The organism is Rhizobium sp. Root483D2, assembly GCF_001426685.1.
GTDB lineage: Bacteria > Pseudomonadota > Alphaproteobacteria > Rhizobiales > Rhizobiaceae > Pararhizobium > Pararhizobium qamdonense.
This window is the reverse complement of the sequence record NZ_LMFB01000005.1, coordinates 190,773-248,443: the sequence shown is the minus strand read 5'-3', so window position 1 is coordinate 248,443 and position 57,671 is coordinate 190,773. Positions and strand designations below refer to the sequence as shown.

Below are 57,671 nucleotides of genomic sequence, written 5' to 3'. Positions count from 1 at the left end.
TCTATACCAACGGCCAGATCGAAACGGCGATCGGCCGCTTTGGCCAGAGGCTCGATGGCCGCGATGGAATGCCAGCCACGGTGTATATCCGCCCGCAGGACATTTCGGTCGCACCCGGTCTGGGCACGCTTTCGGGGCAGGTGAAAAGCCGCACATTCCTCGGCGAAGTCGAGCAACTCGCAATCGCCGTCGATGGTCTTGACCAGGTATTGCAGGTCCGCACCATGCACCGCTTGCCGCCGCAGACGCAGACGGTCAGCCTGTCGGTTTTGCCCGATAGCTGGCTGGTGTTTTCGAACGCTTAAGTGCACGCACTGCCGCAAAGCCGGTTTACGGTAAAGTCCTCCAGGTAAACTTGACTGTTTTGATCAAATAATGCTCGACAGCGGTGCATCGTTCATCTGGAGGCACTTATGAATACGTCACGCATTGCAAAATCCACAGTTTTCACGGCGTCATTGCTGCTCGCTGCGGGCACTGCCTCGGCGGCCGAACTCAACATCTACACAACCCGCGAACCGGGCCTTATCCAGCCGCTGCTCGATTCCTTCACTGCCGCGACCGGCACCAAGGTCAACACGGTGTTCATGAAGGACGGTCTGGCCGAGCGCGTCGCCACAGAAGGCGCAAGCTCGCCGGCCGACATCCTGATGACCGTCGATGCCGGAAACCTGATCGATCTCGTTGAAAAGGGCATTACCCAGCCGGTCGAATCCACCGTTCTGACGGAATCGATCCCTGCTCAGCTGCGCGATGAAAAGGGCCATTGGTTTGCCTTGTCGATGCGCGCCCGCGTCATCTACGCCGCCAAGGATCTGGACTTGACGGCCTTCAACTATGAAGACCTGGCGGATCCGAAATGGAAGGGCAAGATCTGCATTCGCTCCGGCCAGCATCCCTACAACACCGCGCTGTTTGCCGATCATATCGCCCATTATGGCGCTGAAGCCACCGAAACATGGCTGACGGGTCTAAAAGATAACCTCGCCCGCAAGGCTGCCGGTGGCGACCGCGATGGCGCCAAGGATATTCTCGGCGGCATTTGCGATATTGCCGTGGCAAACTCCTATTATGTCGGCCTGATGCGCTCGGGCAAGGGCGGCGAAGAGCAGGTGGCCTGGGGCGATGCCATCAAGGTCGTGCTGCCGACATTCAAGGACGGTGGAACGCAGGTGAACATCAGCGGTGCTGCCGTGGCCAAGAACGCGCCCAACAAAGCCGAGGCCGTGAAGCTTCTGGAATATCTGGTCTCCGGCGACGCCCAGAAGATCTTCGCAGAAGCCAATTTCGAATATCCGGTCAAGGCTGGTGCCGCAGTCGATCCGATCGTGGCCTCGTTCGGCGAGCTGAAGATCGATCAAAAGCCGCTCACGGAAATCGTCAGCCACCGCAAGCAGGCGAGCGAACTGGTCGATAAAGTGGGCTTCGACAACTAAAAAACTGTTTGCGCCCGCCGGTTTGCGGGCGCCATTTCTTCCGCCCGAACGATGGATTTCAGCCGATGATCAGCGCTGCGCGAAGCTGGCCAAAGGGCCGGGCCGGAGCCCGCTGGTTGCTTGGCGCCGGCGCTGTCGCCTGTCTGGTCATGCTGCCCATCATCGCGCTTTTGCTGCAGGCGCTGCAAGGGTCTGCCGGGCTCTGGTCCCATCTCGTCTCGACCATCTTGCCGGCGGCGCTCGCTGATACGGCTATCCTTTTGGCCGGCGTCGGTCTGATCACCGCCATTCTGGGAACATCCACGGCCTGGCTGGTCACGGCCTATGCCTTTCCCGGCCGCCGGATGCTCGAATGGGCACTGCTGCTGCCGCTGGCAGTCCCCACCTATATCATCGCCTATGCCTATCTCGATATCCTGCACCCGATCGGCTCGGTGCAGGGGGCGATCCGCTGGATGCTCGGCTATTCCAGCCCGCGCGAATTCCGCCTGCCGGATGTGCGTTCGATGACGGGCTGCATCCTGCTTCTCGGTTTCGTGCTCTATCCCTATGTCTATATTCCGACACGGGCGATGTTCCTGACGCAGTCGGCCAATCTGATCGATGCGTCGCGCACGCTCGGGATCTCGCGCCGCGCCGTCTTCTGGCATGTCGCCCTGCCGCTTGCCCGGCCGGCGGTCGCCGTCGGGGTCAGCTTGGCGCTGATGGAAACCCTCAACGATATCGGTGCCTCGGAATTCCTCGGTGTGCGGACGCTGACCGTCTCGATCTACACGACCTGGATTACCCGCTCCGATCTGCCGGGCGCATCGCAGATCGCCCTCTCGCTGCTCATCGTCGTGGTTGCGCTGGTGGCCTTGGAGAAATGGGCGAGGGGCAAGCAGCGCTATTCGAGCGGCGCCCAGCGCAGCCGCCCCTTCGAGCCGCGCCGGGTATCGCGGGGAAAAGGCTTTCTCCTCCTGTTCGCAGGCCTCTTGCCGATCCTCATCGGCTTTGGCGCGCCCGCACTCTATCTGGTGACAGAAGCGTGGAAACGGATCGAATTTGCCGGACTGTCGCCACGCTTCTTTACCGAAGCGTTCAACACTATCGTGCTCGCCTCCGCCGCGACGATCGCAACTGTCCTTTGCGGGCTGCTCATCGCCTATGCCAGCCGCCTGCGGCCGGGCGCTGCGACGGCCTGGCTGCAGCGGCTTTCAACACTTGGTTATGCGGCACCGGGCACGGTCGTTGCGATCGGCGTGCTGATCGTGCTTGCCACTTTCGACGGCTTCATCGATCGCACGGCAAGTGCCTGGTTCGGCGTGTCGACGGGCCTGCTGTTTATCGGTTCGGGTGCGGCCTTGCTCTATGCCTATACCGTGCGGTTCCTCGCTATCTCGGCAGGCGGTATCGATGCCGGACTACAGCGAATCCCGATGTCATTCGACCATGCTTCCCGCGTGCTTGGCCAATCGGCGGCCGGTACATTCCGCCATGTCCATCTGCCACTGTCGAAAGCGGCGATCACGGCGGCCGGCCTCCTGGTCTTCGTCGATTGCGTCAAAGAACTGCCGGCGACCCTTCTGCTGCGGCCGCTCAACGTCGAGACATTCGCCACACATCTTTACGGCGAGGCCGCAAGGGGCACCTATGAGGAGGCCTCCATCGCCGCGCTCGCCATCGTCGTGATCGGAATATTGCCGGTGATCCTGCTCTCGCGGATGGGGCAGAGCCGGCAATAAGGTCGGTTGAGCAATCGCGGAGATCAAACCACACTGGCATCCCGGTGCGCCGCAAGAACAGACGTGGCGATGGCGATATCCTGAACCGCGATGCCGGTAAGATCAGCGATGGTGATATCGCCGGGATCGAGCCGGCCTTGCGCTGTGCCAGCGAGCACCGCTCCAAGCTCGACGCAGCTTGCGGCAGACATCTCCCCGGCGCGGAACGCCGCTGAGAATTCGCCGTGATCGAGAGACTGTTCGAGACTATCTGAGACGCGACGGTTGGCGCGGACAACCAGCGCCGTGTCCAGCTCCTGCTTGCCGGGTGCATCGGCGCCGATTGCGGTAATATGTGTGCCGGGCTTTATCCAGGCATCGCGGATCAGCGCTTGCCGCGAGGGTGTGGTGGTGATGATGATATCGGCGTCGCCGCAAAGACGCTCCAGATCGGGCGACGCGCTTGCGCCGATACCTTCCGCCGCAAGTTGGGTTTCCGTCTCCATCGCCTTGTCGTGCGACCGGCCCCAGATGGTGAACGAAAAATCCGTTTCCGGCATCGCGAGGCGCAGGCAGCGGATCTGCCAGCGGGCCTGAATGCCGGTTCCAATAATGGCCACCCGCCGTGCATCCGGGCGGCAAAGCGCCCGCGTGGCAATGGCGCCGCCAAGACCGGTGCGCAGGTCGGTCAAGAACCCCTCATCGAGCAGGATCGCTTCAAGGACGCCAGTTTGCGCCGAAAAAACCAGCATCACGCCGTGGGATGTCGGCAGCCCGATCGATGGGTTGCCATAGAATCCGGCGGCGATCTTGACGACGAAACTCGGGTCCCCGGCGATATGGCCGTATTTGATATGGCAATCGCCGTCCTTTTCCGGAAAGGCGAGATAGCCGACCGGCGGCATGACCGCCCGGCCGTCGGATGCGGCGATATAGGCGGCTTGAATGGCTGTGAGAGCGCGGCCGGGATCGACCAAGGCTTCGATCTGTGACCGGGACAGGATGATCATTCGTCCTCCGGCCGGTTCTGGTTCAGATATTTATAGACGGTCGCCCGGCCCATGCCGAGGATACGGGAAATATAGGCAGCGGAGTTCCTGCCCCCAAAGGCGCCGTCGGCGGAGAGGTCCTTGACCAGCTGCTGCTTCTGCTCACGGCTCAATCCGGCAATGATCAGCCCGCGCGATCCCGTCCAGTTCTGGATATATTCGTTGATCCGCTCGTGCCAGTCCTCCTTGAACAGGCTCGCCGGCTTGGCATGGTCGACGGGGATCGAGGCAAAGGCGCTCAATGTCTGCATCACCGCGTGGAAATGCGAGACGTCGGCATTGATGCACATCACCGCGATTGGCCGCTCGCCGCTGTCGCGCAGGATGATGCTGATCGATTTGATCCGGCGGCCGTCCCAATTGACCTTTTCATAGGGGCCGAGAAGCCGTTCGCTGGGGCGGAAATCGATCTCGTGCAACAGCGACGGCTCGCCGATCTCTCGCTTTGAAAAATTCCCGGCAATATGCGCCGCCGTTTCCGTCTCAAGATCGTGCAGCACGACCTCGACAAACGGCTGGAACAGCTGGGCAACGCCGTCGCAGACGGCGGCATAGGAGGCGAGCTCGGGTTTCATCCCGTCACGCCCTCATAAAGTCTGCAAGGCGCGAAAGCCCTGCCTCCAGATGATGCTTCTGCGCCCCGATGCCGATGCGCACATAGCCATCGAGACCGTAGACATCGCCCGGCACCAGCATGACGCTCTTTTGCTCGCGGACCCGATCGACCAGAACGGAGGAGTTGATCTCCCTGTTATAGCGGACGAAAGCCATGCCGCCGGCCTGCGGCGGCAGGTACGAAAACAGATTGTTATGCGCCTCGATCCAGGCGGTCAGCAGCGCCCGGTTTTCCCGAAGCAGATGGCGGCTGCGCGACAGGATTTCGGCGCGTTTGGCCGGCTGCAGCACGATATTGGCGATATGTTCGCTAAGCGCACCGGTGGTGATCGAGGTATAATCCTTGCGCTGCCAGGTGCCGTAGATTTCCTTGGCAGGCCCAACCAGCCAGCCAAGCCGCAGGCCCGGCAGCGCCATTGCTTTCGAAAGCCCCGCCGTCACCACCGCTTTTTCGTAGAGATCGGCAAAGCTGACGGATTCCTCCACATCCAGCTCGGACCCCTTGTAGATTTCGTCGGCATGCAGGTAGACGCCGTGTTCGCGGGCGATCGCGACAAGCGCGTCCATCGTTTCGCGCGGCAGGAGGCTGCCGGTCGGGTTGTTGGGATTGCACAGGCTGATCATCTTGGTCTTCGGCGTCACGGCGGCGCGCACCTCGTCGAGATCCGGCAGCCATCCAAGTTCTTCGCGCAGCACGATCTCCTTGACGGTGACGCCGAGCGCCTTTGCCCATCCCCGGATCTGCAGGTAGTTCGGCACGAACAGCACCAGTTCGTCGCCTGGCTCCAGAAGGGTCATCACCAGAATGAAGTTCGCTTCCGCCGAACCATTGGTGACCATGACGTTGTCACCGTCGCGGCCGGTGTACAGGCGGGAAATGGTATCGCGCAGCTCGACGCCGCCATTGGTCCAGCCATAACCCAGCTCCACCTCATGCAGGCCAAGCAGCTGATCGGGTGTCAGCAATTCCTTCAGCGAATAGGGATGAACGCCGCTATCGGAGAGATTATACTCCACCAGGTTTTCGTAGAGCGACTGGATCCGTTCGAGCGTGAATTCCTCGATCTGCATGGCGTAATCTCCGTGAAGGTTATGCGGCTGTGTATCACGAAGCACGTAGACAATAAAGTACAGAATGGAAATTATGTCTATAAACGCACGCGGAGCGGCGTGATTGCGCATCTCGAAATCCGATGGTATGAAAGCCGTTATCGAGAAAGGAGGGCTGCGCAATGAACACATTTTTCCGGCACCATCGCCAGCGTGGCCCCGTCAACGCCCTGCAAATGTGTTTGCAGGGCTGACCAAGGTCCGTTTCTCTTAAAAAACCGTCTTCTGGTCTGCCCTTCGTGGCACTGCAGCGCCGATCCCGTTGGTTTCGCTGTCTGCATTTTCCAATCCGCCGCGCGCGACGCATCGCATCGATGATGGCCTGAGAGCCCTCGATGGATGACCGTGCGGCAAGACCAGAGACAGATCCATGACCCTTATCAACATCCGCAATCTCGGCATAGTGCTGGGCAATCCGCTCTTTTCGAAACTCAATCTCGTCGTCAATGCCGGCGACCGTATCGGCCTTGTCGCCGCCAATGGCCGTGGAAAATCGACGCTCTTTCGCTGCATTTCAGGTGCGCTGGAGGCAACCGAAGGCGAGATCACCAAGGCTCGCGGCCTCACGGTCGGCTATGTCGAGCAGAATGTCCCAACACGCCTGTTCGAGCTGACGTTCTACGCCGCCGTCCTCGACGCACTCTCTGCGGATCAGCAGGAGAGCGAGAGCTGGCGTGTCGATGTGGTGCTGGAGGAACTCGATGTGCCCGAGGCGCTACGGCAACGGCCGCTGGCACAGCTGAGCGGCGGCTGGCAGCGCATCGCCATGCTCGCCCGCGTGTGGGTGACCGAGCCTGATGTGCTGATGCTGGACGAGCCGACCAACCATCTCGATCTCGGCAAGATCGCGATGCTTGAGGCATGGCTGAATGCCCTGCCGCGTGACGTTCCCGTCATTATCGCCAGCCACGACCGAGCCTTTCTCGCCGCCGTGACCAATCGCACGCTCTTTTTGCGCGCCGAGCAGTCGCAGATTTTTCCGTTGCCATATACGAGGGCGCGGGTCGCACTCGACGAGGCGGATGCTGCCGATGAGCGCCGCTATCAGCGCGACATCAAGGCCGCCGGGCAATTGCGCAAGCAGGCGGCCAAGCTCAACAATATCGGCATCAATTCCGGCAGCGATCTGCTCGTCGTCAAGACCAAGCAGTTGAAGCAACGGGCCGACAAGCTCGAGGACGCCGCCAAACCCGCCCATCTGGAGCGCTCGGCCGGTGCGATCAGGCTGGCCAATCGGGGCACCCATGCCAAGGTGCTGGTCACGCTCGAGGATGCCGCAGTGCAGACCCCGGATGGCACGCTGCTGTTTAAAACAGGCAAGCAATTCGTCTGCCAGGGCGACCGGATCGTGCTTCTGGGCGCCAATGGGGCGGGCAAGACCCGCCTCGTCATGATGCTGCGCAAGGCGATCGAACTGCCGGAGACGGCGCAGGAGGGCATCAAGGCGACGCCATCGCTGGTTCTCGGCTACGGCGACCAGGCCTTGGCCGATCTTCGCCCGGCTGAAACGCCGATGGCGACGATCATCCGCCGGTTCGACATCGGCGACCAGCGGGCGCGGGCGCTTCTGGCCGGAGCCGGAATGTCGATCGAGCTGCAGGCCCGCCCGGTCGGTCAGCTGTCCGGCGGCCAGAAGGCGCGGCTCGGCATGCTGATCCTGCGGCTCACCAATCCCAACTTCTATCTTTTGGACGAACCGACCAACCATCTCGATATCGATGGGCAGGAGGCGCTGGAGGCGGAACTGATGGCGCAGCAGACGAGCTGCCTGTTCGTTTCGCATGATCGAAGCTTCGTTCGCGCTGTCGCCAACCGGTTCTGGCTGATCGACAGGAAGAAGCTGGTCGAGGTCGATAGTCCCGAAGGGTTCTTCGCCGAGGCCGCCAAACAGAACTAGGCGCATTGAGACGGCCGGAAAGCTGGCCGTTTCCTTTGTCAGAAACGGGCGGCCTTCGTTTGGCGTTGCGCTTTGCGGCCGATTTTCCTATAGCCGGGACACGGGATGACGCGCGCGCCGCCACCCGTTTCCGTCTTTCGGCGTGCCCGGTTTCCGATGTCCAATCCCCCAAAGCCAAAGCCGGACGGCCGTTTTCGGATGTTCGTGCCCATTCTCGCCGGCGCCACCTTGCGTGAGCGGCTGATTGCCTGCGTCGGCGCTTTGATCGGCATCGGCCTGACCGGCCTCATCAGCAGCTATCTGCTCGGGCAAGGCCCGCATCTGCCCTTGATCGTGGCGCCCATGGGGGCGTCCGCCGTGCTTCTGTTTGCGGTCCCGGCCAGCCCGCTCGCGCAGCCCTGGTCGATCATCGGCGGCAACACGATTTCGGCGCTGGTGGGCATTATCACCGCCTCGCTGATCCACGATCCGGTCATCGCCTCCGGTGTCGGCGTCGCGCTGGCGATTGCCGCGATGTCCCTGGCGCGCTGCCTGCATCCGCCGGGCGGCGCTGCTGCGCTCACCGCCGTGCTCGGTGGACCGGTGGTTGCCGGTTGGGGGCTGTTGTTTCCGTTCGTGCCGGTCGGCCTGAATTCCTGCATCCTGGTGGCGCTCGGTCTGCTGTTTCACAAGCTTGCAAGGCGCAACTATCCGCATGTCGCAACCATCGCACCGGTCAATATCCACAGGACCGCAGACCCGCCGGCATCCTTGCGCGCCGGTTTCCGCGAGGAAGATCTCGACGCGGCCCTTGCAGCGTTCGACGAGACCTTCGACATCGACCGGGGGGATCTCAGCCGCCTGTTGCAGCAGGTCGAGCTTCAGGCAGTCATCCGCGCCCATGGCGATATCCGCTGCGCCGACATCATGTCGCGTGACGTCATCGCGATCAATGCCGATGCCGATCCCGCTGAGGCGCGTGCGCTGCTTTTGAAGCACAATATCCGCACGCTGCCGGTGAAGGACGCGGACGGCAGGCTGGCGGGCACGGTCGGTTTGCGCGAACTTTTCCGTCCGGCAACGCGTGTCGGCGAAATCCTGTCGAAAGCGGCAACCGCGTCGGACACCGACCCGGCATTCTCCCTGTTGCCGGTTCTGACGGACGGACACGCCCATGCCGTCATCGTGATCGATAGCGAGCATCGTATTCTGGGGCTGATATCCCAGACCGATCTTTTGAGCGCGGCCGCCCGCGCGTTGCCAACCGGCAGCGCCACGCCGTAAGATGAGAGTGATGGCGCCGCCGGAGGGCGCCAGCCCCATGTGATACGTTTAGAGACCGGCGATCTTCATCAGGTCTTCCCGTGCGCCGGGTGCCGTGGCCAGAACGGGCGAACCCTTGGTCAGCTGTTCGCCCTCCACAGGGAAGGGGTGATACCAGCCACCCGCTTCCTTGACGAGGCAATAGCCGGCAAGGCAATCCCAGGCATGCATATAGGGCTCGTAATAGCCGACGAGGCGGCCTGCGGCGACATAGGCAAGCATCAACGCGCCGGAACCGTTGCGGATAAAGTTGCCGCCCGCTTCCAGGAGATCTTCGACCATCTTTCCGACGAAGGCCGGCGTCACATAATTGTTGGCGCCGATGCCGGTAACGGCATTGCGGATGGTGCGGGAGGGATCGAGGGTGAGAACGCGGCCGTTGAGCGTCGCGCCCTTGCCGCTTGCGCTCGCATAAAGCTCGTCATGGCAGGGCGCGCAGATGACGCCGATCACCGGCTCGTCATTGTGCAAAACGGCGATGGAGACGCACCAGTTCGGCATGCCGTTAACGAAGGGGCTGGTGCCGTCGATCGGATCGACCACCCAGGTATAACCGCTATCGCCACGGGCAAGCCCATATTCCTCCCCCAGGAACCCGTCGCCGGGATGGGCTTCGGCAACGCGGGCGCGAATGAGGTTTTCGACCTCGCGGTCGGCAATGGAAACGACGTCCTGCAGGTCGCGCTTGGTTTCGATCACCAGCGTCTCGCGCCGGTTGTAATAGTCGAGCGCGACGCTGCCGGCTTCCTTGGCGATGGCCTGTGCCAAGGCAAAGCGCACGTCGAGCCCGGATATCTGCGATGTCATGGAATGGTCCTTCTGTAATATTGCGTGGCTCAGCCGTTGATGATGGCGATGCCGCGTCCCTTGAAACCGATGGCGACTTGCGTCGATGGTGCAAGCGCACGCTCGACGGCCGGATCGACGACGAAAAGCCTGCCTGTGCTTGTCTCTACCTCGTATTCCACATGGTCGCCAAGATAGGCGGAATGGGTGATCTGGCCGGGGAAGGCGGCCCCCGATGCCGGCTCGAGCGTGATCGAATTCGGGCGCACGGCAAGCTTTGCCGGTCCGGGGCGGGCATTGCGGCTGGGAACCCGATGTTCGAGCGCACCGATGCGGATGGTGGCGTCGGCGCCATCGACACTGATGACGTCACAGGCAACCACATTGGCCTCGCCCATGAAATCGGCAATGAAGGCCGAAGCCGGCGCCTCGTAGAGATCGCGCGGCGAGCCTTCCTGGGCAATCACCCCGTCCTTCATGATGACGATCCGGTCGGACACGGCGAGCGCCTCGTCCTGGTCATGGGTGACGTAGACGGCGGTAAAGCCAAGACGCTGCTGCAGGTCGCGGATTTCGGTGCGCACCTGGCGGCGCAGCCGGGCGTCAAGGTTGGACAACGGCTCGTCGAGCAAAAGAACCTGTGGCTCGAGCACCAGCGCACGGGCAACGGCGACGCGCTGCTGCTGGCCGCCCGAAAGCTCGGCGGGCAGCCGCGCGCCCATGCCGGCAAGGCCGACGAGCTTCAGGCCTTCTTCCGCCTTTTCCCGCGCCTCCTTTTTCTTCAGACCGGACGATTCCAGGCCGTAGGCCACGTTGTCGAGCGAGCTCATATGCGGAAACAGCGCATAGGACTGAAACACCATCGAAACGTCGCGCTCGTTGGCTGGCAGCATGGTGACATCCTTGCCGCCGATCAGGATCCGGCCTGCGCTTGGATGTTCAAGGCCGGCCAGCATGCGCAACGTCGTGGTCTTGCCGCAGCCGGAGGGACCGAGCAGCGTGACCAGCTGGCCGGGCTCGATGGTCAGCGACAGGTCGTGAATGGCGGTAAAGGCGCCGAACTGCTTCTTGATATTTTGAAAGACGACCGAGCCGGAGCGGGGGGTGATCATACGGTTTTCTCCTGACCGAGGGAAAGGGAAGGGGCTGTGGTGATGCCGGCCACGCGATTTTCGCGCCGCAGCCGGCGTTCCCCGACGAGAAGCTGGAAGCCGGCGATAACGACGATCATCACCACGATCAGCATGGAGGAATAGGCGATTGCAACGCCGTATTCGCCGTTTTCGACGAGGCCGACAATATAGGAGGTCGCCATATTGTATTGGGCGCTGACAAGGAAGATGACGGCGCTGATGGAGGTGATGGCGCGCACGAAAGAATAGACCAGTGCGGCGGTGATCGCGGGCCTAAGTAACGGCAGGATGACCTTGCGGATCGTGCGGAAGCTGGTGGCGCGCAGGGTGAGCGATGCTTCGTCAAGGCTCTTGTCGAGCTGGCTCATGGCCGCCACGCCACCGCGCACACCGACCGGCATGTTGCGGAAGACGAAGCAGGCAATCAGGATCAGCGCCGTGCCGGTCATTTCCAATGGCGGCAGGTTGAAGGCCATGATGTAGCTGATGCCGATGACGGTACCCGGAATGGCAAAACTCATCATCAGGGCGAATTCGAACACGTTGCGGCCGGCAAATTTCTGGCGGACGATCAGATAGGCGGTCAGCAGCCCGACCGCCGCCGTCAGCGGCGCCGAGATCAACGCAATCTCGATCGTGGTCCAGAAGGAATTCCAGGCAACGCCGGTCCAGGCGAGGGCCCCATCGCGCATTTCAACGGAGAAGGCGCGGGCGTAATGTTCGAGCGTCAGCGAATTGTCCAGACCCCAGGTCTTCACGAAGCCGCCGAACAGGATCATGCCGTAGATCACGACCGTGAAGATCATCCACGGGATGACCATGGCGTGCACAGCAATGGAGATCGAGCGGGGCAATGCGATATGCGAACCGCTGTCACCTTTGCCGGTCACGGTGGCGAAATTCTTGCCGGACAGCCAGTAGCGCTGCGCAAGGAAGGCCGTCAGCGTGAAGCACAGCAGGATGATGGCGAGAACGGCGGCGCGCGAGGGATCGTTCTGCGAGCCGACCACGGCAAAGAATATTTCTGTCGAAAGCACGCCATGACTGCCGCCGAGCACCAGCGGATTGCCGAAATCGGCCATGCTTTCGATAAAGCCGATCAGAAAGGCGTTGGCGATGCCCGGCTTCATCAATGGCAGCGATACGTGCCAGAAGGTGCGCCAGCGGTCGGCCCGCAGCGTCTGGGACGCTTCTTCCATGGATGGGCTGACGCCTTCGACGACGCCGATGAGCACCAGGAACGAAATCGGCGTGAATGACAGGACCTGGGCGATCCAGATGCCGGTCAGGCCATAAAGCCATCGGCCGGGCTCGATGCCGAACAGGTTGGACAGGCTCTCGGTGATCACGCCGGCGCGGCCGAACAGCAGGGTGAGCGCAAGGCCGATGACGAAGGGCGGGGTAATGATCGGCAGCACGGTCAAAAGCCGCAGGCCCTTTTTGAAGGGAAAGCGCGTGCGGGTGGCGACCAGCGCAAACGCAAGCCCCATGATGGTCGAGCCGCCGGCCGTCATCAGCGCCAGCCAGAGCGTGCGCCAGGCAACGCCGCAGCGCTCGCCGCCAACCACGCAACCGAGGCTCCAGATCGAATTGTCCTGGATATTGCGGGTAAAGCCATCGGGATTGAACGAGCCGTCGAAATCCTGGAACGCGCCGACCAGCATGCTGCCGACCGGATAGAACACGAAGATCGCAACAAGAAAGACCAGGATGGCGATGGAGGCAACGACGAAAGCATCGCCCTTCATGACGCCGCGTTCGGCAAGGCCGAAGGAAAAGATCAGCACGAAGGCAAAAGCCGACAGGACAGCGCCCGCCCCCATCGATGGCTGACCGTCGGCCAGGGCGCCGAACATGGTTTCGCTGACCGTCCAGGACCAGCCGGAAAAGCCGATTGCCAGACCCTGAAGCGTCAGGAAAAGAACGCCAATTGCGCCAGCGATGGCAAGCACGGTTCCGCGCCGCATCGGATCAGCAATGAACCGTGCTGCGACGGCGGCCGCCATGACGGCGGCGGCGACGCCGAGCCACAAGCGGCCAAAGCCGAGGATCTGCAGGATGCCGGGCGCGACGGAGGCCTCAGACGGAAAGCCCGAAAGCCAGCCAAAGCCGAGGAAGCCGCCCTCGATCCGGTACCACGGAACGAGGAAAAACGCCGCGATCCCCAGTGCGAGGACAATATCCAGTCTGCGGTTGCGATGGTCCATGACGATCCTCGCGCCTTTTCATGATGTCAAAGATGGAATGATGGTTGGCCGGAGACCGCGCCGCAATCTGTGGAGGGTTGCGCGATCCCCGGCCGGCAGAAACTTTAAGCCGCCCGGGACACGAAATGCCCGGAACGGCCAGTTTACCTTTAGTTGGCGTTGGCGCTGATCTCGCGGTCCCAGCGCTCGAGCAGTTCCTTGCGCTTGGCCGGATCGCCATAGGTCTTGAAGTCGTAGTCGATCAGCTTGATGTCCTCGAAGCGTGGTGCTTCCTTGGGGATCTCAGCCGTCTTGTTGGACGGAAGCTGGAAGGATTTCGCATCCTTCATCCGCGACTGCACGTCCGGCTGCAGGGCCCAGTCGTACCAGGTCTTGGCATTGTCGAGGTTCTTGGCACCCTTGACGATCGACATCGAGCCGATCTCGTAACCGGTGCCTTCGCACGGTGCGACCGACTTGACCGGGAAGCCTTCGGCCGTCTGGGCAACCGCATCATGCATGAAGACGATGCCGATCGCCGTTTCGCCGCGTGCGGCCGCCTTGACCGGGGCGGAGCCAGACTTGGTATACTGCGAGATATTGGCGTTCAGCTTCTTCAGATAATCATAGGCTTGATCTTCGCCCATGATCTGCACCAGGGATGCCAGTGCCGTATACGCGGTACCCGACGAGTTCGGGTTGGCGATCTGGATTTCGCCCTTGAATGCGGGGTCGAGAAGATCGGCCCAGCATTTCGGCTCCTTGAACCCCTTGGCCTTGAAAATCTCGGTATTGTAACCCCAGCCGAGTGCGCCGGCATAGACGCCGACCGTCTTGTAGCCGGAGCTTTCCGCCTGTTTTTTGGCCCAATCCTGCAACTGGTCGAGCATGGGCGACTTGTATTCCAGAGTCAGGTTTTCCGATGCCGCCTGCAGGTGCGGATCGCCGGTGCCAGCCCACCAGATGTCGGTCTTCGGGTTGCGCGCCTCGGCACGGATCTTGGCATAGGTCTCGCCGGACGAGAGGCGGACCATGTTGACCTTGATGTCGCCATGCGCCTTCTCGAAGTCACCCTTCATCTGCTCGCAAATGACCACATCGGCCGAGCAGATCAGGTTGAGGCCGCCGGCCGCATGGGCCGAAAAAGCTGAGAGTGTCGTTCCGGCGGCCAGTGCCGCGACGGCAAGATATCGTGAACCCATGAAATTTCCTCCTGTTGAAGCAGCGCCTCCACGCTGCTCGCTTTTTGCAAGCGTGTGCAAATGCTGCATGAGATGAAAACCGCTGTCAAACAAATTCTTCACAAAACTGTCATAATTCGGCGGATCGAACGCTTGCACGCAATTGCAAAATTGTGCAGATTGTTGCTCCAGGGTGGAGTGTCCGGTGTCGCAGAAACTATTCGTCAGTGCCCAGGAAGTGGCTGAAAAAGCGGGCGTTTCGCGTTCTGCGGTTTCCCGCACCTTTACGTCTGGCGCCAGCGTATCGCCGAAGACACGGCAAAAGGTGCTCGATGCTGCGGAAGCGCTTGGCTATCACGTCAATCACCTCGCACGCGGGCTCATGCGCAATGAAAGCGGCATCGTCTGCCTGATCGTCTCGGAAATCGGCACGCCCTATCGCTCAGCGCTGCTGCGGGCGCTGACCCAGCAGCTGCAAAATTCCGGCAAGGTGGCGATGCTGATCAACACGGACCGGTCGGACGGCAGCGTCGATCTGGCGTTGAGGCAGGCGATCCGCTACCGCGCCGATGCCTCGATCATCCTGTCCGGCCTGCCGGATAAGTCGATCACCGACCTCTGTCTGAAGAACGGCCAGCGCTTGGTGCTGATCAATCGCGATGATGACCGGGAAGGGCCGCTGAAGATCAACCTGGATGACGCCGATGCAGCAGCCCGCATTGCCACCGCCTTCGTGCGCGCCGGTTGCCGCAGGCTGGCTTTTGCCAATTCGCAGGCGGGAACGCCGAGCCTGATGGCGCGCGAGCACGGTTTCGTCGCCGCCGCGACAGCCCTCGGCATGGATGTGATCGTCGAGCGGTTCGGCCATACCGGTTATGAAAGCGGCCGTGTCGTCGCCCAGCAGCTTTTGACCCGCAAGGAGCGTCCAGACGCGGTGTTCTGCGCGACCGACCTGCTTGCCTGCGGCTTCATGGATGCTGCCCGGCATCAATTTTCTATGTCCGTTCCCGATCAGATCTGCGTCGCCGGTTTCGACGATATCGAACAGGCTTCCTGGTCATCCTATGGATTGACGACATTCGCGCAGCCCGTGGACATGATTGCCCGCGAGGCCGTGTCCTGGCTGGTATCGGAGACGCCCGAGCCCGAGCACCATACGGTGCGTCTGCATGCCGATCTGGTCTGGCGCACCTCGATCAGGGGCGGTTAAGCCCCATGGGCAGTGCGCTGAAAAAATTGCCGAAAAAGTCCGGCACGTTTTTGTCGGAACTGGTGCCCTTTACCAATGCGCTCTTCCGCGAGCGCATCCGGGAGCAATTTGCGGCACTCTGTTATCGCGTTCGCGCCGATAGCGGCAGGTTCGAAGTGCTGTTGGTAACGAGCCGTGACAGTGGCCGTTGGATCATTCCCAAGGGCTGGCCGATGGCGGGCAAAAAGCCGCATGAGGTCGCGGCGATCGAGGCTTTCGAGGAAGCGGGCGTGCGCGGCAAGGCTAAGAAGAAACCGCTCGGATATTTCACCTATCTGAAAACGCTCGACAATGGCCAGCGGGTACCGTGCTGCGTTCAGGTCCATCTGCTGAATGTGAAAGAAAGCTGCGATGTGTTTCGGGAGAAAGGCCAGCGGCTGACAGAATGGGTATCCTGCGTCGAGGCAGCCCGGCGTGTGCGCGAGCCGGAATTAAAGGGGCTCTTCCTCTCGATGCAGCGAGTGGTGTTTTCCTAGCTCTTCCGGCAGGGAAGAGCGGTCTGAAAGAACCTGATGAAGTCTACGCCGCGTCCACCTCTGGGCGCGACGACCGGTCGGTCTGCTACAGCAAGATTTTACCCAAACCGTTCCATGGCAAAATCGGCTGGTGCCGAGCCAAAGCCATGCGCTGATCCATGTGTGACCGTGCTGTTCAGGCGGCTCGTTTTCGAGAGTGCGGCGGTGTTATCGAACGTCGCCAGCGACAATAGGAGAGCGGCGCCGAGCGTAAATCCGAATGCGAGATAAGAAAACTTTGCGAGCATGTCATTTACTCCTGTTTACCTCATCTGCGCAAACGTGGCGCAGATGGGAAAGTTCCATCGGCTTGAAGGGATCGTGTCACTTGTCCGGGGATGCGCCGCTGCCCAGTCAGAATCGGTTTAAGCGATCAGTCTGCCAGCGCGCTCTGCGCGCTGATAGTTGACCATGCAGCGGATGCATGGGTGTCCTGAAGTATTGGCGCTGTTACTCCATAATCGGGAGGCTTATACACAGCGCATCAGAACGACAACGGCGCCGCTGAATGGCAGCCGGGACCGCAAAGCCCTTGGAAAGGGGATTATCATGAACGTAGCACGCTCTTTCAACAATTGGCGCAAGTACCGTCAGACGGTCACCGAACTCGGCCGCATGACCAGCCGCGAATTGCGCGACCTCGGCATCGACCGCGCCGATATCCACAGCATCGCTCGCGCCTCGGTCGCTCGCTAATACCGCGCAACGCCACCTCCAGCGACGTTTCCCAAAATGCCCGTGGCCCTTGCTGCGGGCATTTTCGTGTCTGGGATAAACTTCCCGTCAGAACGCACTGATTTGTCATTCGCGTTCGTACAAGGGTGTGCCAATCTGCCGGCAATCTGATTCCGGGGGGCTAGAGATTGGAACATGTGTTTTTGCGGCGGACGGAATTGTCGCGGCCTGATGTGAATGCCGGGGATGCAAGCGTCCTGTTTGCGGCCCATTACGGCCTGTCGGGGCCGATCGTGGAACTCGGCAGCCAGCAGGACCGGAACTACCGTATCGATACGGAAAACGGCCGCTTCGTCCTCAAGATCTGCCGCGCCGACTATGCCACCCTGGAGCTGGAAGCCCAGAACGCTGCGATGCGCCATATCGCAGTCAAGGCCGGAGCTCCACGCGTTCCAAGGCTTGTGGCGGCCTCAGATGGTGCCGAGATCCTGTTCGTCACCGTGCGCGGTGAAGCCTATCAAATTCGTCTGCTCGATTATATCGACGGACAACCGCTGACGCAGCGCAAGCATTTGCCTGTGACGACGGTTGCCGCACTCGGCGCGCTCGGCGGCAAACTGGCACTGGCACTTGCGGATTTCACGCATCCCGGCCTGTCGCGTGACCTGCAATGGGATCTGCGCAACGCCGCACCGGTGGTCAGCCATCTGCTGTCGGCAGTAAAGGACGCGGACCGCAAAGCGCGCATCGGCCGGGAGATGGACGCGGCCATGCGCCGTCTGGATGGCCTGAAGCCGGAGCTGAGGCAGCAAGCAATCCATCACGACGTCACCGACGACAATGTCGTCAGCCTGCCCAATGACGCCGGCCAGCTGATACCGGACGGCGTGATCGATTTCGGCGATGTCATCGACGGCTGGCTTGTTGCCGATCTCGCTGTAACCTGCGCCTCGCTTTTGCACCATGCCGATGGCGATCCCGGCATCATCCTGCCGGCGGTCAAGGCGTTCCACGAGGTCTATCCGCTGAACGGCGCGGAACTGCGCGCGCTTTGGCCTTTGATCGTGGCGCGGGCCGCAGTGCTGGTGGCCAGCAGCGAACAGCAACTGGCGCTTGATCCGGACAATGCTTATGTCGCCGGCAATATCGGCCACGAACGGGAAATTTTCGATGTCGCGGTCTCTGTGCCTTCATCCGTGATGGAGGTCGCGATCCTGCAAATTCTCGGCCAGCCCCGCGATCTGCAGCCTGTCATCACCGGCGAACAGCTCCTGCCGGAAATCGACATATCCCGGATTGCCGTGCTTGAGCTGAACAGCCAAAGCGCGCTGTTCGATGGCGTTGCGTGGCCGCAGCCGGGTCTCGAAGACCAGCTGTTTTTGGCGGCATCCGCTGAAAATGATGGTGTCTCAACCCGGTATGGCGAATACCGGCTGACGCGGACCGCGCTGCTTTCGCCGGCCCCCGCGCCGACATGTGCCCTTCATGTCGATCTGCTGCTCCCGGCGGGCACAAACGTATCGGCGCCGTTCAGCGGCATTTTGAAACTGACTGATGGCGGCCTGATTTTGCTCGGGCGGGATGCCGCCCTGCATCTGGCTGGGATCGATGCCCTGCCGGGTCCGGACGATTTCATCCATCCCGGCCAGCCGCTGGGCCTGGTTGCAGGTCCGCCTGGAGACAACAGCGTGCTGCGCGTCCAGCTCTGCCGCGACAAGGAACTGGTGCCGCCGCCTTTCGTGCCGCCGGATCACGCTGCCGCATGGCTGGAGCTTTGCCCGTCACCGGCAAGGCTGCTGGGCTTTGATTGCGACGCACCGGTGCCTGAGAGCGCAGCGCTTCTGTCGCGCCGCCAGAGCCATTTTGCCAGGCCGCAGAAGAATTATTACGAGACGCCGCCGCAGATCGAGCGCGGCTTGCGCGAACACATGGTCGATGTCGAAGGCCGCGCCTATCTCGACATGGTCAATAATGTCACGATCCTTGGCCATGGCCACCCCCGTCTTGCCGGCGCCGTGCACCGGCAATGGCTTCGGCTGAACACCAATTCCCGGTTTCACTATGCCTCCGTCGCCGATTTTTCCAGGCGGTTGGCAGAGCTTGCGCCGGATGGGCTCGATACGGTGTTTCTGGTCAACAGCGGCTCGGAAGCCAATGACCTGGCGCTGCGGCTCGCCTGGGCAGCCTCGGGCGCACGCAACATGCTGTGCCTGCTGGAGGGGTATCACGGCTGGTCGGTTGCCAGCGATGCGGTCTCCACCTCGATTGCCGACAATCCGCAGGCATTGACCACCCGGCCGGGCTGGGTCCATCCGGTCATGGCGCCCAACACCTATCGCGGCCCGTTTCGCGGGGAGGGTTCGACCGCAGCCTATGTGGAAGCTGTCCAGCCGGTGCTGGAAACGCTCGATCGCGATGGCAATGGGCTGGCCGGCTTCATCTGCGAATGTGTCTACGGCAATGCCGGCGGCATCCCGCTACCGCCGGGCTATCTGAAGGACATCTACGCGAGGGTCCGCGCGCGCGGTGGCGTCTGCATCGCCGATGAGGTCCAGGTCGGCTATGGCCGCCTCGGGCACCATTTTTGGGGCTTTGAGGAGCAGGGTGTGGTCCCCGATATCATCACGGTCGCCAAGGGGATGGGCAACGGCCATCCGCTCGGCGCCGTCATCACCACCAGGGCGATCGCCGATGCGCTGGAGGAGGAAGGCTATTTCTTCTCCTCCGCCGGCGGCAGTCCGGTGAGTTCGGTCGTCGGCCTGACGGTGCTCGATATCATGCGCGACGAAGGCCTGCAGGAGAATGCCCGTAGCGTCGGCGATCATCTGAAGCGCCGTCTACAGGCGCTGGGACAACGCTTTCCGCTTGTCGGCGCCGTGCATGGCATGGGCCTTTATCTCGGGCTGGAATTCGTGCGGGACCGCGAGACGCTGGCGCCGGCCACCGCCGAAACGGCGGCAATCTGCGACCGACTGCTGCAACTCGGCGTCATCATGCAGCCGACCGGCGATTATCTGAACGTGTTGAAGATCAAACCGCCGCTGTGCCTGTCGAAGCAGAGCGCTGATTTCTTTGCCGATATGCTGGAGCGCGTGCTGTCGGACGGATGGTGAGGAAGAGTTTTACCCCGGTTGAATTGCGCAGCCGGATCGGCTTAGCTCGCGCAACGTCTTAAAAAGCAAGCAGCGAGTAGCATCATGACGCAGACCGCCGATATCATCATCCTCAATGCCCGTGTTCTGACGCTGGATGAGGAGCGGCCCCGGGCCGAGGCGGTGGCGATCGCCGCCGGTCATATCCTGGCCGTCGGCACGGCTGCGCAGATGGAAGCATTTCGCGGCGCGGGCACCGAGGTGATCGATGCTGCCGGCGGCACGGTGCTTCCCGGTTTCTCCGAAAATCACATGCACCTGTTTTCAGGCGCCGCCGAACTCGACCATCTTCAACTCGCCGGTATCAGCGGACTGGCAGCGCTGACAGACGCCGTCCAAGCCTATGCGCAGACGCGGACCACCGAGAAGGTCCTCTTTGCACAGGGCGCGGATTATACGATCCTCGGTGACGAGCGGCTGACGCGCCATCACCTCGATGCGATCCTGGCTGACCAGCCATTGGTTCTCTTCGCGCCCGATCATCATACGGCCTGGGCCAATACCAAGGCGCTGGAACTGGTCGGCATGGTGCACGGCGCAGAGCTTGGCCCTGGCAATGAGGTCGTGGTGGGGTCCGATGGCCTGGCGACAGGGGAACTGCGGGAAATGGAGGCCTTCAGCCCGTTGCAGGCAGCCGGCGGTTTCGATCGCTACCGCCTTGGCCTGTCCACCGGCGGCGAGCCAGACCCCTATCCCAATGACGCCGAATGGGCGCAGGATATCGCCGTGATGCGGCGTGGTCTCGATTATTGCTCCCGCCACGGCATTACCACCATCCAGAACATGGACGGAAATCTCTATCAGCTGGAGCTTCTTGCCGCGATCGAGAAAGAGGATGGCAGCCTGCCGTGCCGGGTGATCATTCCGTTCCATTTCAAGAATTTCATGTCGATCGACATGCTTGAGAAAGCATCCGAACTCGCCCGCCGCTTTACCAGCGACTGGCTGTCATCCGGCGTCGTCAAGGTCTTCTACGATGGCGTGCTCGACAGCTGGACCGCCGTGATGGTCGAGCCCTATGCCGACAAGCCCGGGGATTGCGGCGAAGGTCTTTTCACGCCCGAAACGTTTCGCGATGTCGCTGTGGAGGCCGACCGGCGCGGTCTGCAGATCGCGGTTCACGCGATTGGCGATGGCGCCGTGCGGGCGGTGCTTGACGGCTACGAGGCCGCGCGTATCCAAAATGGCACACGCGACAGCCGGCATCGCATCGAGCATATCGAAGTTGTGCATCCCGATGACATCGCCCGGTTTGCGCAACTCGGCGTCATCGCCTCGATGCAGCCTCCGCATCCGCCGGGCTGCGCCGGCGTGCCGCTGGAGCCGACCGTATCGCGCATCGGCCGGGACCGCTGGCCTGTCAGCTATGCCTGGCGCACGCTCAAGGATGCCGGCGCGCATATCTGCTTTGCCTCGGATTGGCCGGTATCGCCGATTGACCCGATCATCGGCATAGAGGCTGCCGTGACCCGCAAGCGCTGGGCTGAAAGCGACCCGGACCAGTCGTTTTCGCTTGAGGAAGCGCTTTCAGCCTATTGCGTCGAAGGCGCATATGCCGAGTTCAAGGAGGATCGCAAGGGCATGGTCCGCGCTGGTTATCTCGCCGATATTGTCGTGCTGAATGGTGATATCGAGGCCGTAGCCGCAGCTGAGTTGCAGACGATCCGGCCCACCACCACAATTTGCGGCGGGCGTATCAGTTTCTCATCCCGATGATTTTTAGATCAAAATATCAAGAATGCTGTTGTCAACGCGAGGCCGCTGTGGTCACCTAGCGCAAAGCCAAAAAGGCGGGAACAGCAGCTTCATGCAACGGGTAGTGTGCCGCATATGGCGGAATTGAACGCGGTCGAAATACGCCATGTTTCTAAGATATTCGGCTTTGGCGAGTTTGCGTTCGCCGCCGTCGATCAGACATCGGTATCAATCCGGCAAAACGAGTTTTTTACGCTTCTGGGACCGTCCGGATGCGGCAAGACCACGCTGTTGCGGCTGATTGCCGGATTTGAATATCCGACATCCGGCGAGATCATGCTGAATGGCGAAAATATCGCCGCCATGCCGCCGTTCAAGCGGCCCATCAATACGGTTTTCCAGAGCTACGCACTGTTTCCGCATATGACGGTGGCGGAAAATATCGGCTTTGGTCTCACCATGCTCGGCAAGCCGAAGCAGGAGATCAAGGACCGTGTCGATGCCATGCTCAAGCTGGTGCGCATGGAAGCGCTGGCCGGCCGCCGCACGAGCCAGATTTCCGGCGGACAGCAGCAGCGCGTCGCACTCGCCCGGGCCTTGGCGCCGCAGCCGAAGGTTCTTTTGCTCGATGAGCCGCTGTCGGCGCTGGATTACAAGCTGCGCAAGGACATGCAGATCGAGTTGAAGCGCCTGCAGGCGGAAACCGGGATCACCTTCATCTTCGTCACCCATGACCAGGAAGAGGCGCTGACCATGTCGGACCGCATCGCCGTGATGTCGTCGGGCAAAATCCTGCAGGTCGGCAATCCCAGAGAGATCTATGACGCTCCGGCAGACCGTTTCGTCGCCGATTTCATCGGCGAGACCAATTTCCTGAAAGGCCGGATCAGCGCGGTGACGGATGGTATCGCCGAGGTCGACACGCCGGTCGCCGGCCGCATATCGGCAACGGTTCCGCGGGATTTCCACGCCGAAGGCGAGGTGACGGTGGTGCTGCGGCCCGAACATGCGACGCTTTGTGCGCCGGACCACGCCGGTGCCAGCCAGATGACCGGGACGCTCGAAAACGTCGTCTATTTCGGAACCGATACGCATTACCACGTCCGCCTTTCCGACGGCGAAACGGTATTTACCCTGCGCGAGCAGAACAAGCCGTTGCAGAGCGCGCGCTTCAGCCAGGGCGACATGGTCGGCATTGCGCTCGAAGCCAATGCCGCCCGGGTGTTGAGGAACTGAGATGACTGACCTGCCAGGGCCGATCGAAGCGGAAAAAAGCAGGGATATCCGGAAACGGTGGCTGCTCTCGCTTCCCGCCCTGCTGATCATCCTCCTCGCATCGACAGGCCCGTTGCTGATCGTTCTTGTCTATTCCTTCCTGACGCCCGGCCCCTATGGTGACGTGCAATGGCTGCCCTCGCTGGATGGCTGGCTCGGCGTCGTCCTGAACAAGGACATTTTCGACGGCACCGTCACGCTTGCCGATGCGCATGTCTCGATCTTCATGCGCTCCGTCATGCTCTCCCTGGCAACGACGGTCTTGACCCTGCTGGTCGGGTTCCCCACCGCCTATTTCATTGCCACCCGGCCGGAAAAGACCCGTGAGCTCTGGCTGTTTCTGATCACGATTCCTTTCTGGACCAACCTGCTGATCCGCACATTCGCGATCCTCGAAATCATCCGCAATGAAGGGCTGGTCAACGGACTGATGCTAAAGGCCGGCCTCATTGCGCGGCCCATCCAGATGCTCTTCACCGATGGCGCGATCCTGACGGGCATGGTCTATGTCTATCTGCCGCTGATGGTTCTGCCGCTGTATGCCAGCATGGAAAAGCTGGATTTCCGGCTGGTGGAAGCGGCCTATGATCTCTATGCGACGCCCTTCCGGGTGCTGCGGAAAATCATCTTTCCGCTGGTCAAGCCCGGCGTCATCGCCGGTTCGATCCTCGTTTTCATCCCGGCGCTCGGCGCCTATGTGACGCCGAGCATTCTGGGCGGCGGCAAGAACATGATGCTTGGCAATCTGATCGAGCTGCAGTTCGGCCAGGGCCGGAACTGGCCGCTCGGCTCGGCGCTGTCGATCACGCTGATGCTGATCGTCATGGCGGCGCTGCTCGTCTATGTCCGCAATGCGGGATCGCAAGGAAACCGGCATGGCTAAGACATTTTCCATCCGGCGTCAGCGCGGTTTCACCACCATTGCGATGGCCTGCTTCTTTGCGCTTTATCTGCCGATCGCCGTCCTGGTGTTCTACTCGTTCAATGCGGGCGAATCGCTGGCATCCTTTGACGGAATTTCGCTGCGCTGGTTCACCAAGGCCTTTCAAAACCAGCAGGTCATCGACGCCTCCATCCGCTCGCTGCAGATCGCCTCGTTTGCCGCTGTGGTTGCCACCATTGCCGCGACCATGGCGGCGCTGGCAACGACCCGCACAGAGGCCTATCGCGGGCTGACGCTGAAATATGCCTTCATCAACCAGCCCCTGATGATCCCGGAGATCGTCACGGCGGTGGCTCTCTTGATCTTCTTTGCGCGCATCAAGATCTGGACCGGTTATTCCGGCCTGGGCTATCTGATCGCCGCCCATACGGCTTTTTGCATCCCGTTCGCCTACCTGCCGATCCGGGCGCGGCTGGAGAATATGGACCTGACGCTCGAAAAGGCGGCTGCCGATCTCTATGCAACGCCCTGGAAAGCCTTCCGGTACGTTACCCTGCCCTTGCTCTGGCCGGGCATTCTCGCCGGGTTCATGCTGGCCTTCGTGATTTCGCTCGACGACGTCGTCATCACCGAATTCGTCAAGTCGGCCGGGCAGGACACTTTGCCGACCTACATGCTCGGCCAGATCCGCCGCTCCATCACGCCGGAAATGAACGCGATCTCGACGCTGTTCCTGTTTCTGTCGGTCTGTGTCGTCACCGTGTTCTTCATCGTCAACAGAAAACGTGTCTAACGAAAGAAAAGGGAACAGCATCATGAAACGGATGATCATGGCGGTCACGGCCGCACTTCTCGCCTCCACCGGCCTTGCCCGGGCCGAAGGCGAACTCAACATCTACAACTGGGGCAATTATACCAGCCCCGAAATGATCAAGAAATTCGAGGACCAGTACAAGGTCAAGGTGACGATCACCGACTACGATTCCAACGACACGGCACTCGCCAAGGTTCGTCAGGGCGGCTCCGGCTTCGACATGGTCGTGCCGTCGCAGAACTATATCCCGATCTGGATTTCGGAAGGTCTGTTTCTGGAAACCGATCCGGGCAAGATGGAAAATTTCAGCCACGTCGCCAAGGAATGGCAGAATCCTGAATTCGATCCGGGCCGCAAATATACCGTTCCGTGGGCCATGGGCATCGTTGGCGTCGTCGTCAATACGGATGTCTACAAGGGCGATATCAACACCTGGGGTATCGTCTTCGACACGCCGGACGAGCTGAAAGGCAAAGTCAACGTCGTTCCGGAAATGACGGATGTCATCGACGCAGCCGTGCTCTACAATGGCGGCAAGAAGTGCACCGGAGACCTCGCGATCCTCAAGAAGGTGCGCGATACGCTGGTAAAGGCCAAGCCCAACTGGGTGGCGATGGAATATGGCACTATTCAGAAAATGGGATCGGGCGACTTTGCGGCGTCCAGTGACTGGAACGGCTCGGCCTTCCGCCAGCGCCTGGCCAATCCTGCCATCAAATTCGGCTATCCGAAGGAAGGCTTCGTCAACTGGAGCGACAATCTTGCCGTTTTGAAAGACGCAAAGAACGTCGAAAATGCAAAACTCTTCCAGAACTTCATGATGGATCCACAGAATGCCGGGATGAATTCCGGGTTCCATCGCTATGCCAACGGCATCGCCGGGTCCGGCGACTTCATGCCCGCCGATATGAAGGGCGCACCGGAAATCGATATCCCTGCCGAATTCGCTTCGGTCGGCGTGCCTTCGCAGACCTGCCCGCCGGAGGTTCAGGAACTCTACACCAAGATCTGGACCGAGCTTCAGAAGTAATTCTTTTTCCTCGCACCCCGCCGGTCGCGGCGGGGTGCGTTTTGTTTCCGTCCGCAGGATCGTCTCATGAAAACCGTCTTCTCCCCACGTCATCTCGGTCATGCCAACCAGCTGGAATTGGTCGCCGGTGCCATCGTTCCCGGTTATGAGCTGACCTCACGCGCCGAATATGTCTCCGGACGCATCAAGACCGTGGGGCTAGGCCCCATCCTTGCGCCGCAGGAGCATGACCTGACCACGGCGGCGCGCATCCATAGCAAGGACTATCTCGACTTTTTGCCGACGATCTGGGATCGCTGGACCGCAGAGGGACGTACCGGCACGGCGCTGCCTTTCACCTGGCCGACGCGCGGCCTGCGTGGTGACGTGCCGCCGGAATTTATCGATGGGCTGCTTGGATATTATTCCTTCGACGCCGGCTGCGGCATTGTCGAAGGCTCCTGGGATGCGATCAAATCCTCGCATGACGTGGCGCTGACGGCAGCCGGTCTTGTGCAGGATGGCGAGCGCGCGGCCTTTGCGCTCTGCCGCCCGCCGGGTCATCACGCCGGCGCCGGCTTTATGGGCGGTTATTGCTATATCAACAATGCTGCTGTTGCGGCGCAATGGTTTCGCGACAATGGCGCCAAGCGCGTCTCGATCCTCGATGTCGATTATCACCACGGCAACGGCACGCAGGAAATCTTCTATTCCCGCTCTGATGTACAGGTGATCAACCTGCACGCCGATCCGATGCAGGAATATCCTTACTTCCTTGGCCATGCCGATGAGCGTGGTGCGGGCGAGGGCGAAGGCTACAATCTCAACTACCCCATGCGCTTCGGCACCGACTGGGATTGCTGGAGCCAGTCGCTGGAGGATGCCTGCGGCAAGCTGGTGGCCTACAATCCGGATGTGGTGGTGATTTCGCTCGGGGTCGATACGTTCGAGAAGGACCCGATCAGCAAATTCAAGCTGAAGACCGAGGATTTTCCAAAGATCGGCGAGCGCATCGCCCGCCTCAATCTCCCCACCCTGTTCGTCATGGAAGGCGGCTATGCCGTCGCCGAAATCGGCGTCAATGCCGTCAGCGTCCTGACCGGCTTTGAGGGCAATTGACCGTGGCGTCCGGTTCCAAGACGGCATTGGGCGTCGTCCAGTTCGCCTGCACGGACGATCTCGCCGGTAATCTTGAGACCGCGTCCCGCCTGATCCGGCAGGCCGCAGGCGAGGGCGCCAATATCGTGCTGGTGCAGGAACTGTTCGAGGGCCTGTATTTCTGCCAGACCCAGGATCCCATCCATTTTGGGAGGGCGCATGCGCTGGCAGATCATCCTGTCATTGCGCCGATGCAGGCGCTCGCGCGCGAACTTGGCATTGTCCTGCCGGTTTCGTTCTTCGAGAAGAAGAACCAGGCATTCTACAACAGCATCGCGATGATCGATGACACGGGCGCTATCCTGGGCGTCTACCGCAAATCCCATATTCCCGACGGTCCGGGTTACAGCGAAAAATTCTATTTCCGGCCGGGGGATACCGGCTTCAAGGTCTGGCCGACCCGCTTCGGCACGATCGGTGTCGGCATCTGCTGGGATCAATGGTTTCCGGAGGCTGCCCGCGCCATGGCGCTGATGGGTGCCGAACTGATCCTCTATCCGACCGCCATCGGCTCGGAGCCGGCACGTCCGGACCTGGATACGATGGAGCATTGGCGCATGGTGATGCGCGGCCATGCCGCCGCCAATATGATGCCGGTGGCCGCTGCCAACCGCATCGGCGCGGAAACCATCGGCGGTAAAACGCAATCCTATTACGGCTCTTCCTTCATCGCCGGACCGGACGGCCAGCTTGCGGCTGATGCGCCGCGTGACGGAGAGGCCGTTCTCATCGCGACATTCGACCGGCAAGACCTTGCTGACAATCGCGCCGCCTGGGGCATGTTCCGCGATCGCCGACCGGATCTTTACGGCGCGCTGGCGACGGCAGACGGAGGAGACAGGACGTGACGGATTTCAAGCGCTCGGACATTACGCTTTCAAACTGGCGCACCGCACCCTTCTCGAAATGGGCTTTCGAGAATGTCAGCGAAATCGTGCCATCGGCGGTCATTACGGCCAAGGCGAAAGCCGCAGAGCCGCCGCTTGATCTCAGCGGGCTCGGCGACCTGAATGTCACCGGCATCGATGGCACCTCCCAGCCCCTGACGGCATTTCTGGCTGAGAGCGAGACCGACGAATTGGTCGTTATGCGGCAAGGCCGCATCATCGCCGAGTGGTCTGCCGGACATTCCGATCCCGCCTTGCCGCATATCATCTTTTCCGTGTCGAAATCCCTGACCGCACTCCTGGCCGGAATTCTCGCGGGCAAGGGCCTGCTGTCCTTCACCAAGCCCGTGGTCGAGTATGTGCCGGAGGCTTCGGGGTCAGCCTATGCGGATGCGACGGTACAGCAATTGTTCGACATGGAGATCAGCGTCGATTTCGTCGAAGACTATCTCGATACATCAGGGGGCTTCGATCGCTACCGCCGGGCGACCGGCTGGAATCCGGACCGGCCGGACAGTCCGGCGCCGGACTTGAAGAGCTTCATTTGCAGCATCGGAAAAGGCAGCTGGAACCACGGCGAAAAGCATGCCTACCGCTCGCCCAACACCGATCTCGCCGGCATCGTCGTGGAGCGCGCGGCAGGCGGGCGCTTGGCAAAATTGCTGAGCGACCATCTCTGGCAGCCGATGGGCGCCGGCTCGAACGCCATGATCACCGTCGATCGGATCGGCACGGCACGCGCTGCCGGCGGCATGTCGGCGACGGCGCGCGATCTTGCGCTGGTGGGCGAGCTTGTCCGCAAACAGGGAGCCGGTCTGATCCCGCAATCCTTCATCGATGACCTGTGGACGGGTGGCAGCCGCGAGGCCTGGAAGAACGGCGACCAGGCGACGCTGTTTCCAGATGGCAGCTACCGCAACTACTGGTACGAAACGGGTGCGGGCGAATTGGCCGCGATCGGCATTCACGGACAGTGGATCTGGGTCGATCCGGCCAGCCAGACCGTGATCGTCAAGCTGTCGTCACAGACCCTGCCGGTGGACGCCGAACGCGATCAGGCCATCGTCGGCATGCTGCGCCAGGTTTCCAGGGCAGTCTGAACCCGGCCCGTCAGCCTGTGATCTCTGCCGGTTCGATGCTTTCCGGTTCCTTCCGCTCCTGCGGCCAGCGTATCAACGCTTCCATGCCGGCGGCCGTCAGCGCGTAGATGCCGCGATCGATGCGCTCGAACCAGCCATAGACATTGCCGCGCAGAATGGTTGCTGCCGAAGGCGTGACCGGCTTCAGGTCCCTTGGCCGCAACGGGCCGTCCCGCAGCGCTGAAGCGCAGGCCAGCGCCTGCTGCCGGTAGGCCGTCATGATCGGCGCGCGCGTGCTGCCGCCAAGGGCGGGGTCGCCCTTGCGCTTTTTGTGTTCGGTGACTAGGCGCGACCGCTTGCGCGTGTTCTTGCGCGGTATCAGCCCCAGAGGGCTCACGATCACGTCGACCGTGCCGTTGTCGGATACACTCAGCATGCCGAAGCCGAGCCGGCGGCAAAGGTCGCGGTAGCGGCGGTCGCTTTCGCGGCCCTTCCCCTTGGCCGAGACACGGGCGGCAATCCACACTTCGTCGCTGGCGCAAGCCCGGTCGACCGCCTGCAGGATGAGTTCGAGGTTGAAGCTGAGCTTGAGTTCGCAGATGACCACGACAGGCGGTTCGTCTGGGCTCAATCCCACCAGATCGCAACCAGCAATCTCGCCCTTGACGCTATAGCCGGCGGCTTCGAGAAAGCCCTTGATCGGCAGGTAAAGCGTGGTCTCCACATCATGTCCTTATATCACCGGCAAATCACGGTCTTGCCGTGATTTGCCGGTGATATCAATGAGGAAGATGATTTTCAGGGTGTACCCGCCTTGCGTTAAGCGAATGCGGTCACGGAGAGCACGGTGATGTCCTCTTCGCGGCCAGCGACTTCGAACTCGATCGTGTCACCGGGGGCCGCATCTTCAAGCGCGCGGGCAAGTGGCGATGTCCAGGCGATGGCCCCGGTCGCAGGATCGGCCTCGTCCTCGCCAACGATGCGGATATCCCGGACCATGCCGCCGCGCCGGATGGAGACCTGCGTTCCAAACTTTGCCGCGACTGGCGCCGCGCTGGGCTCGACGATTTCCATGGTGCTGCGCCGTGCCTCCCAATAGCGCAGGTCGCGCTTGAGGGCGGCGAGTACCTCGCTGTCGCTGGTCGCCGCTGTCTGCTGCATCAGCGCCGCCACCATCTGCTCGATCTGTCTGGCGCCGTTCGGCGTCACGAGATTGCGCGCAGCACTGACGGGCCGCTCGGGAACAGGCGGCGGCGGGGCGTCGTCGATTTCCTTGGTGAATGCGCGGCTCATCGTTTTTTCCCTTCAAGTCAATGTCTAGCACATTTACGTGCTGTTCGGGTCTGCATGGCCCTGACGTTCAACCCTTCTTCTTCAGTTTCGTGCGCCGGTCGCGGATGATGTGATCGACCTTTCCGGCCAGCGCATGGTCCGGCTCACTTTCAGCTGCCTCGCGCAGGAGCTCGGTCAGCCGCCGCAATTCCTTTTCGTCGAGATGTTCGATGCCCATAAAACGGTTCTCAGCTCCGCTGGTCAGGATCAACTCGTCCAGCTTCGCCTGCACTGCCTTGCCGTCGCGGTTCTGGGAGTTTTGCAGCACGAAAACCATGAGAAACGTGATGATGGTCGTCCCTGTGTTGACGACAAGCTGCCAGGTTTCGGAAAAACTAAAAATGGGGCCGGTGACGGCCCAAAGCAGGATCCCGGCGACCGCGATCACGAATGTCGCGGGTTTGCCGGTCAGTTGCGCGACCCCGCCGGAAAATCTGGAAAAGAGACTGGGTTTTTCGGACATGGCAATCCTCCATCGGGCAGAGCCATGACTTAAAGTCCCGGCAGGGACGGAAGTTCCTGCCGGGACTTTTGCCGACGTAAATATCGGAACTTCGCCGTCCCAAAGCCCTGTCTCAGGCTATAGGACCCGCCAACCGGCGCGCGGCCTCGTCCCAGCTTCCGGTCATCCGCAGGCTCGGGGACTGTCCTTGCGCATGTGAAGCCCAGCGCAGCGGCAGGGCGCCGGGTCTGCGGATGATGCGGCGCGGCGTGAAACGCCAAAAGCGTTCGGCACCCTCGAACGCCGCAAGTTCCGGCGCTTCCAGAATGACTTTGGCGTCTCCGGTCAGCTGCAAGAGACCGCCGGTCTCGAAATCGGCAAACACCAGGCCGGCTTTACCGTTGGCAAGGATGTTGCCGAGCGTGTTGAAGAACAGATTGCCGGCGAAATCCGGAATGGTCAGCACGCCGTCGCCGTCCACCCGCACAAAGCCCGGCTTGCCGCCCCGGTGCGAGACATCCGCCTGGCGCTCTCCGTGAGCAAGGTCTGCATAGGTTGCGACGAAAAACGTATCGGCACCATCGATCATCCGCCGTGCCTCTCCGTCGAGCGCCTGAAGGACGATTGGCCCGGCGATCGGCTCGTTTGAAGGGTCATCGACAAAGCTGAAATCGCGCAGCTGGATATATTTCGGACAGTTGCCATAGGCTTGGCCAACATCGACCTCGAAACCTGCCGCCCGGGTACGCCTGATCGTTCCGTTCAGCCGGTTGCGCCGCCGCGTGTGCAACTCGATCCCGAGCATGCCGATAGCGTTGCCGTCCCCGATCCCGGCGTCGGCCGGATCTGCGCTCTCGCGGCCAAGAGCGACGTGCAGGGTGTACGGATCCGGGCTCTGCAGGAACCCCGGCGCGTTTCCCCGAACCGTCGCCCAGGCATAACCCTCGCCATCCACCGTGCCGAGCACAATGAATGGCAGCTGCGGATAGAAGGCGCGGTGCTGCTCGATCAGATGATCACGCAGCACCCGGCGGCCGACCTCTTCCATACGCCCGGCCACACCGGCCTGACGCTGCAGCGCCTGCTCACCGGCATGCCAGGGGGATGCGTCTTCGGTTGCGGTGGTCAAAAGCATCAAACGCTCCCTTGAAAGTGGGTTGATGAACAGGCCGGCAGCAGCGCCACCTGCTCAGGCAGCCTCCGGAAGGCCGATTGCCGTCTTCTGGAAGGCGACGAAACCGGGAAGCTCTTCGACGCGCTTCAGCCAGGCGCTGATATTGGCATAGGCGCTGCGATCGACATTGCCCTCCGGGGCGCGGGCGATATAGCTGTAGAGCGCGACATCGGCGATGGTCGGATGACCGGCGGCGATCCACTGGCGGCCATCAAGGGCGGCCTCGATCTGGCCGAGGATAAGATGGGCGCGCGCGATAACCTCGCCGGCATCGAAGCCGGCACCGAAAACGGTGACCAGTCTTGCAGCGCAAGGCCCATAGGCGATTTCGCCGGCGGCGACAGATAGCCAGCGCTGCACGGCCGCTGCGCCCTTCGGGTCTTCGGGCAGCCAGTTGTTCGCCCCATGCTTCTTGGCGAGATAGACGAGGATGGCGTTGGAATCAGCAATGATGTCACCGGCATCGTCGAGCACCGGAACCTGACCGAAGGGATTGAGCTTGAGAAAGACTGGGCTCTTGTGGGCGCGGGCGGCAAGATCGACTTCGATAAGCTCGGCATCGATCCCCAGCAGCGAGATGAACAGCCGGGCGCGATGCGCGTGGCCGGACAGCGGGTGATAGTAAAGTTTCATCGACAGTCTCCTTCAGGCTTGTTTGCCCTGGAGAAGATGTTTCTTTCTTCGTGAAAACAGAAGTATGATAAAAGACAAGATGTCGTTCCATCTTGTGGAATAATGAACGGGGATTGGGACGTGGACAGGCTTCAATCCATGCGGGTTCTGGTCAAGGCCGCCGATACCTGCAGCTTTGCGCAGGCAGCCCGCGCCCTCAATATGAGCCCGCCGGCCGTGACCCGCGCCATTGCCTATCTGGAGGATCTGACGGGTGCCCGGCTGTTCCTGCGATCGACGCGATCGGTGAAACTGACGGCGCCCGGCAGCCGCTATGTGGAGGATTGCCGCCGCATTCTTGCCGATATCGACGAGGCCGAGGCGTCTGCCGGCGGCTCGCATGCGACACCCTCCGGGCTGCTGACGGTGACCGCGCCCGTCCTCTTCGGCCAGATCTATGTCATGCCGGTTCTGACATCATTCCTGACGCAGCATCCGGCCGTCAATGGCCGCGCCCTTCTGCTTGACCGGGTCGTCAACCTGCTGGAGGAGGGAATCGACGTTGCCCTGCGTATCGGCGAACTGCCGGATTCCGGCTATCATGCCATCAAGGTCGGCAGCGTTCGCCGGGTGATCTGCGGTGCGCCTTCCTATTTCACGCGCCATCCGATGCCCAAAATTCCCGCCGATCTGTCCGAGCATACGGTCATCGCCAATACCGGTTCGTCCGCACCGCAGGACTGGCGCTTTTCCGGCGCGGCAAAAAGCAGCGTCACCTTACGCCCAAGGCTGTTCTGCAACACGGTCGATGCCTCGATTTCCGCTGCGCTCAGCGGCTGGGGCCTGACGAGTGCACTCTCCTATCAGGTTGCATCGGCAGTGCGGGAGGAACGGCTTGAAATCGTTCTTCCCGGCTATGAGGAAGCGCCTATTCCCATCCATGTCATGCATGCGGAAGGCCGTCATATCTCCGCCAAGACCAGGGCCTTCGTAGACTTTCTGGTGGCCGAATTGCGCGCCAACCAGAGCCTGCAATCGGCAACTGCGCTGGCTAAAGGTTAGAATGCCGCAGTTGACATGGCGGCAGTTCCGATTTACGACTGACGAAATTCTAAATTCGTCAGTCGTAAATCGGAACTGCTCATGGACGAAACCAGCGACATCCTTGACACCGCACGGCAGGACAATATTGCGCGGATTCTGGAGGCGGCGGAGCGCCTGTTCCGCCATTACGGCTATGCCAAGACCAATGTCGCCGATATCGCCCGCGATCTTGGCATGTCGCCCGCCAATATCTATCGCTTCTTTGCCTCCAAGACCGAAATTCATCAGGCGATCTGCGGCCGCATGCTCGCCGGAAGCTATCAGCAGGCTTTCGAGATCTCGCAGCTGCCCATCAGCGCCGCAGACCGCCTGCGCCGCTATCTGCATGCGGAGTACCAGCTGATCCTGACTGCGATGCTCGACCATGAAAAGGTCCACGAGATGGTCATCGTCGCCATCGAGCGCGACTGGCACGTCATCGAAAAGCATATCGACCGCATGCACCTGTTGCTCGAAGAGATTATCCGCCAGGGCATCGCTGCCGGCGAATTTGCCGAGCAGGACGTTGCGGTTGCCGCCCGTTCTTTCGGGGCGGCGACGGTGATCATGTGCCATCCGCAGCTGGTGGCGCAATGTCTGTCCAAGCCGAACCGGGCGACGCCCGACGAAATTACCGAATTTGCGATTAAAGCCTTGAGATGAACGCGGCGCCTGCGGGCCCGCTTCCCCGACTTCATTTTTGATCAGGAGTGCGAACATGCCTTCGCCAAGCCATAGCTATATCCGTTTGTCTGTGATTGCCGCCATGTCCGCAGCCGTTTTCGCTCTGTCCGGATGTTCACAGGAAGAGGCCGAAACCAGGGAGATCGTACGGCCGGTCAAGGTGGTCGAGATCGCTTCTATCGACACCTCGCGCACGCTCAGCTATTCCGGCACGGTTCGCGCCCGCACCGAGATGAACCTCGGCTTCCGGGTCAACGGCAAGATCACCGAGCGCCGCGTCGATATCGGCCAGCGGGTGAAATCCGGCGACCTGCTCGCCCGCATCGATCCGACCGATTACGCGCTTGCACTGACCAGCGCTCAGGCAAACCTCGACGCCACCGAGCGGCAGGTCGAAACCACTGAGCTTGCCCGCCTGCGTGCCGAGCAGCTGTTTGCCAAGAACGTCTCGCCGAAATCGCAACTCGAGCAGGCGACGCTCAGCTACAATCAGGCCGTTGCCACCCGTGATGCTGCCCGCTCGGCTCTCGACCAGGCAAAGAACCAGGTGAGCTATACCGATCTGAAGTCCGATCAGAATGGCATCGTCACAGCGATCAGCGCCGATATCGGCCAGGTGGTCGGCTCCGGAACCCCCGTTGTCAGCGTTGCCGTCGATGGCGAGAAGGAAGTGCTGGTCGCCATACCCGAAACGGATATCGCCCAGTTCAAGCCCGGCAAGGTGGTGACCGTCGGGTTCTGGTCGGATGCCGCTTTGATGCTTGAGGGCAAGGTGCGGGAAGTCGCCGGCAGTGCCGAGCCGCAGTCGCGCACCTTCGCTGTTCGCATTAGCCTGCCGAGCGATCCGAATGTTCTGCTCGGGATGACCGCCGGCATCGTCGCTGCCGCCGCCGATACGCAGAAACTGGTCTCCATTCCCTTGAGCGCGCTCACCAAAAAGGACGAACAATCGATCGTCTGGACTGTCGATCGCACCGCAGGCACCGTGCATTCCCGTCCCGTCGAGGTCGCCGATTTCACCAATGACGGCGTGCGTATCGCGCAAGGATTGAAGCCTGGCGATGTGGTGGTCGCTGCCGGCACGCAATTCATGACCGAAGGCCTGAAGGTGAAGCTCGGCAGCGATGCCACGCAACAATCCGCCGCCGCCGGCAATACACAGCTTGTGCGCTGACCCCAGCTCCATCGAAAGCGGAACAACGCGATGACCTCTTCCACCGACCAAAAACAGTCCTTCAACCTGTCGCGCTGGGCGATCGCACATCCCAGTATCGCGCGGTTCCTGTTCGGGCTGATCCTGATCACCGGCGTGCTCGGCCTGATGCGCATGGGCCAGAAGGAAGATCCTGATTTCACCTTCCGCGTCATGGTCGTGCAGGCGATCTGGCCGGGCGCGTCGATCCAGGACATGGAAGATCAGGTCGTCAACAAGATCGAGCGCAAGCTGCAGGAAACCCCGCATCTCGATTTCGTCCGGTCCTACACGCGTCCCGGCAGCGCCATCATCACCCTGCAGGTCAAGGGCGACACCAATGCCACCCAGGTTGCCGATGCCTTCTACCAGGTGCGCAAGAAGGTCGGCGATATCGCCAATGAGCTGCCGCAGGGCCTGCTCGGTCCGTATTTCAACGATGAATTCGGCGACACCTTCGTGACTTTGCATTCGTTGAGCGGCGAGGGCTACAGCTATCCCGAACTGAAGACATTCGCCATCCAGGCGCGCGACATGCTGCTGACGACGCCGGGCGTCGAGAAGGCCGTCATCATCGGCGACCAGCCGGAAAAGATCTATATCGACATCTCCTCTGCCGTGCTCGCCTCGCGCGGCCTGACGCTCACCGACGTACAAAATGCCATCAAGGGACAGAACAATGTCGATCCCGCCGGCTCCGTCGATACCGGCACGCGTTCCGTGCGGATTTCGGTTGAGGGCGGGGTAACCAAACCGGCCGATATCCGCGAGCTGCGGCTACGCTCCGGCAACGAGATCACCCGTCTCGGCGATATCGCCACGGTCTCCTCAGGTCTGGAAGACCCCTACCAGCGCAAGTATCGCTTCAACGGCCAGGATAGCGTCCAGATCGGCGTGGTCATGGCCAAGGGTTACAAGGTGACCGATGTCGGCGCTGCGGTCGAGGAAACCTACAAGCGGTTTGAAACCGCGCTGCCCTATGGGGTCACCGTTGCCCAGGTTGCCGACCAGCCGGAGGTTGTCACCGAAGCCGTCGGTGAATTCATGAAGGCGCTCGGGGAAGCGCTTGTCATCGTGCTCGTCGTGTCCTTCCTGTCGATCGGCTGGCGCTCTGGCCTCGTGATCGCCATTGCCATCCCGCTCGTTCTGGCCGCCACCTTTGCCATCATGTACGAACTCGGCATCGACCTGCAGCGCATCTCGCTGGGGGCGTTGATCATCGCACTGGGGCTTCTCGTCGATGACGCCATGATCGTCGTCGAACTGATGGAGCGCAAGCTGGAGGAGGGGCTCGACAAGCTCGACGCCGCCAGCTTTGCCTATACATCGACGGCATTCCCGATGCTGACCGGCACGCTGATCACCACGGCCGGCTTCATCCCGGTCGGTTTTGCGGCATCGACGGCCGGTGAATATGTGCGCTCGCTGTTTTATGTCGTCGGCATTGCGCTGGTCGTCTCCTGGTTCGTGGCCGTCTATTTTACGCCCTGGCTCGGCTACATGATCCTCAAGCAGCGTGCGCATGCCGGCAGCCATCACGACGTCTTCGATACGCGCTTCTATCGCCGCCTGCGCTTGACCGTCGGTTGGGCGGTGCGCCACCGCGTGATCGTGCTGTCGCTGACGCTCGTCACTTTCGCGGCCAGTCTCTTTGCCTTCCAGTTCATTCCGAAGAACTTCTTTCCGCAATCATCGCGCCCGGAAATCCTTGTCGATCTCTGGCTCCCCGAAGGCACGAGCATCAAGGAAGTGGAAGGCCAGGCCAAGGCGCTGGAAGCGAAAATCCTTGACGACAAGGACAAGAAGTTCATCGCCACCTATATCGGTGAGGGCGCGCCGCGCTTCTTCCTGCCGCTCGACCAGCAACTGCGCAATCCCAATTTCGCCCAGCTTCTCGTCATGGCCAATGACGAACCCGCCCGCGAACGGCTGATCGTCAAGCTTCGCAGCATTCTGGCCGAGGACTTCCCGTCCGTGCGCGGCAAGGTCGATCGCCTGTTCCTCGGCCCTCCGACCGGCTGGCCGGTCCAGATGCGCGTGACCGGGCAGGACCGTGCGGAAGTGCGCCGTATCGCCGATCAGGTGAAGGCGAAATTTGCCGAAAACCCTGAACTTGGCGCCATTCACGACGACTGGCTGGAGCCCGTCCCGGCGATGAAGCTCATCATCGACCAGGATCGCGCCCGCGCGCTCGGCGTCTCCTCCCAACGCATCCGCCAGATGCTGCAGGCAACGATGAGCGGTGCGCCGCTCGACGATTTCCGCGATGGCGAGGAAACGGTCTCCATCGTTGCCCGCGAACCGGATGCCAACCGCCACCTCCTGTCGGCGGTGCATTCGATCTACGTCCCGACTGATTTTGGCAGCTATGTGCCTTTGTCGCAGGTTGCCAAGGTGGTGCCCGTTCTCGAGCAGGGCGTCGAATGGCGCCGCAACCGCCTGCCGACGATCACGGTGCGCGGCACGCTGCCCGACAATGTGCAGCCGAACGACGTGGCAATGAAACTCTATGCCGATATGAAGCCGCTGCGCGACAGCCTTGCGCCGGGATATTCGGTCGAAATCCAGGGCGGCGCGGAAGATGCGGCCGAAAGCCAGCAGTCGATCGCCGACAAGGCGCCGGTCATGCTTGCCGTCATCGTCGTGCTCCTGATGATCCAGCTCCAGCATTTCGGCAAGGCGATGCTGGTTCTGGCAACCGGTCCGCTCGGCATCATTGGTGCTGCCGCCGCGCTGTTGATCAGCGGCGCCCCCTTCGGTTTCGTCGCCATCCTCGGCGTCATCGCGCTGCTCGGCATCATCATGCGCAACTCGATTATCCTCGTCGATCAGATCGACCAGGATATTGCCGCAGGCATGGAGCGGACCGAAGCGATCGTCGGCTCGGCGGTGCGGCGTTTCCGCCCGATCGTGCTGACGGCGATGACGGCGGTCCTGGCGCTGATCCCGATCTCGCGCGGCGTGTTCTGGGGGCCGCTCGCCTATGCGATGATGGGCGGCATTCTGGTTGCCACCGTGCTGACCATTCTCGTCCTTCCGGCCGGCTATGCCTTGTTCTTCGGCAAGGCACCGAAGGACAAGGTTGCCGGGCCGGAGAAAGCCGGCGATGAGCCGGAAACATCCGTGTCCTATCCGGCCGCGATCGCCGCAGAATGAACCATCCTCTGCGACGGCACTCTATGGAAGCTGCCGTTGCGCAGCAATGCAAGTAGCAAAGGGAGGTCGGGTGTTGAACCGATTTAGTCCAAGGCCAGCCATCTGCTACGCGCATAGCGCATGGCTGCTCTGCAAAATTCTGCCTACGATTTAAGCTGAATCAATGTATATTGAACTCATCGAAGTGATGCACCTCCTCCCGCAGAGCTTCGATATGTAAGTGGCCTCACTCCTCCTCCCAGAGGGCACTTGCGGAATGGCAACACTCCTCCTCCCAGTTGCCGTTCGGTTTTATTCGAAAGCCTGCCGCACCTCCTCCCGCGGCAGGCTTTTTCGATTCTGAGCCTTTTTCTCTTTGTTTCCCTGACAGACATGAAAAACTGCCGCGAAATTCGACCTCGCGACGGCTCAGGCAGTTTTTGTTTTTCGATCAGCGAAGCGGCGGCGCGTAGACGAGGCCGCCATTGTTCCACAGGTTGTTCAGGCCGCGCTCGATCTTCAGCGGGCTATCCTTGCCCAGATGGCGCTCGAAGACTTCACCATAGTTGCCGACGGCCGAAATCGCCTGGAAAGCCCATTTCGGATCGAGGCCGAAATTCTTCGAAATCGCGCCGTCTGCACCGAGAAAGCGCTTCTGCGCCACAGTGCCGTCTTCCGCCGTCTTTGCCGCATTGTCCTTGGTGATACCGAGTTCCTCCGCCTCGATCATCGCAAACACGGTCCAGCGGACAATCTTGAACCACTGCTCGTCGCCCTGGCGAACGGCCGGGCCGAGCGGCTCCTTGGAGATGACCTCGGGCAGAACCATGTAGTTGTCCGGATCGGTCAGCGTCAGGCGCTGGGCGTAGAGAGCCGAAGCATCCGTCGAATAGACGTCGCAGCGGCCGGTTCCGAATGCCTGCACGGTCTGGTCGGGCTTTTCGAAGGCGATCACGTTGTACTGGATGTTGTTGGCGCTGAAATAGTCGGCCATGTTCTGTTCGGTCGTGGTGCCGGTTTCGGTGCAGACCGAAGCGCCCGATAATTCCTTGGCGCTCTTGACGCCGAGATCCTTGCGGATCATGAAGGCCTGGCCGTCATAATAGTTTGCGCCGACAAAGCTCATGCCGAGATCGGTATCGCGCGACAGGGTCCAGGTGGTCTGGCGCGACAGGAGATCGACTTCGCCCGATTGCAGGGCGGCGAACCGCTCCTTTGTGGAGAGCGGCACATATTGCACCTTGCTGGAATCGCCGAGCGTGGCCGCAGCAACCGCACGGCAGAAATCCACGTCGAAGCCCGCCCATTCGCCCTTGTCGTTCGGGCTCGAAAAGCCGAGCACGCCCTGGCTGACGCCGCAGCGTAGCGCGCCGCGTTCCCGCGCGATCTCCAGCGTGCCCGCCTGTGCTGCAGTTCCAGCCAGCGTTGCCGCTGCCAATAGTCCAAAAATTGCTGTTTTCATGATGTCGTTCTCCTCCGGTTTTTAAGTCGCACCTGTTCCGTCCGGGCAGCCCCAAGCGCTGCCAAGCTCTTTCTTGCTGGTTCTTCGCTATTGGCCGGGCCGTCAGCCCCGCGCCGTGACCGCCTCGAATGTGTCCTCAAGCACAGACAGCAGATGGTCCGCGTCACGTTTCGAGAAGATCATCGGCGGGCGCATCTTCAGCACGTTGTCATGCGGCCCCTCGGTCCCCATCAGCACGCCGCGCTGGCGCGCGCCGTTCGATACCGCGCGGGCAAATTCCGTGGCCGGTGCCTTGGTTTTGCGGTCGCTCACGAGTTCGATGCCGAGGAAAAGGCCCATGCCACGCACGTCGCCGATCACCTCGTAACGCGCCTGCATCTTGCGGAAGCCGTCCATCAGGTAGGTGCCGATCGCAAGCGCATTGCCACGCAGGTCCTGGCCTTCGATCACATCAAGCACGGCAAGGCCGACGGCGCAGGAGACTGGGTTACCGCCGAACGTGTTGAAATATTCCATGCCGTTGTTGAAGCTCTCGGCAATCTCGCGGGTGGCGACGACGGCCGCCAGCGGATGGCCGTTGCCGATCGGTTTGCCCATGGTGACGATATCGGGAACGACGCCCTGGTCTTCGAACGCCCACCAGTGGCTGCCCACCCGGCCGAAACCGACCTGGACCTCATCGGCGATGCAGACACCGCCGGCGTCGCGCACCATCCGGTAGACGTCTTTCAAATACCCCTCCGGCAGGAACACCTGACCGGCAACGCTCGGGATCGATTCGGCGATGAAGAAGCCGGGGCCTTCGCCTTTTGCCTGCATATGCGCGATCAGTTCGGCAACGCTCTCGGCATAACGCTTGCCATGCTCCCCGGCCGTCCAATCGGCCTGTGCGCGATAGCTGTCGGGAACGGGGGCCACATGCACATGCGGCTTCTTTTCTTTTCCGCCCTTGCGGCGGAACTTGTAGGGGCTGATATCGATCAGCTCCTGCGTCGTGCCGTGATAGGCCCAGTCGAGCACGATGGCGTTTTCGCGGCCGGTATGGGCGCGCATCATCCGCAGCGCCAGGCCGTTGGCTTCCGAGCCGCTGTTGACGAAACCGGCCACCGTCAGTTCCTTCGGCAGCGTCGCGGTCAGCCGCTCGGCATAGGCAACGATATTGTCGTGCAGGTAGCGCGTATTGGTGTTGAGTGTCCCCGCCTGGCGCGCCATCGCCTCCACCACCGCCGGATGCGCATGGCCGATATGGCAGACATTGTTGAAGCAATCGAGATAGGCCCGGCCGCTGTCGTCGATCATCCAGACGCCATCGCCGCGCACGAACTTGATGGGCTTGTCGTAGGAAATCGACAGGTTGGGAACCAGCAGCTCGCGGCGTAGCGTGACGATCTCCTCATGCGACCGCCCGCTCTTCTCATAGAATTCCGGTGCGATACCGGCAAAGGCGTTGGCATCCGGGAAAAGCTCGGACCAGACATCGAGATAGCGCTCCTCGCCGACGCCGAGGATTTCGGTGGCGGACAGCCGCGTATCGACCGAGAGCTGCAGGTGCAGATGCGGCGCCCAGCCGCCGTTTTCGGCAGGCGCACCCATTTCGCCGACCAGCGCCCCTGCTTCCAGGTGGTCTCCCGCCTTCAAGCGGCTAAGCGCTTCGTGGGCGAGATGGCCCCAGAGGCTGACGAAGGCCGGGCAACCCTCCGGTTCATGGCGCAGCGCAATCAGGCAGCCGTAGCCGAGCGGGTCCGGCTCGATCTCGACACTGACGACCGTGGCAGCGATCGGCGTGTAGAGCCGGGTGCCCGCAGCCATGAACAGGTCGAGGCCGAGATGGCGGGTGCGGCGCGTGTCCTCAATCAGCCGCGAGACAAACATCTCGCCGGAATAGACGGTGCGTGCCTCGCCCCAGGGGCCGATGCCGAGATCGACGCCCTGTTCGGCGCAGTAAATCTCCCAGATCGCCTGCGCCGCATCCGGCTGTTCGCCGGCGGATGTCAGCGTCATCGGATGCTGCGGATCGGCATAGGGCACCAGCGCTGCCGGATATGTGGCGGCCGGGCGGTCGAGCACCGGATGAAGTGACGTGCGGTTTGCCGCGATCCAGGCGGTGACGGCGCGCGTGCCGGGGGTGGCCTCGAAGCCGCAGGCATGGCGCAGGATGGCGGTTGCAAAACGCCGGTTCATCGCATCCATCTTGCGCAACAGCGTCCAGGCCGGCTTTTCGCTGATGGCAAGATAAGGGTTGCCGCCGGTATGGGCATGGCGTGACGCCGAGATCGTCACCGAAGTCACGAGGCGCATGGCGATCAGGTCGAAGAGAAGATCGACTTCTTCCTCAAGCAGCGGATATTCGGCATGAAAACCGCGCAGGATATCAGCGGCAGCACCGATCGGATCGGCATGATCGAGCCCGGCATAAGCAGCAGCAATGGCAACCTCGGCAATAACAGGCGCATAGAGTGCGTCGCCGAGATCGATCAGCCCGGCGATCCGGTCATGATCCTCGATGGCGACCAGCACGTTCCAGTCATTGGCATCGTTGTGAATGACCGTCGAGCGCAGCTTCGCCAGCTTCGGTTCGACAACGGTGTCGAAGCGGTCAAGGAACCGTTCCAGCAGTGCGCGGTCGTCGGCATTTGCAACATGTTGCAGCCTGTCCGCCGAGCGGCCGGCATTGCGGATGTTCCAGTCGAGATCGCGCAGGGCGCCCGGATGCATGAAACCTTGCAGGGCCCGGTCGAAGCGGCCAAGCAGGCCGCCGAGCGATGTCAGCGCGTCCGGGCTGCGGGCCGACTGCGCCAGCGGCAGGCCGGGCACCCAGCCGACAAGCCGCAAAAGATGACGCACCCCATGCGCGCTTGTCGTTTCGCCGAGGCTTGCCCCCGAGATTGTCGGGCGGATATGCGGAACCGGCAGGTCCGGGGCGTGTTCGCCGACATGGCTCAGAAGCGCCGTCTGGAAGTCGCTTTCAACAGATGGTTCGGCGGCGTTGACGATCTTAAGGATATAGATCCCGCCGGTGCTCGCCGTCACCTTGAAGTTCTGGTCGCGTTCGCTGTCGAGCGGTGAAAGCGTGCCGTCAAGGCCATAATGCTCGGCCAGCAGGCGCTTTGCGTCATCGATTGAAAAATCCGGTGTGGTCTTCAGCATATCGGTCATGATGGGTCCTCGTCTGCATGCAGAGTGGCACGGGAAGACAAAGCTTTGCATCCGGCAATATGCCGGTTGCACCGGCATTATGTTTATAATAACCGTCATCTTGCCCGTTCGCGGAAAGGCCCGACAGCATGCAGGACACAGACGCGATCGACCGCACGATTCTCAGCATCCTGTCGCGCGAGGCGCGCATCCCGATGAAGTCTCTGGCAGGCCGCATCGGGCTTTCCAGGAGTGCGACGACCGAGCGCGTCAACCGGCTGGAAAAGGCCGGGATCATCCGCGGCTACAGGGCCGATATCGGCCAGCTGGACGAGGGCCAGGTGCATGCCTTCCTGCTTTTGACGCTGAAAAAGACGCCCTCCATCGGGGTGCTCGACCGGCTGGCGGGCTTCTCCTCCGTGCGCAAGGTGTCCTCAGTCAGCGGCCAGCTCGATCTCGTCGTCGAGGTCGAAGTCGGCTCCATCAACGCGCTGAACGAGTTGAGAAACGAAGTGGCAACGATGGACAATGTCGATGACCTCACCACATCGATCGTTCTGCGCCGCGATATCGAACGCAGCTGACCTTGCTTGACTTTGCTGCGAAGGCTCACACAATGAGGAGCAGGAAAGTGACGGCATTTCCGCCGGTCTTGCCGCCGATACGGCGAAAATCGCGCAAGTATTCCGCCAAGCGGGCGATATGGCTCACCAAACTGTCCCCCGAAAAATTTGAAAGTCTTTCGCTCGCGGCGTCGAAATGGACGGCTAGCGATCTGCCGCGCGAAAACGCACAATCATAAAACCGTGAATGAGACATCCGGCCTGCCATCATGGCGGCCGGAGACTGATCGGGCAGGGGCCCTGACGAGCCATGATGGCTTGAAGATCGGTACAGTTTGGCTTGCCGCCAGAGGAGAAGGCGGCTTGGCCATTGGCATGCGCCGGGAATGGATTTTTCCGGCCAAGGGAGGAAATATGTTTGAACGGCTCTTCAAGCTGAGTGAGCACAATACCACGATCCGCACCGAACTGGTGGCGGGCGTCACGACATTTCTCACGATGTCGTATATCATCTTCGTCAATCCCGACATCCTGTCGACCACCGGCATGGATCGCGACGCGATCTTCGTCGCCACCTGTCTGGCCGCCGCACTCGGCTCGATCGTCATGGCGCTGGTCGCCAACTGGCCGATCGGCATGGCGCCCGGCATGGGCCTCAACGCGTTTTTCGCCTTTACCGTCGTTGCCGCCCTCGGCTTCACCTGGCAACAGGCGCTCGGCGCGGTCTTCATCTCGGGCCTGATCTTCGTCTTCCTGACGGTCACCGGTATCCGCAGCTGGCTGATCCAGGGCATCCCGCATTCGCTGCGCAGCGCGATCGCCACCGGTATCGGCCTCTTCCTCGGCATCATCGCCCTGAAGAATGCCGGCATCGTCGTCGACAATCCGGCAACGCTTGTCGGTCTCGGCAGCCTGAGGGAAACCGGACCGCTGCTCGCCATTTTCGGCTTCTTCGTCATCGCGGTGCTCGATGCATTGCGGGTCAAGGGGGCGATCCTCATCGGTATCCTGGCGGTCACGGTGCTGTCATGGGTCACCGGCGTCAGCCAGTTCCAGGGCGTCGTCTCGATGCCGCCGAGCATGGCGCCGACCTTCCTGCAGCTCGACATTGTCGGCGCCCTGCATGGCGGCCTGATCCATGTCATCCTCGTCTTCGTTCTCGTTGAAGTGTTTGACGCGACGGGCACGCTGATCGGCGTCGCCAAGCGAGCCAACCTGATCCAGGAAGGCCAACCGAGCCGCCTTGGCCGCGCGCTTCTGGCCGACAGCACGGCCATCGTCGCCGGTTCGCTGATGGGTACCAGCAGCACCACGGCCTATGTCGAAAGCGCGTCCGGTGTTCAGGCCGGCGGCCGCACGGGGCTCACAGCCCTCGTCATCTCGCTGCTCTTTCTTGCCGCATTGTTCATCTCGCCGCTGGCGGCCTCCGTGCCCACCTATGCGACGGCGCCGGCTCTGCTGTACGTCGCCGGCCTGATGATGCGCGAGCTCACCGAAGTCGATTGGGAAGACCTCACCGAAGCCGCACCGGCAGCGCTGACGGCTCTTGCCATGCCCTTCACCTACTCGATCGCCAACGGCCTCGCCTTCGGCTTCATCAGCTATGTCGTCCTCAAACTGTTCACTGGCAAATGGCGCGCCATCCACCCGGCCACCCTCATCGTCGCCATCCTCTTCGTCATCCGCTTCGCGTTTTTCGCGGAGTGAAACGAGGCAGCGCCTCGTTTCAGGGGAGATGAATACTGAACGGGCCGCATGCGTTGCGGCCCGTTTTTTAATGGAACGTCCCGTTATCTGGGGATTGCGTTCACAGACATTGCAAACAAGGGTTTGGCAAACAATGGAACCATCATCTTCTTTTCGCGAAGCTTGATCATGGAAACTTAGTCGTTTGTCAAAAGAGCTTAGGGTGAAACCAGCGACTGTCTGCGCAGCAGCTTCCCGCGCACCTTAAGCATCACCGCTTCATTGCCAATCCGCCAGTTCATACAGCGGCCGTATCTCAATCTCGCTCGGTCCCGGCATCGGATTGGGGCAGCGTTTCACCCAGGCCACTGCCTCATCCATGTCCTTGACATCCCAGAGCCAGAAGCCGGCCACCAGTTCGCGGGCCTCGGCGAAAGGGCCGTCGATGACGGTGCGGCGGGTGCCGTCGAAGGCGACACGTTTGCCTGCGGAAGAGGGTTTCAAACCGTCGGCATCGCGCAGGATGCCGGCTTCACGAAGCTCGTCGTTGAATTTGCCCATCGCCTCCATCATCGCCTGGGTTTCGGCTGTCGGCACAAAACCCTTTTCGCTGTCTTCGGTCGCTTTCACGAGAACCATCACACGCATCGTCAATCTCCTGGTTAGAGCAGGCCTCATCTGGCCTCACATTCTAGCGACGAACGGGCATTCCGGAAATTGACATTGTCAGCAGAAAAATTTTCGCCCGCCGGAAGGGCGGGCGATGGGACGGCTTGAACGCGGTGGATGGTTCAGCGGATCAGAAACGGCGTGTCGTAAAAATGCTCTTCGAGATTGACGCCTTCGCCGGCGCGATCGACGACGGCGAAGTCGGAGACGCCATCCAGCGGCGTCAGGATACCGTGCCAGATATTGCGGCCGATATTGACGCCCTGTCCGGGCGCCGTCCTGAAGGCAATCGGTTCGCCCGGTCCGTCCGGCGTTTCCTCAGCGACGACGACCAGGAACGGGTGTTCGCTGAGCGGAATGAACGCCTGGCTGCCGAACGGGTGGCGCTCGACCATGGTGAGTTCCAGCGGCAGCGGATAGGGCTCGCCGCGCAAGAGGCTGATCATCGGGCGGGCTTTTTCGCCCGTCGTCTCGATCCTGGCGAGATCATGATAGCGCACGCATTTTCCGGCATTGATCGGAAAGTTGTGCGCACCTTCGGTTTCCAGCACTTCGCCGAAGGGGGCGAAAGCCTCGCGGGTCAGCGGTTGAATATTGATCGTCTTCATCGTGTCCCTCCTCAGTTCGGCAGCATGTCGGTGAGGCGCAGCAGCGCGATCCGCTCGACCTGGCGGCAGGCGGTCTGGAATTCCGTTTTCCAGTCATTGCCGATGCGGCTCTGGAAGGCGGCCAGAATGTCGGCCTTGCCAAGCCCGCGCACGGCGATGATGAAGGGGAAGCCGAAGGTTTTGACGTAGCGGCCGTTCAGGATGTTGAACTGCTCGCGTTCCGCGTCTGTCAGCGCATCGAGCCCGGCGGATGCCTGTTCGCTGGTCGAGCTTTCGGTCAGCCGCTTGGCCTGCGCCAGCTTCCCGGCAAGATCCGGGTGGGCGTTGAGCACCGCCAGCCGCTCCGTTTCGCTCGCGCCGCGAAAAACGGCTGCCAGGGCCGCATGCAGGCCCAAAGCAGTATCGTTGGCCGCGCCGAGCTCGCCGGCATAGGCGCGCCTTGCGATCCAGTCCGAATGTTCGAATACGCCGCCGAATTTGGCAACGAAAACCTCTTCAGAAAGGCGCGACGGCCGATCCTCGTTCGGCTTGAAGGGAAATGTCTTTGCCCAATGCCCAGCGATATCGATGCGGCGCGCGAGCCAGACCTTGTCGTGGCTCTTCACATAATCGATGAACCGGGCGAGAGCGGCGGCGCGTCCCGGCCGTCCGGCCAGGCGGCAATGCAGGCCGACATTCATCATTTTCGGCGCGCCGTCAGCGCCTTCCGCATAAAGCACGTCGAACGTGTCTTTCAGATAGCTGAAGAACTGGTCGCCGCTGTTGAACCCTTGCGGCGTCGCAAAGCGCATGTCGTTGGTATCGAGCGTATAGGGTATCACCAGCTGGTGCCTGCCGTCATGTTCGTGCCAATAGGGCAGGTCGTCGGCATAGCTGTCGGAGACATAGGCAAAGCCGCCTTCGTCTGCCACGAGGTCGACGGTGTTTTCCGAACACCGGCCGGTATACCAGCCGCGCGGCCGCTCGCCGGTCACCAGCGTATGCAGCCGGATCGCTTCTGCGATCTGCTTGCGCTCTTCGGCTGCGTCCATGTCCTTGTGCTCGACCCATTTCAGACCGTGCGAGGCGATCTCCCACCCGGCGCTCAGCATCGCCGCCACCTGCTGCGGAGAGCGTTTCAAGGCGGTTGCGACGCCATACACCGTGACGGGAACGTCCCGCCCGGTCAAAAGCCGGTGCAGCCGCCAGAAACCGGCGCGGGCACCATATTCATAGATCGATTCCATGTTCCAGTGGCGCTGGCCCGCCCAGGCGCTGGCGCCGACGATCTCCGACAGGAAGGCTTCCGAGGCGATATCGCCATGCAGCACGCAATTTTCGCCGCCCTCCTCGTAATTGACGACGAATTGCACGGCGATGCGGGCGCCGTCCGGCCAGGCGGCGTTGGGCGCGGTCGCGCCATAGCCCTGTAGATCGCGCGGATATCTCATGAAGTCGCTCCTCCCAAAGTCTGTGATGCACCGATTTCTAAACAGAAAACGCGCGCGCCATTCCCCTTCAAAATTTTGAAAGTCTCGAACGATCAGCCCGCTACCGCAGGGAAGTGGAGTGGCCGATAGTGGCGCAATGAATGCAGTCTTCGGGAGGTGAAACGCATGCAAACTGGAACAGCCGGCCGGCTAACGACCCATGTGCTCGACACAGCGCTCGGCAAGCCCGCCGAAAACCTGCGCATCGACCTTTTCCGCATCGACGGCGAGCACGCCGAGCCGATCGGCTCTACCCGTACCAACGATGACGGCCGCTGCGATGCGCCGCTGTTGAGCGGCGAGACCATGACCTCAGGTATTTACGAGCTGCGTTTTTATGCTGGCGATTATCTCGGCCGGAAAGATGGCAGTGTATCTTTCCTCGATATCATCCCCATCCGCTTCGGCATCGCAGAGGTGTCGGCGCATTATCATGTGCCGCTGCTGCTGTCGCCCTACAGCTATTCCACCTATCGCGGGAGCTGAGCCATGACCGTCCAGATCCGCAGCTCCATCCGTTTCCTGCTCAATCACCGCCTGGTCGAACTCTCGGCCGTCTCGGCAGTTCAGACCCTGCTCGATTTTCTGCGCATCGACCGCAATCTGCGCGGCACCAAGGAAGGCTGCGCCGAAGGCGATTGCGGCGCCTGCACGGTGCTGGTCGGGCGCCTGTTGGATGGCCGGCTGAAATATGAGAGCGTCAACGCCTGCATCCGTTTCGTCGGCTCGCTCGATGGCTGCCATGTCGTCACGGTGGATTCGCTTGCGTCGCCCGGTGGCCCGCTGCATCCGGTGCAGCAGGCGATGGTCGATACGCATGCCTCGCAATGCGGCTTCTGCACGCCCGGCTTCGTGATGTCGCTCTATGGTCTCTGGATGGAAAATCCGAAACCGTCCGTGACCGAAATCGAAAAGGCGCTGCAGGGCAATCTCTGTCGCTGCACCGGCTACGCCGCCATCATCCGCGCCGCCGAGGCCGTGTCGGTGATCGGCGATCTCGACCGAGATCCGCTGGTCGCGGAACGCGCCACGATCATCCAGAAACTGGAGGGGCTGAAGGACGGCAAGCGCGTCGAAATCGGCGAAGGCTCCGAGCGCTTTCTGCTGCCGGCCTCTGTCGATGATCTCGCCGATATCTACGAGGCCGAGCCGAAGGCCCGGATCGTCGCCGGCTCCACCGATGTCGGTCTGTGGGTGACGAAATTCATGCGCGATATCGCCCCCTTGGTGCATCTCAGCCATCTCGACGAGTTGCGCCGCATTGAGATCGATGCGACCGGCATCACCTTTGGCGCCGGCGTCAGCTACACGGAATCCTTTCCGCTGATTGCAAAGCACTTTCCGCAGCTCACCGAACTCTGGAACCGCATCGGCGGCCAGCAAGTGCGCAACATGGGCACGATCGGCGGCAACATCGCCAACGGCTCGCCGATCGGCGATACGCCTCCCGCCCTGATCGCGCTCGGTGCGTCCGTCGTTCTGCGCAAGGGCCGGGTGCGCCGCACCGTCCCGCTCGAACGCTTCTTCATCGAATATGGCAAGCAGGATCGCCAGCCCGGCGAGTTCGTCGAGGCCGTGCGCATCCCGTTCCTCAATCAGAATGCGCGCTATGCGGTCTACAAGATCACCAAGCGGCTGGACGAGGACATCTCCGCCGTCTGCGGCGCCTTCCACTTGGCCTTCGACGGGAGCGGTAAAGTCAGCGACGCCGTGATTGCCTTTGGCGGCATGGCGGGGACACCCCAGCGGGCTGAACATGCCGAAGCGGCTTTGACGGGTGCAGAGTTGACTGAAGCCACGGTCGAGACCGCGATGGAGGCGCTCGGCAAGGACTACACGCCGCTGACCGACTGGCGCGCATCGGCCGATTACCGCCTGCTGGTCGCAAAAAACCTGCTGCGCCGCTTCTATCTGGAAACGCAGGGCGCCGCGCCGGTGCGGCTTGACCGCAAGCAGGCCGTGTGAGGAGAAGATTATGAACGTCATGCAGCCTATCGACCGCATCCGCGGCGGCGTCCACGAAAACGAACGGCACGAATCCGGCCACAAACATGTGACGGGAACAGCCGAATATATCGACGATATTCCCGAACCCGCAGGCACCCTGCACGCCTATCTCGGCCTGTCGCAGCGCGCCCATGCGCAGATCCTGTCGATCGATTTTGCGGCGGTGACATCCGCGCCGGGCGTCATCGGCGTGCTCACCGCCGACGATATTACCGGCGAAAACGACGTCAGCCCGGCGCACAAGCATGACGATCCGGTTTTTGCAACAGACAAGGTCGAGTTTCACGGTCAGCCTATTTTCGCCGTCATCGCCGAAACCCGCGATGCCGCCCGCCGCGCCGCCGCGAAGGTCAAGATCGAATATCAGGACCTGCCGCATGTCACCGATGTGCTGGAGGCTGCCGCCGCCAATTATCCGCTGGTCATCGATCCCCTGAAGCTGGAGCGTGGCGATATCGCCGCCGGTTTTGCCAAGGCAAAGCATGTGCTCGAAGGGGAGATGCGGATCGGCGGGCAGGATCACTTCTATCTCGAGGGCCACATTTCCTTTGCCATTCCCGGCGAAGACGATGAAATCACGCTCTATTCCTCGACCCAGCATCCAAGCGAAACCCAGCACATGGTCGGCCAGGTGCTCGGCGTCGCTTCCAATGCCGTGACCATCAACGTGCGCCGCATGGGCGGAGCCTTTGGCGGCAAGGAAACGCAGGCGAACCTGTTTGCCGCCGTCGCAGCACTCGCCGCGAGGAAATATCGCTGTGCGGTGAAAATCCGCCCGGACCGCGACGATGACATGACGGCCACCGGCAAGCGCCACGATTTTCATGTCGGCTACAAGGTTGGCTTCGACGATGACGGCCGGATCGAGGCCGTTGACGCGACGTTCTCCGCCCGTTGCGGGTTCTCGGCCGATCTCTCCGGCCCGGTCACCGATCGCGCACTGTTCCATGCCGACAATTGCTACTTCTATCCACATGTCCGGCTGCGCTCGCGGCCGCTGAAGACCAATACCGTTTCCAACACCGCCTTCCGCGGCTTCGGCGGACCGCAGGGCATGGTCGGCGGCGAGCGGATGATCGAGGATGTGGCCTATGCGCTCGGCAAGGATCCGCTCGATATCCGCAAGCTTAATTTCTACGGCGGCGAGGGGCGCAACCTCACGCCCTATCACCAGACTGTCGAAGACAATATTATCGGCCGGATCATCGAGGAGCTGGAAACGTCCTGCGATTATGCGGCACGGCGCGAAGAAGTACTTGCCTTCAACCGTAAGAGCCAGATCATCAAGCGCGGGATTGCGCTGACGCCGGTCAAGTTCGGCATCTCCTTCACCAAGACGGAATATAACCAGGCCGGCGCGCTCGTGCATGTCTATGCGGATGGCTCGATCCATCTCAACCACGGCGGCACGGAAATGGGGCAGGGGCTCTACACCAAGGTCGCGCAGGTGGTGGCCGATGAATTCCAAGTCGATCTCAACCGCATCAAGGTGACGGCGACGACGACCGGCAAGGTGCCGAACACGTCGGCGACGGCGGCTTCTTCCGGCTCCGACCTCAACGGCATGGCCGCCGCCAATGCGGCCCAGCAGATCAAGGCACGGCTGGTGACGTTTGCGGCCGAGCGCTGGGGCGTGAGCGAGCGCGATATCGCCTTCGAGCCCAACACGATCCGCATCGGCGCTGAGCGCATCGCCTTTGCCGATTTTATTAAGCTCGCCTATGGAGCGCGCATCCAGCTGTCGGCTGCCGGTTTCTACAAGACGCCGAAGATCCACTGGAATCGTTCGGAAGGCCGGGGCCGGCCATTCTTTTATTATGCGTACGGCGCCTCGTGCTCCGAGGTCAGCGTCGATACGTTGACGGGCGAATATCAGGTCGATCGTACCGATGTCCTGCATGATGTCGGCAAGTCGCTCAATCCGGCGCTGGATATCGGCCAGGTCGAGGGCGCTTTCGTCCAGGGCATGGGCTGGCTGACGACGGAAGAATTGTGGTGGGACGCCAAGGGGCGGCTGCGCACTCATGCGCCCTCCACCTACAAGATCCCGCTCGCGTCCGACCGTCCCCGCATCTTCAACGTCAAGCTTGCCGAATGGTCGGTCAACCGCGAGGACACGATCCGCCGCTCCAAGGCCGTCGGCGAGCCGCCTTTCATGCTGCCGATCTCGGTTCTGGAAGCAATCTCGATGGCGGCGGCGAGCGTTGCGGAGTATCGTATCGCACCGCGCATCGATGCGCCGGCGACACCGGAACGGGTCTTGCTTGCCATCGAGCGGCTGCGCCGCGCGGCAAAGAACGGGTGAATGGCATGGCTGCCAAGCGCGAAGACATCAGGGAATTCCTGCGCCGCGAACCGGACTGCGTGTTCGTCGAGGTGACGGGTGCTGCCGGCTCGACGCCGCGTGATACCGATGCCTGGATGCTGGTGGCGGCCGATTGCATCTTCGGCACGATCGGTGGCGGGCAGCTCGAATATATGGCGATCGACCACGCGCGGCGGGCCCTTCGCCATGGTCGTCCGGCCGAAGCCATGAGCGTTCCACTCGGACCCGAAATCGGCCAATGCTGCGGCGGCCGGGTCGGACTTTCCTTTACGGCGATGACCACGGAGCTCGCCATGTTTCTCATCGCCCGCAGCGACCGCGAAATGGCGTCGCGTCCGCATGTCTACGTGTTTGGCGCCGGTCATGTCGGCGATGCGCTGGCCATGGCGCTGTCGCTGGTTCCCTTGCGCATCATTCTCGTCGATACCCGCGAAGTGGAACTTTCCGCATCGAACATTCCAGGCATCGAAACCTGCCTGACGGCGATGCCTGAAGCCTTGGTCCGCGACGCCCCGGCGGGCAGTTCCTTCGTTGTCCTCACCCATGATCACGCGCTGGATTTTCTCATTACCGCCGAGGCGCTCCGCCGCCAGGACGCCGCTTATGTCGGCATGATCGGCTCGAAGACGAAGCGCGCGACCTTCAAGAACTGGCTTTCCCGCGAAGTCGGCCGCCCCGAACTTTTTGACCGCCTGATCTGCCCGATCGGCGGCACGGCGGTAAAGGACAAGCGGCCAGCAGTGATTGCGGCTCTGGCAGCGGCGGAGATCATGACGGCGGCGTTGAATTGCGGCAATGGCAGCGATCTTCGGCTGCAGAGCAGCAGAAACGCGCCGGCCAAAGCGAGCGCGTTGCGCTGAGCTTTGCGGGCTTCCAACGTCAGCCTGGCCGCTTCAAAAAGAAAAGTCGCGACCGGAAAAATCAATTCTTTCCGGCTGGAAATCATTGTCGAATCGGGAAAGTGGATCTGCAAGCGCTTCGAGCAGGCTCATTTGCTTATTGAAATTCTGCTGGAAATCCTTGTAGTTGAGCAAGACATAGCGGGGTTCGCCATGTTCCGTGATGACAAGCGGCTGCTCGTCAGCCGCTCTCTTCGCTGCCATAGGGTTTCTGCTGACGGCGGTACTGCTCATTGAAGCGAATTTCATGCTCGGACCTCGAAATCGGGGTTTCAAGAGTATTTAATTTAAACTTCTCACTCCAGCATCTTGCCGATCATTCTTTGACAGCGTTCAGCCATGAAATCGATCATCAGGCGGACTTTCGGGTCCTGAAAACGTTTGTGCGGATAGATCGCGGCAAGCTGGACGCTGGCGGGGGGCGTGTCCTTGAGGATTTCGACCAGGGCGCCGTCGTTGAGATAGCTTTTCACTTCGAACAGCGGCTTGTTGATGATGCCCCGGCCCTCGAGCGCCCATTGGGTCAGGACGTCGCCATCGTCGCTGTCGTAGGGGCCGCCGATTTCCAGTTTGCGCGGGCCGTCCGGGGTCTGCAGCGTCCAGTAATATTCCTTGGAGCCTGGATAGCGCAGGAGCAGGCAGTCGTGCTTGTCGTCGATCAGCGCATCCGGCGTCTCCGGCGTGCCGCGTTTTGCCAGATAGCCGGGGGCGGCGCAGACGACGCGCTGACAGTTGAGGATGCCGCGCATGCGAAGATTGGAATCCTCGAGCACGCCGAGCTTGAAGGCGACATCGACGCCTTCGCTGAGGATATCGACATTGTGGTCGGAGAGGCGCAGCCGCACCTCGATATCCGGGTATTTATCGTGGAATTCAGGGATGCCCGAGGCGATCAGCCGGCGGCCGATGCCCAGCGGCGCGGTTATCCTGAGCGATCCCTTCGGATTGTGCGAGAGATCGGCAATCGCGCTTTCCGCCTCGTTGACCGCCTCGATGATCTTGACGGCGCCCAGATAGAACACACGGCCATGTTCGGTCGGCGACAGCTTGCGCGTCGTGCGATTGAACAGGCGTACGCCAAGGTGCCGTTCCAGCTCCTTGATGCGGTTGCTGGCGACGGCCGGCGTCACCCGCTGGTCGCGGCCGGCCGACGAGAGGGTGCCGAGTTCAACGACGCGGACGAAGACGCGGATATTATCGAGATAGGACATGACACCCTTCTACCACAGGCAGGAACCGACCACAGCCGGGTTGATCTTATAGATTTTTTTGAAAGTGTTGGGGATTAACCGGCATTTCGGTTGATATCGCGCGGTGGCAGAAGTCTCCCAAACAGGGAGGCCTTTATGTATGAATACGCCATTGCCTGGGACTGGCTGACCTTCGCCGTCCGCTGGCTCCACGTCATCACCGCCATCGCCTGGATCGGCTCGTCCTTTTATTTCGTCGCGCTCGACCTTGGCCTGCGCAAGCGGCCTGACCTTCCGGCCGGTGCCTATGGCGAGGAATGGCAGGTGCATGGCGGCGGCTTCTACCACATCCAGAAATATCTCGTCGCGCCCGCCAACATGCCGGAACACCTGATCTGGTTCAAATGGGAAAGCTATGTCACCTGGCTGTCCGGCTTCGGCATGCTGTGTCTGGTCTATTATGCCGGCGCCGATCTCTACCTGATCGACCCCAATGTGCTGGATGTTTCCAAGCCGGTTGCCATCGGCATCTCGCTGGCCTCGCTCGCCTTCGGCTGGATCATCTACGACCTGCTCTGCAAGTCGCCCTTCGGCAACGACAATACGCGGCTGATGGTGGCGCTCTATTTCATCCTGGTCGCGGTGGCGTGGGGGTATACGCAGCTGTTTACCGGCCGCGCCGCCTTCCTGCATCTGGGCGCCTTCACGGCGACCATCATGTCGGCCAACGTCTTCTTCATCATTATGCCGAACCAGCGCATCGTCGTCGCCGACCTGATCGCCGGGCGCACGCCGGATGCGAAATACGGCCGGATCGCCAAGCAGCGCTCGACGCATAACAATTACCTGACACTGCCCGTTCTGTTCCTGATGCTGTCGAACCACTATCCGTTGGCCTTCGGCACCCAGTTCAACTGGATTATCGCCTCGCTGGTGTTCCTGATGGGCGTGACCATCCGCCACTATTTCAACACCCGCCACGCCAATACCGGCAATCCCACCTGGACCTGGCTTGCGACCGTGCTCCTGTTCATCGTCATCATGTGGCTGTCGACCGTGCCGAAGGTCCTGACCGGCGAGCCCGAACAGGTCTCTGCGGCGCAGCAGCCTTTCGTCACGGCGGAGGCCTTTCCCAGGGTGCGCGACACAATCCTTGGCCGCTGCGCCATGTGCCATGCGCAGGAACCGGGCTGGGAAGGCATGATCAAGCCGCCCAAGGGCGTGGTGCTGGAGAGCGATGCTCAGATCGCCAATCATGCGCGGGAGATCTATCTGCAGGCCGGACGCAGCCACGCAATGCCGCCGGCAAACGTGACGGCCGTGACCGACGACGAGCGCAAGCTTCTGGTCGCCTGGTACGAGACAGTTGTGAATGGAGGAAAAACCCAATGAGCGAACTCCTGATCCGTGGACGTGTGCTGACCTTTATCGATGAGCCCAAGAGTATCGATGATACCGCATCCTATCGGACCGTGGACGATGGCGCGGTTCTGGTGCGCGACGGCAAGATCGCCGCCGTCGGCGATTACGACGATATCCGCAACTCTGCCGGTCCTGGCGTTGCGGTGGCCGATCACCGGCCCAATCTCATCCTGCCGGGATTGATCGATACGCATCTGCATTTCCCGCAGACCCAGGCGATCGCGTCCTATGGCGCGCAGCTGATGGAATGGCTGAACACCTATATTTTCGTCGAGGAACAGAAATTCGCCGAGCCGGACCATGCGGCCTTCATTGCCGGCCGGTTCATGGACGAGCTGCTGTCGAACGGCACGACGACGGCTGTTGCCTATTGTTCGGTGCATCCGCAAAGCGTGGACGCCTATTTCACGGCGGCCGAACAGCGCGGCATGCTGATGGTCGGCGGCAAGGTGATGATGGACCGCAATGCGCCGGACGCGCTGCGCGACACGCCGCAAACGGGCTATGACGAGACCAAGCGGCTGATCGGAAAATGGCATGGACGGGGCCGGGCGCACTATGCGATCAGCCCGCGCTTTGCCATCACCTCGACGCCTGAGCAGATGGAGATGAGTCAAGCGCTGGTGGCCGAACATCGCGATTGCTATGTGCAGACGCATCTCTCCGAAAACAAGGACGAGATCGCCTTTGCCACCTCGCTTTATCCGGATGCCAAGGATTACACCGATATTTATGCCCGCTATGATCTTCTGACGGAGAAGACTTTGCTCGGGCATTGTATCTATCTGAGCGACCGGGAAATCTCGGTGCTGGCCGAGACCGGCGCGGTCGGCGTGTTCTGCCCGACATCCAACCTCTTCCTCGGCTCTGGCCTGTTCGACCGCGACCGGTTCGACCGGCTCGGCGCCCGCTGGTCGGTGGCGACCGATGTCGGGGCGGGCACCAGCTTCTCGATGCTGGAAACGATGGACGAGGCTTACAAGGTGCTGCACCTGCAGGGCCAACGGCTGTCGCCGCTCAATTCCTTCTATCGGATGACGCTCGGCAACGCCCGGTCGCTCGGGCTCCAGGACCGTATCGGCTCGCTGCATGTGGGCGCCGACGCCGATATCGTCGTCCTCGATTCCAGCGGCAAATCGGCGATGGAACTGCGGATGCGCACCGCAAAATCGCTGGTGGAAGAGCTGTTCATTCTGCAGACCATGGGCGACGACCGGTGTGTGACCGAGGTCTATGTGGCCGGCAAGGCGATGAAAACGCGCAAGGCCGGTATTCCGGCACGGACGCTGGAGACAGCGTGATTGGTTTACCCTCCCCTTGATGGGGAGGGTCGGAGCGAAGCTCCGGGGTGGGGTGATCTGCGGCATATGCGATTGACAATGGTGCTCGCGGTGGTCACCCCCACCCGCCGCGCTGCGGCGACCTCCCCCCTCAAGGGGGAGGTGACATTGCGGCACCCGCAACGTTCCTCTTTCTCTGTGACCAATCGCCCTGTGTTTCAAGGGACAGATTGTTTGAACTCTCCCCTTGAGGGGGAGGGTCGGAGCGAAGCTCCGGGGTGGGGTGAACTGCGGCATATGTGATTGACTATGGCGCTCGCGGTGGTCACCCCCACCCGCCGCGCTGCGGCGACCTCCCCCCTCAAGGGGGAGGTGGACTTCCCTCTTCTCCCCGGCGGGGAGAAGGTGCCCGAAGGGCGGAAGAGGGGGCGGTTCGGCGTGGAGCGGACGGCTTTTCATTCTGGTGTTTTTTCAGATTTTCCATTTTCAGTTTCGCCGTGTTTTAGACTTGA

At 61.5% G+C, this 57,671-nt stretch carries 48 protein-coding genes and 1 pseudogene (1 of these 49 only partly in view); 29 read left to right on the top strand and 20 right to left on the bottom strand.

Features of this window, described 5'->3' with window-relative positions; genetic code table 11:
- The 3 genes from ASD32_RS04630 to ASD32_RS04620 all read left to right on the top strand — a co-directional run.
- Positions 1-305 carry the end of an ABC transporter ATP-binding protein gene (locus tag ASD32_RS04630; protein WP_060636723.1) on the top strand. Its footprint begins 751 nt before the window's first position, so only the last 305 of its 1,056 coding nucleotides appear in the window; the start codon falls outside the window, past its left edge; it ends in the stop codon at positions 303-305.
- Positions 306-413: 108 nt separating this feature from the next.
- Entirely contained in the window at positions 414-1,436 is a 1,023-nt protein-coding gene (locus ASD32_RS04625; RefSeq protein WP_060636721.1) for a Fe(3+) ABC transporter substrate-binding protein, read from the top strand.
- 149 nt (positions 1,437-1,585) lie between these two features.
- On the top strand, positions 1,586-3,160 hold the full coding sequence (locus ASD32_RS04620) for an iron ABC transporter permease (RefSeq protein WP_060636924.1): 1,575 nt from the start codon (positions 1,586-1,588) through the stop codon (positions 3,158-3,160).
- A gap of 23 nt (positions 3,161-3,183) precedes the next feature.
- On the opposite strand, the gene ASD32_RS04615 is transcribed toward ASD32_RS04620, so the two are convergent.
- The 3 genes from ASD32_RS04615 to ASD32_RS04605 are packed head-to-tail and all read right to left on the bottom strand — an operon-like array spanning position 3,184 to position 5,874.
- Positions 3,184-4,149 carry a hypothetical protein gene (locus ASD32_RS04615; protein ID WP_060636719.1) on the bottom strand — a complete coding sequence of 322 codons (966 nt, stop codon included), beginning with the start codon at positions 4,147-4,149 and terminating at the stop codon, positions 3,184-3,186.
- Positions 4,146-4,763, bottom strand: a complete 618-nt coding sequence (locus ASD32_RS04610) for a PAS domain-containing protein (RefSeq protein WP_060636718.1) — start codon at positions 4,761-4,763, stop codon at positions 4,146-4,148. The genes ASD32_RS04615 and ASD32_RS04610 overlap by 4 nt, the downstream gene beginning before the upstream one ends.
- Before the next feature lie 4 nt (positions 4,764-4,767).
- Entirely contained in the window at positions 4,768-5,874 is a 1,107-nt protein-coding gene (locus ASD32_RS04605; RefSeq protein WP_060636716.1) for an aminotransferase class I/II-fold pyridoxal phosphate-dependent enzyme, read from the bottom strand.
- A gap of 409 nt (positions 5,875-6,283) precedes the next feature.
- Here ASD32_RS04605 and ASD32_RS04600 point away from each other — a divergent pair, with 409 nt between their 5' ends.
- Positions 6,284-7,810 carry an ABC-F family ATP-binding cassette domain-containing protein gene (locus ASD32_RS04600; RefSeq protein WP_060636715.1) on the top strand — a complete coding sequence of 509 codons (1,527 nt, stop codon included), beginning with the start codon at positions 6,284-6,286 and terminating at the stop codon, positions 7,808-7,810.
- Between the two features lie 156 nt (positions 7,811-7,966).
- Positions 7,967-9,073 carry an HPP family protein gene (locus ASD32_RS04595; protein ID WP_156383053.1) on the top strand — a complete coding sequence of 369 codons (1,107 nt, stop codon included), beginning with the start codon at positions 7,967-7,969 and terminating at the stop codon, positions 9,071-9,073.
- A 48-nt stretch (positions 9,074-9,121) separates the two neighbouring features.
- On the opposite strand, the gene ASD32_RS04590 is transcribed toward ASD32_RS04595, so the two are convergent.
- The 4 genes from ASD32_RS04590 to ASD32_RS04575 all read right to left on the bottom strand — a co-directional run bounded on the left by ASD32_RS04590 (position 9,122) and on the right by ASD32_RS04575 (position 14,419).
- Positions 9,122-9,919: an inositol monophosphatase family protein gene (locus tag ASD32_RS04590; protein ID WP_060636712.1), complete on the bottom strand. Its 798-nt coding sequence runs from the start codon at positions 9,917-9,919 to the stop codon at positions 9,122-9,124.
- Between the two features lie 29 nt (positions 9,920-9,948).
- Positions 9,949-11,010 (bottom strand): ABC transporter ATP-binding protein, encoded by a 1,062-nt coding sequence (locus tag ASD32_RS04585; protein WP_060636711.1) that lies wholly within the window; start codon positions 11,008-11,010, stop codon positions 9,949-9,951.
- Positions 11,007-13,238: an iron ABC transporter permease gene (locus ASD32_RS04580; RefSeq protein ID WP_060636710.1), complete on the bottom strand. Its 2,232-nt coding sequence runs from the start codon at positions 13,236-13,238 to the stop codon at positions 11,007-11,009. The genes ASD32_RS04585 and ASD32_RS04580 overlap by 4 nt, the downstream gene beginning before the upstream one ends.
- A gap of 149 nt (positions 13,239-13,387) precedes the next feature.
- The gene (locus ASD32_RS04575; RefSeq protein ID WP_060636922.1) at positions 13,388-14,419 is read right to left on the bottom strand and encodes an ABC transporter substrate-binding protein; all 1,032 of its coding nucleotides are present in this window, start codon (positions 14,417-14,419) and stop codon (positions 13,388-13,390) included.
- A 184-nt stretch (positions 14,420-14,603) separates the two neighbouring features.
- Between ASD32_RS04575 and ASD32_RS04570 the strand changes: the two genes are divergently transcribed.
- Together ASD32_RS04570 and ASD32_RS04565 are read left to right on the top strand one after the other, a co-directional pair.
- Entirely contained in the window at positions 14,604-15,608 is a 1,005-nt protein-coding gene (locus tag ASD32_RS04570) for a substrate-binding domain-containing protein (RefSeq protein WP_060636709.1), read from the top strand.
- Positions 15,609-15,613: 5 nt separating this feature from the next.
- On the top strand, positions 15,614-16,123 hold the full coding sequence (locus tag ASD32_RS04565) for an NUDIX hydrolase (RefSeq protein ID WP_060636708.1): 510 nt from the start codon (positions 15,614-15,616) through the stop codon (positions 16,121-16,123).
- A 98-nt stretch (positions 16,124-16,221) separates the two neighbouring features.
- On the opposite strand, the gene ASD32_RS04560 is transcribed toward ASD32_RS04565, so the two are convergent.
- Positions 16,222-16,410 (bottom strand): hypothetical protein, encoded by a 189-nt coding sequence (locus ASD32_RS04560; protein ID WP_060636707.1) that lies wholly within the window; start codon positions 16,408-16,410, stop codon positions 16,222-16,224.
- Between the two features lie 301 nt (positions 16,411-16,711).
- Here ASD32_RS04560 and ASD32_RS28865 point away from each other — a divergent pair, with 301 nt between their 5' ends.
- The 10 genes from ASD32_RS28865 to ASD32_RS04515 all read left to right on the top strand — a co-directional run bounded on the left by ASD32_RS28865 (position 16,712) and on the right by ASD32_RS04515 (position 28,810).
- Positions 16,712-16,858, top strand: a complete 147-nt coding sequence (locus ASD32_RS28865) for a DUF1127 domain-containing protein (protein WP_082546640.1) — start codon at positions 16,712-16,714, stop codon at positions 16,856-16,858.
- Between the two features lie 167 nt (positions 16,859-17,025).
- Positions 17,026-19,950: an aminotransferase gene (locus ASD32_RS04555; protein WP_060636706.1), complete on the top strand. Its 2,925-nt coding sequence runs from the start codon at positions 17,026-17,028 to the stop codon at positions 19,948-19,950.
- Positions 19,951-20,034: 84 nt separating this feature from the next.
- A complete protein-coding gene (locus ASD32_RS04550; protein ID WP_060636705.1) occupies positions 20,035-21,705 on the top strand; it encodes an amidohydrolase in 1,671 nt (556 codons plus the stop codon).
- A gap of 114 nt (positions 21,706-21,819) precedes the next feature.
- Positions 21,820-22,920, top strand: a complete 1,101-nt coding sequence (locus ASD32_RS04545; protein WP_082546639.1) for an ABC transporter ATP-binding protein — start codon at positions 21,820-21,822, stop codon at positions 22,918-22,920.
- A gap of 1 nt (position 22,921) precedes the next feature.
- A complete protein-coding gene (locus tag ASD32_RS04540; RefSeq protein WP_060636703.1) occupies positions 22,922-23,842 on the top strand; it encodes an ABC transporter permease in 921 nt (306 codons plus the stop codon).
- Positions 23,835-24,635, top strand: a complete 801-nt coding sequence (locus ASD32_RS04535; RefSeq protein ID WP_060636702.1) for an ABC transporter permease — start codon at positions 23,835-23,837, stop codon at positions 24,633-24,635. The genes ASD32_RS04540 and ASD32_RS04535 overlap by 8 nt, the downstream gene beginning before the upstream one ends.
- Before the next feature lie 31 nt (positions 24,636-24,666).
- Complete coding sequence (locus tag ASD32_RS04530; RefSeq protein ID WP_200953567.1) at positions 24,667-25,686, top strand: extracellular solute-binding protein; 1,020 nt, start codon at positions 24,667-24,669, stop codon at positions 25,684-25,686.
- 66 nt (positions 25,687-25,752) lie between these two features.
- Positions 25,753-26,784 (top strand): histone deacetylase family protein, encoded by a 1,032-nt coding sequence (locus ASD32_RS04525; RefSeq protein WP_060636700.1) that lies wholly within the window; start codon positions 25,753-25,755, stop codon positions 26,782-26,784.
- 2 nt (positions 26,785-26,786) lie between these two features.
- Positions 26,787-27,671: an N-carbamoylputrescine amidase gene (gene aguB / locus ASD32_RS04520; RefSeq protein WP_060636920.1), complete on the top strand. Its 885-nt coding sequence runs from the start codon at positions 26,787-26,789 to the stop codon at positions 27,669-27,671.
- Positions 27,668-28,810, top strand: a complete 1,143-nt coding sequence (locus ASD32_RS04515; protein ID WP_060636699.1) for a serine hydrolase — start codon at positions 27,668-27,670, stop codon at positions 28,808-28,810. The genes aguB and ASD32_RS04515 overlap by 4 nt, the downstream gene beginning before the upstream one ends.
- Positions 28,811-28,820: 10 nt before the next feature.
- On the opposite strand, the gene ASD32_RS04510 is transcribed toward ASD32_RS04515, so the two are convergent.
- The 5 genes from ASD32_RS04510 to ASD32_RS04490 all read right to left on the bottom strand — a co-directional run bounded on the left by ASD32_RS04510 (position 28,821) and on the right by ASD32_RS04490 (position 32,370).
- Entirely contained in the window at positions 28,821-29,513 is a 693-nt protein-coding gene (locus ASD32_RS04510; protein WP_060636698.1) for a DUF2161 family putative PD-(D/E)XK-type phosphodiesterase, read from the bottom strand.
- 95 nt (positions 29,514-29,608) lie between these two features.
- Entirely contained in the window at positions 29,609-30,082 is a 474-nt protein-coding gene (locus ASD32_RS04505) for a GreA/GreB family elongation factor (protein WP_060636697.1), read from the bottom strand.
- A 67-nt stretch (positions 30,083-30,149) separates the two neighbouring features.
- Complete coding sequence (locus ASD32_RS04500) at positions 30,150-30,584, bottom strand: low affinity iron permease family protein (RefSeq protein ID WP_060636696.1); 435 nt, start codon at positions 30,582-30,584, stop codon at positions 30,150-30,152.
- Positions 30,585-30,696: 112 nt separating this feature from the next.
- Positions 30,697-31,698 (bottom strand): pyridoxamine 5'-phosphate oxidase family protein, encoded by a 1,002-nt coding sequence (locus ASD32_RS04495; RefSeq protein WP_060636695.1) that lies wholly within the window; start codon positions 31,696-31,698, stop codon positions 30,697-30,699.
- Between the two features lie 54 nt (positions 31,699-31,752).
- Complete coding sequence (locus tag ASD32_RS04490) at positions 31,753-32,370, bottom strand: glutathione S-transferase (protein WP_060636694.1); 618 nt, start codon at positions 32,368-32,370, stop codon at positions 31,753-31,755.
- A gap of 120 nt (positions 32,371-32,490) precedes the next feature.
- Between ASD32_RS04490 and ASD32_RS04485 the strand changes: the two genes are divergently transcribed.
- The 4 genes from ASD32_RS04485 (at position 32,491) to ASD32_RS04470 (ending at position 38,464) form a co-directional block, all read left to right on the top strand.
- Entirely contained in the window at positions 32,491-33,411 is a 921-nt protein-coding gene (locus tag ASD32_RS04485) for a LysR family transcriptional regulator (protein WP_060636919.1), read from the top strand.
- Between the two features lie 81 nt (positions 33,412-33,492).
- Positions 33,493-34,095, top strand: a complete 603-nt coding sequence (locus tag ASD32_RS04480) for a TetR family transcriptional regulator (protein ID WP_060636693.1) — start codon at positions 33,493-33,495, stop codon at positions 34,093-34,095.
- 103 nt (positions 34,096-34,198) lie between these two features.
- Positions 34,199-35,290, top strand: coding sequence for an efflux RND transporter periplasmic adaptor subunit (locus ASD32_RS04475; RefSeq protein ID WP_244490106.1), 1,092 nt, complete (start codon positions 34,199-34,201; stop codon positions 35,288-35,290).
- A gap of 30 nt (positions 35,291-35,320) precedes the next feature.
- On the top strand, positions 35,321-38,464 hold the full coding sequence (locus ASD32_RS04470; RefSeq protein WP_060636691.1) for an efflux RND transporter permease subunit: 3,144 nt from the start codon (positions 35,321-35,323) through the stop codon (positions 38,462-38,464).
- Positions 38,465-38,894: 430 nt separating this feature from the next.
- On the opposite strand, the gene ASD32_RS04465 is transcribed toward ASD32_RS04470, so the two are convergent.
- Positions 38,895-39,905 (bottom strand): amino acid ABC transporter substrate-binding protein, encoded by a 1,011-nt coding sequence (locus ASD32_RS04465; protein WP_060636690.1) that lies wholly within the window; start codon positions 39,903-39,905, stop codon positions 38,895-38,897.
- Positions 39,906-40,007: 102 nt separating this feature from the next.
- Positions 40,008-43,061: an aminotransferase class III-fold pyridoxal phosphate-dependent enzyme gene (locus tag ASD32_RS04460; protein WP_060636689.1), complete on the bottom strand. Its 3,054-nt coding sequence runs from the start codon at positions 43,059-43,061 to the stop codon at positions 40,008-40,010.
- Between the two features lie 79 nt (positions 43,062-43,140).
- Here ASD32_RS04460 and ASD32_RS04455 point away from each other — a divergent pair.
- Together ASD32_RS04455 and ASD32_RS04445 are read left to right on the top strand one after the other, a co-directional pair.
- Positions 43,141-43,624, top strand: a pseudogene (locus ASD32_RS04455) (Lrp/AsnC family transcriptional regulator).
- 393 nt (positions 43,625-44,017) lie between these two features.
- A complete protein-coding gene (locus tag ASD32_RS04445; protein ID WP_060636917.1) occupies positions 44,018-45,310 on the top strand; it encodes an NCS2 family permease in 1,293 nt (430 codons plus the stop codon).
- Between the two features lie 258 nt (positions 45,311-45,568).
- Here the strand turns inward: ASD32_RS04445 and ASD32_RS04440 are convergent, their stop codons facing one another.
- The 3 genes from ASD32_RS04440 to puuE all read right to left on the bottom strand — a co-directional run bounded on the left by ASD32_RS04440 (position 45,569) and on the right by puuE (position 47,996).
- Entirely contained in the window at positions 45,569-45,937 is a 369-nt protein-coding gene (locus ASD32_RS04440) for a YciI family protein (RefSeq protein ID WP_060636686.1), read from the bottom strand.
- 143 nt (positions 45,938-46,080) lie between these two features.
- Positions 46,081-46,566, bottom strand: a complete 486-nt coding sequence (locus tag ASD32_RS04435; RefSeq protein ID WP_060636685.1) for an ureidoglycolate lyase — start codon at positions 46,564-46,566, stop codon at positions 46,081-46,083.
- Positions 46,567-46,577: 11 nt separating this feature from the next.
- Entirely contained in the window at positions 46,578-47,996 is a 1,419-nt protein-coding gene (gene puuE / locus ASD32_RS04430) for an allantoinase PuuE (RefSeq protein ID WP_060636684.1), read from the bottom strand.
- 165 nt (positions 47,997-48,161) lie between these two features.
- On the opposite strand from puuE, the gene uraH reads away from it, so the two are divergent.
- Genes uraH through xdhC form a run of 4 tightly spaced genes read left to right on the top strand, consistent with a single transcriptional unit; the run spans position 48,162 to position 53,228 of the window.
- On the top strand, positions 48,162-48,521 hold the full coding sequence (gene uraH, locus ASD32_RS29400) for a hydroxyisourate hydrolase (RefSeq protein ID WP_060636683.1): 360 nt from the start codon (positions 48,162-48,164) through the stop codon (positions 48,519-48,521).
- A gap of 3 nt (positions 48,522-48,524) precedes the next feature.
- Positions 48,525-50,000 (top strand): xanthine dehydrogenase small subunit, encoded by a 1,476-nt coding sequence (gene xdhA / locus ASD32_RS04420; protein ID WP_060636682.1) that lies wholly within the window; start codon positions 48,525-48,527, stop codon positions 49,998-50,000.
- A gap of 10 nt (positions 50,001-50,010) precedes the next feature.
- Positions 50,011-52,347, top strand: a complete 2,337-nt coding sequence (gene xdhB / locus ASD32_RS04415) for a xanthine dehydrogenase molybdopterin binding subunit (protein ID WP_060636681.1) — start codon at positions 50,011-50,013, stop codon at positions 52,345-52,347.
- A 5-nt stretch (positions 52,348-52,352) separates the two neighbouring features.
- Positions 52,353-53,228 carry a xanthine dehydrogenase accessory protein XdhC gene (xdhC, locus tag ASD32_RS04410; RefSeq protein ID WP_060636915.1) on the top strand — a complete coding sequence of 292 codons (876 nt, stop codon included), beginning with the start codon at positions 52,353-52,355 and terminating at the stop codon, positions 53,226-53,228.
- 33 nt (positions 53,229-53,261) lie between these two features.
- Here the strand turns inward: xdhC and ASD32_RS04405 are convergent, their stop codons facing one another.
- Positions 53,262-53,501: a type II toxin-antitoxin system prevent-host-death family antitoxin gene (locus ASD32_RS04405; RefSeq protein WP_162252638.1), complete on the bottom strand. Its 240-nt coding sequence runs from the start codon at positions 53,499-53,501 to the stop codon at positions 53,262-53,264.
- Between the two features lie 62 nt (positions 53,502-53,563).
- Positions 53,564-54,478 carry a LysR family transcriptional regulator gene (locus ASD32_RS04400; protein WP_060636679.1) on the bottom strand — a complete coding sequence of 305 codons (915 nt, stop codon included), beginning with the start codon at positions 54,476-54,478 and terminating at the stop codon, positions 53,564-53,566.
- Positions 54,479-54,613: 135 nt separating this feature from the next.
- Here ASD32_RS04400 and ASD32_RS04395 point away from each other — a divergent pair, with 135 nt between their 5' ends.
- Together ASD32_RS04395 and guaD are read left to right on the top strand one after the other, a co-directional pair.
- Positions 54,614-55,849: a urate hydroxylase PuuD gene (locus ASD32_RS04395; protein ID WP_060636678.1), complete on the top strand. Its 1,236-nt coding sequence runs from the start codon at positions 54,614-54,616 to the stop codon at positions 55,847-55,849.
- Entirely contained in the window at positions 55,846-57,180 is a 1,335-nt protein-coding gene (gene guaD / locus ASD32_RS04390; protein WP_060636677.1) for a guanine deaminase, read from the top strand. The genes ASD32_RS04395 and guaD overlap by 4 nt, the downstream gene beginning before the upstream one ends.
- Positions 57,181-57,671: the final 491 nt, after the last annotated feature.

Excerpts from the sequence above, each read along its gene's own strand:
- ASD32_RS04560 (WP_060636707.1), bottom strand. The coding sequence starts at position 16,410 with ATGCTCGCAAAGTTTTCTTATCTCGCATTCGGATTTACGCTCGGCGCC.
- ASD32_RS04445 (WP_060636917.1), top strand. The coding sequence starts at position 44,018 with ATGTTTGAACGGCTCTTCAAGCTGAGTGAGCACAATACCACGATCCGC.
- ASD32_RS04440 (WP_060636686.1), bottom strand. The coding sequence starts at position 45,937 with ATGCGTGTGATGGTTCTCGTGAAAGCGACCGAAGACAGCGAAAAGGGT.
- xdhA (WP_060636682.1), top strand. The coding sequence starts at position 48,525 with ATGACCGTCCAGATCCGCAGCTCCATCCGTTTCCTGCTCAATCACCGC.
- ASD32_RS04500 (WP_060636696.1), bottom strand. The coding sequence starts at position 30,584 with ATGTCCGAAAAACCCAGTCTCTTTTCCAGATTTTCCGGCGGGGTCGCG.
- ASD32_RS04610 (WP_060636718.1), bottom strand. The coding sequence starts at position 4,763 with ATGAAACCCGAGCTCGCCTCCTATGCCGCCGTCTGCGACGGCGTTGCC.
- ASD32_RS04470 (WP_060636691.1), top strand. The coding sequence starts at position 35,321 with ATGACCTCTTCCACCGACCAAAAACAGTCCTTCAACCTGTCGCGCTGG.
- ASD32_RS28865 (WP_082546640.1), top strand. The coding sequence starts at position 16,712 with ATGAACGTAGCACGCTCTTTCAACAATTGGCGCAAGTACCGTCAGACG.
- ASD32_RS04475 (WP_244490106.1), top strand. The coding sequence starts at position 34,199 with ATGTCCGCAGCCGTTTTCGCTCTGTCCGGATGTTCACAGGAAGAGGCC.
- ASD32_RS04490 (WP_060636694.1), bottom strand. The coding sequence starts at position 32,370 with ATGAAACTTTACTATCACCCGCTGTCCGGCCACGCGCATCGCGCCCGG.
- ASD32_RS04505 (WP_060636697.1), bottom strand. The coding sequence starts at position 30,082 with ATGAGCCGCGCATTCACCAAGGAAATCGACGACGCCCCGCCGCCGCCT.
- ASD32_RS04480 (WP_060636693.1), top strand. The coding sequence starts at position 33,493 with ATGGACGAAACCAGCGACATCCTTGACACCGCACGGCAGGACAATATT.
- ASD32_RS04460 (WP_060636689.1), bottom strand. The coding sequence starts at position 43,061 with ATGACCGATATGCTGAAGACCACACCGGATTTTTCAATCGATGACGCA.
- ASD32_RS04540 (WP_060636703.1), top strand. The coding sequence starts at position 22,922 with ATGACTGACCTGCCAGGGCCGATCGAAGCGGAAAAAAGCAGGGATATC.
- ASD32_RS04575 (WP_060636922.1), bottom strand. The coding sequence starts at position 14,419 with ATGGGTTCACGATATCTTGCCGTCGCGGCACTGGCCGCCGGAACGACA.
- ASD32_RS04525 (WP_060636700.1), top strand. The coding sequence starts at position 25,753 with ATGAAAACCGTCTTCTCCCCACGTCATCTCGGTCATGCCAACCAGCTG.
- ASD32_RS04595 (WP_156383053.1), top strand. The coding sequence starts at position 7,967 with ATGTCCAATCCCCCAAAGCCAAAGCCGGACGGCCGTTTTCGGATGTTC.
- ASD32_RS04585 (WP_060636711.1), bottom strand. The coding sequence starts at position 11,010 with ATGATCACCCCCCGCTCCGGCTCGGTCGTCTTTCAAAATATCAAGAAG.
- ASD32_RS04620 (WP_060636924.1), top strand. The coding sequence starts at position 1,586 with ATGCTGCCCATCATCGCGCTTTTGCTGCAGGCGCTGCAAGGGTCTGCC.
- ASD32_RS04535 (WP_060636702.1), top strand. The coding sequence starts at position 23,835 with ATGGCTAAGACATTTTCCATCCGGCGTCAGCGCGGTTTCACCACCATT.
- ASD32_RS04530 (WP_200953567.1), top strand. The coding sequence starts at position 24,667 with ATGATCATGGCGGTCACGGCCGCACTTCTCGCCTCCACCGGCCTTGCC.
- ASD32_RS04565 (WP_060636708.1), top strand. The coding sequence starts at position 15,614 with ATGGGCAGTGCGCTGAAAAAATTGCCGAAAAAGTCCGGCACGTTTTTG.
- ASD32_RS04400 (WP_060636679.1), bottom strand. The coding sequence starts at position 54,478 with ATGTCCTATCTCGATAATATCCGCGTCTTCGTCCGCGTCGTTGAACTC.
- ASD32_RS04395 (WP_060636678.1), top strand. The coding sequence starts at position 54,614 with ATGTATGAATACGCCATTGCCTGGGACTGGCTGACCTTCGCCGTCCGC.
- uraH (WP_060636683.1), top strand. The coding sequence starts at position 48,162 with ATGCAAACTGGAACAGCCGGCCGGCTAACGACCCATGTGCTCGACACA.
- ASD32_RS04495 (WP_060636695.1), bottom strand. The coding sequence starts at position 31,698 with ATGCTTTTGACCACCGCAACCGAAGACGCATCCCCCTGGCATGCCGGT.
- guaD (WP_060636677.1), top strand. The coding sequence starts at position 55,846 with ATGAGCGAACTCCTGATCCGTGGACGTGTGCTGACCTTTATCGATGAG.
- ASD32_RS04550 (WP_060636705.1), top strand. The coding sequence starts at position 20,035 with ATGACGCAGACCGCCGATATCATCATCCTCAATGCCCGTGTTCTGACG.
- ASD32_RS04600 (WP_060636715.1), top strand. The coding sequence starts at position 6,284 with ATGACCCTTATCAACATCCGCAATCTCGGCATAGTGCTGGGCAATCCG.
- ASD32_RS04590 (WP_060636712.1), bottom strand. The coding sequence starts at position 9,919 with ATGACATCGCAGATATCCGGGCTCGACGTGCGCTTTGCCTTGGCACAG.
- ASD32_RS04580 (WP_060636710.1), bottom strand. The coding sequence starts at position 13,238 with ATGGACCATCGCAACCGCAGACTGGATATTGTCCTCGCACTGGGGATC.
- xdhB (WP_060636681.1), top strand. The coding sequence starts at position 50,011 with ATGAACGTCATGCAGCCTATCGACCGCATCCGCGGCGGCGTCCACGAA.
- puuE (WP_060636684.1), bottom strand. The coding sequence starts at position 47,996 with ATGAGATATCCGCGCGATCTACAGGGCTATGGCGCGACCGCGCCCAAC.
- ASD32_RS04545 (WP_082546639.1), top strand. The coding sequence starts at position 21,820 with ATGGCGGAATTGAACGCGGTCGAAATACGCCATGTTTCTAAGATATTC.
- ASD32_RS04625 (WP_060636721.1), top strand. The coding sequence starts at position 414 with ATGAATACGTCACGCATTGCAAAATCCACAGTTTTCACGGCGTCATTG.
- xdhC (WP_060636915.1), top strand. The coding sequence starts at position 52,353 with ATGGCTGCCAAGCGCGAAGACATCAGGGAATTCCTGCGCCGCGAACCG.
- ASD32_RS04605 (WP_060636716.1), bottom strand. The coding sequence starts at position 5,874 with ATGCAGATCGAGGAATTCACGCTCGAACGGATCCAGTCGCTCTACGAA.
- ASD32_RS04405 (WP_162252638.1), bottom strand. The coding sequence starts at position 53,501 with ATGAGCAGTACCGCCGTCAGCAGAAACCCTATGGCAGCGAAGAGAGCG.
- ASD32_RS04435 (WP_060636685.1), bottom strand. The coding sequence starts at position 46,566 with ATGAAGACGATCAATATTCAACCGCTGACCCGCGAGGCTTTCGCCCCC.
- ASD32_RS04465 (WP_060636690.1), bottom strand. The coding sequence starts at position 39,905 with ATGAAAACAGCAATTTTTGGACTATTGGCAGCGGCAACGCTGGCTGGA.
- ASD32_RS04615 (WP_060636719.1), bottom strand. The coding sequence starts at position 4,149 with ATGATCATCCTGTCCCGGTCACAGATCGAAGCCTTGGTCGATCCCGGC.